The organism is Aquitalea sp., from assembly GCF_030150775.1.
GTDB classification, from domain to species: domain Bacteria; phylum Pseudomonadota; class Gammaproteobacteria; order Burkholderiales; family Chromobacteriaceae; genus Aquitalea; species Aquitalea denitrificans.
Genome location: NZ_JASLFG010000034.1, coordinates 1 through 57,054 on the forward strand (window position 1 = coordinate 1; position 57,054 = coordinate 57,054).

The 57,054-nt window shown below is 57.8% G+C and carries 53 protein-coding genes and 1 other RNA gene (1 of these 54 only partly in view); 33 read left to right on the forward strand and 21 right to left on the reverse strand.

The features are described 5' to 3' along the window. The coding region (locus tag QVF59_RS10905) for a helix-turn-helix domain-containing protein (protein ID WP_287880143.1) at positions 1-179 on the reverse strand (179 nt) is incomplete at its 3' end. Positions 180-645: 466 nt separating this feature from the next. Here QVF59_RS10905 and QVF59_RS10910 point away from each other — a divergent pair. The 9 genes from QVF59_RS10910 (at position 646) to QVF59_RS10950 (ending at position 10,048) form a co-directional block, all read left to right on the forward strand. Continuing rightward, positions 646-1,401 (forward strand): gamma-glutamyl-gamma-aminobutyrate hydrolase family protein, encoded by a 756-nt coding sequence (locus QVF59_RS10910; RefSeq protein WP_159877962.1) that lies wholly within the window; start codon positions 646-648, stop codon positions 1,399-1,401. A gap of 53 nt (positions 1,402-1,454) precedes the next feature. Then, positions 1,455-2,786 carry a glutamine synthetase family protein gene (locus tag QVF59_RS10915; protein WP_159877960.1) on the forward strand — a complete coding sequence of 444 codons (1,332 nt, stop codon included), beginning with the start codon at positions 1,455-1,457 and terminating at the stop codon, positions 2,784-2,786. A gap of 220 nt (positions 2,787-3,006) precedes the next feature. Continuing rightward, complete coding sequence (locus QVF59_RS10920; RefSeq protein ID WP_159877958.1) at positions 3,007-4,386, forward strand: aspartate aminotransferase family protein; 1,380 nt, start codon at positions 3,007-3,009, stop codon at positions 4,384-4,386. Positions 4,387-4,705: 319 nt separating this feature from the next. Further along, the gene (motA, locus tag QVF59_RS10925; RefSeq protein ID WP_124643389.1) at positions 4,706-5,563 is read left to right on the forward strand and encodes a flagellar motor stator protein MotA; all 858 of its coding nucleotides are present in this window, start codon (positions 4,706-4,708) and stop codon (positions 5,561-5,563) included. Between the two features lie 18 nt (positions 5,564-5,581). Continuing rightward, positions 5,582-6,484 (forward strand): flagellar motor protein MotB, encoded by a 903-nt coding sequence (gene motB / locus QVF59_RS10930; RefSeq protein ID WP_159877954.1) that lies wholly within the window; start codon positions 5,582-5,584, stop codon positions 6,482-6,484. Between the two features lie 6 nt (positions 6,485-6,490). Beyond that, positions 6,491-7,237, forward strand: coding sequence for a class I SAM-dependent methyltransferase (locus QVF59_RS10935; protein ID WP_159877952.1), 747 nt, complete (start codon positions 6,491-6,493; stop codon positions 7,235-7,237). Further along, positions 7,224-8,546 carry an HDOD domain-containing protein gene (locus tag QVF59_RS10940; protein WP_159877950.1) on the forward strand — a complete coding sequence of 441 codons (1,323 nt, stop codon included), beginning with the start codon at positions 7,224-7,226 and terminating at the stop codon, positions 8,544-8,546. The genes QVF59_RS10935 and QVF59_RS10940 overlap by 14 nt, the downstream gene beginning before the upstream one ends. 3 nt (positions 8,547-8,549) lie before the next feature. Next, positions 8,550-9,353, forward strand: coding sequence for a TrmH family RNA methyltransferase (locus QVF59_RS10945; RefSeq protein ID WP_159877948.1), 804 nt, complete (start codon positions 8,550-8,552; stop codon positions 9,351-9,353). Beyond that, positions 9,347-10,048 carry an N-acetylmuramoyl-L-alanine amidase gene (locus tag QVF59_RS10950; RefSeq protein ID WP_287879759.1) on the forward strand — a complete coding sequence of 234 codons (702 nt, stop codon included), beginning with the start codon at positions 9,347-9,349 and terminating at the stop codon, positions 10,046-10,048. The genes QVF59_RS10945 and QVF59_RS10950 overlap by 7 nt, the downstream gene beginning before the upstream one ends. 27 nt (positions 10,049-10,075) lie before the next feature. On the opposite strand, the gene QVF59_RS10955 is transcribed toward QVF59_RS10950, so the two are convergent. Genes QVF59_RS10955 through QVF59_RS10970 form a run of 4 tightly spaced genes read right to left on the reverse strand, consistent with a single transcriptional unit; the run spans position 10,076 to position 14,591 of the window. Beyond that, the gene (locus QVF59_RS10955) at positions 10,076-10,450 is read right to left on the reverse strand and encodes a lysozyme inhibitor LprI family protein (RefSeq protein ID WP_159877944.1); all 375 of its coding nucleotides are present in this window, start codon (positions 10,448-10,450) and stop codon (positions 10,076-10,078) included. 45 nt (positions 10,451-10,495) lie between these two features. Further along, on the reverse strand, positions 10,496-11,728 hold the full coding sequence (locus tag QVF59_RS10960; protein WP_287879761.1) for a multifunctional CCA addition/repair protein: 1,233 nt from the start codon (positions 11,726-11,728) through the stop codon (positions 10,496-10,498). Further along, positions 11,728-12,675, reverse strand: a complete 948-nt coding sequence (locus tag QVF59_RS10965; protein ID WP_287879764.1) for a complex I NDUFA9 subunit family protein — start codon at positions 12,673-12,675, stop codon at positions 11,728-11,730. Before QVF59_RS10965 ends, QVF59_RS10960 begins: the two co-directional genes overlap by 1 nt. Positions 12,676-12,701: 26 nt before the next feature. Further along, the gene (locus tag QVF59_RS10970) at positions 12,702-14,591 is read right to left on the reverse strand and encodes a lytic transglycosylase domain-containing protein (protein WP_287879766.1); all 1,890 of its coding nucleotides are present in this window, start codon (positions 14,589-14,591) and stop codon (positions 12,702-12,704) included. A gap of 352 nt (positions 14,592-14,943) precedes the next feature. Between QVF59_RS10970 and QVF59_RS10975 the strand changes: the two genes are divergently transcribed. Then, positions 14,944-15,666, forward strand: coding sequence for a hypothetical protein (locus QVF59_RS10975; protein WP_287879767.1), 723 nt, complete (start codon positions 14,944-14,946; stop codon positions 15,664-15,666). A 23-nt stretch (positions 15,667-15,689) separates the two neighbouring features. Here the strand turns inward: QVF59_RS10975 and trpE are convergent, their stop codons facing one another. The 4 genes from trpE to rpe all read right to left on the reverse strand — a co-directional run bounded on the left by trpE (position 15,690) and on the right by rpe (position 19,421). Further along, positions 15,690-17,153, reverse strand: a complete 1,464-nt coding sequence (trpE, locus tag QVF59_RS10980; protein WP_287879769.1) for an anthranilate synthase component I — start codon at positions 17,151-17,153, stop codon at positions 15,690-15,692. 137 nt (positions 17,154-17,290) lie between these two features. Next, positions 17,291-17,956 carry a phosphoglycolate phosphatase gene (locus QVF59_RS10985; RefSeq protein ID WP_287879771.1) on the reverse strand — a complete coding sequence of 222 codons (666 nt, stop codon included), beginning with the start codon at positions 17,954-17,956 and terminating at the stop codon, positions 17,291-17,293. Between the two features lie 14 nt (positions 17,957-17,970). Then, positions 17,971-18,741, reverse strand: coding sequence for an SDR family NAD(P)-dependent oxidoreductase (locus QVF59_RS10990; protein ID WP_240902482.1), 771 nt, complete (start codon positions 18,739-18,741; stop codon positions 17,971-17,973). Next, the gene (gene rpe / locus QVF59_RS10995) at positions 18,741-19,421 is read right to left on the reverse strand and encodes a ribulose-phosphate 3-epimerase (protein WP_159877931.1); all 681 of its coding nucleotides are present in this window, start codon (positions 19,419-19,421) and stop codon (positions 18,741-18,743) included. Before rpe ends, QVF59_RS10990 begins: the two co-directional genes overlap by 1 nt. Before the next feature lie 106 nt (positions 19,422-19,527). On the opposite strand from rpe, the gene apaG reads away from it, so the two are divergent. From apaG to QVF59_RS11025, 6 genes are all read left to right on the forward strand, one after another. Beyond that, on the forward strand, positions 19,528-19,908 hold the full coding sequence (apaG, locus tag QVF59_RS11000) for a Co2+/Mg2+ efflux facilitator ApaG/CorD (protein ID WP_159877929.1): 381 nt from the start codon (positions 19,528-19,530) through the stop codon (positions 19,906-19,908). Positions 19,909-20,018: 110 nt separating this feature from the next. Further along, a complete protein-coding gene (locus tag QVF59_RS11005) occupies positions 20,019-21,815 on the forward strand; it encodes an ABCB family ABC transporter ATP-binding protein/permease (protein ID WP_287879776.1) in 1,797 nt (598 codons plus the stop codon). Positions 21,816-21,849: 34 nt separating this feature from the next. Further along, entirely contained in the window at positions 21,850-21,978 is a 129-nt protein-coding gene (locus QVF59_RS11010; RefSeq protein ID WP_276608553.1) for a hypothetical protein, read from the forward strand. A gap of 181 nt (positions 21,979-22,159) precedes the next feature. After that, complete coding sequence (locus tag QVF59_RS11015) at positions 22,160-24,604, forward strand: putative bifunctional diguanylate cyclase/phosphodiesterase (protein ID WP_287879781.1); 2,445 nt, start codon at positions 22,160-22,162, stop codon at positions 24,602-24,604. Positions 24,605-24,633: 29 nt separating this feature from the next. Beyond that, positions 24,634-25,419 (forward strand): iron-containing redox enzyme family protein, encoded by a 786-nt coding sequence (locus QVF59_RS11020; protein WP_159877923.1) that lies wholly within the window; start codon positions 24,634-24,636, stop codon positions 25,417-25,419. 174 nt (positions 25,420-25,593) lie between these two features. Then, the gene (locus QVF59_RS11025) at positions 25,594-27,051 is read left to right on the forward strand and encodes an aminoacyl-histidine dipeptidase (protein ID WP_287879786.1); all 1,458 of its coding nucleotides are present in this window, start codon (positions 25,594-25,596) and stop codon (positions 27,049-27,051) included. Between the two features lie 71 nt (positions 27,052-27,122). Here QVF59_RS11025 and xerC read toward each other — a convergent pair whose 3' ends face one another. The 4 genes from xerC to QVF59_RS11045 form a co-directional block, all read right to left on the reverse strand. Continuing rightward, a complete protein-coding gene (xerC, locus tag QVF59_RS11030; RefSeq protein WP_240902481.1) occupies positions 27,123-28,007 on the reverse strand; it encodes a tyrosine recombinase XerC in 885 nt (294 codons plus the stop codon). Continuing rightward, positions 28,000-28,851, reverse strand: coding sequence for an AAA family ATPase (locus QVF59_RS11035; RefSeq protein WP_287879789.1), 852 nt, complete (start codon positions 28,849-28,851; stop codon positions 28,000-28,002). The genes xerC and QVF59_RS11035 overlap by 8 nt, the downstream gene beginning before the upstream one ends. Positions 28,852-28,967: 116 nt before the next feature. Then, positions 28,968-29,381 (reverse strand): TerB family tellurite resistance protein, encoded by a 414-nt coding sequence (locus tag QVF59_RS11040; protein ID WP_205677429.1) that lies wholly within the window; start codon positions 29,379-29,381, stop codon positions 28,968-28,970. Between the two features lie 17 nt (positions 29,382-29,398). Further along, positions 29,399-29,824, reverse strand: a complete 426-nt coding sequence (locus QVF59_RS11045; protein ID WP_287879791.1) for a thioesterase family protein — start codon at positions 29,822-29,824, stop codon at positions 29,399-29,401. Positions 29,825-29,942: 118 nt separating this feature from the next. Between QVF59_RS11045 and QVF59_RS11050 the strand changes: the two genes are divergently transcribed. Next, positions 29,943-30,392: a universal stress protein gene (locus tag QVF59_RS11050; protein ID WP_089085375.1), complete on the forward strand. Its 450-nt coding sequence runs from the start codon at positions 29,943-29,945 to the stop codon at positions 30,390-30,392. Positions 30,393-30,498: 106 nt separating this feature from the next. Here QVF59_RS11050 and QVF59_RS11055 read toward each other — a convergent pair whose 3' ends face one another. Together QVF59_RS11055 and ffs are read right to left on the reverse strand one after the other, a co-directional pair. Then, entirely contained in the window at positions 30,499-30,822 is a 324-nt protein-coding gene (locus QVF59_RS11055) for a helix-turn-helix domain-containing protein (RefSeq protein WP_089085376.1), read from the reverse strand. Positions 30,823-31,101: 279 nt separating this feature from the next. Beyond that, positions 31,102-31,200, reverse strand: an RNA gene (gene ffs, locus QVF59_RS11060) — signal recognition particle sRNA small type. Between the two features lie 177 nt (positions 31,201-31,377). Here ffs and argE point away from each other — a divergent pair. From argE to QVF59_RS11075, 3 genes are all read left to right on the forward strand, one after another. After that, positions 31,378-32,559, forward strand: coding sequence for an acetylornithine deacetylase (gene argE, locus QVF59_RS11065; protein ID WP_287879795.1), 1,182 nt, complete (start codon positions 31,378-31,380; stop codon positions 32,557-32,559). A gap of 123 nt (positions 32,560-32,682) precedes the next feature. Continuing rightward, positions 32,683-34,071, forward strand: a complete 1,389-nt coding sequence (locus tag QVF59_RS11070; protein ID WP_287879798.1) for a sodium-dependent transporter — start codon at positions 32,683-32,685, stop codon at positions 34,069-34,071. Positions 34,072-34,266: 195 nt separating this feature from the next. Further along, the gene (locus QVF59_RS11075; protein WP_159877909.1) at positions 34,267-34,524 is read left to right on the forward strand and encodes a hypothetical protein; all 258 of its coding nucleotides are present in this window, start codon (positions 34,267-34,269) and stop codon (positions 34,522-34,524) included. 2 nt (positions 34,525-34,526) lie between these two features. Here QVF59_RS11075 and QVF59_RS11080 read toward each other — a convergent pair whose 3' ends face one another. Both QVF59_RS11080 and fliW read right to left on the reverse strand, forming a co-directional pair. After that, the gene (locus tag QVF59_RS11080) at positions 34,527-35,108 is read right to left on the reverse strand and encodes a DNA-3-methyladenine glycosylase I (protein WP_287879802.1); all 582 of its coding nucleotides are present in this window, start codon (positions 35,106-35,108) and stop codon (positions 34,527-34,529) included. Between the two features lie 43 nt (positions 35,109-35,151). Next, a complete protein-coding gene (gene fliW, locus QVF59_RS11085; RefSeq protein ID WP_159877905.1) occupies positions 35,152-35,595 on the reverse strand; it encodes a flagellar assembly protein FliW in 444 nt (147 codons plus the stop codon). A gap of 179 nt (positions 35,596-35,774) precedes the next feature. Here fliW and QVF59_RS11090 point away from each other — a divergent pair, with 179 nt between their 5' ends. The 10 genes from QVF59_RS11090 (at position 35,775) to argS (ending at position 47,626) form a co-directional block, all read left to right on the forward strand. Next, positions 35,775-36,602: a ferritin-like domain-containing protein gene (locus tag QVF59_RS11090; RefSeq protein WP_287879805.1), complete on the forward strand. Its 828-nt coding sequence runs from the start codon at positions 35,775-35,777 to the stop codon at positions 36,600-36,602. Between the two features lie 65 nt (positions 36,603-36,667). Beyond that, positions 36,668-36,991 carry a hypothetical protein gene (locus QVF59_RS11095; protein ID WP_287879808.1) on the forward strand — a complete coding sequence of 108 codons (324 nt, stop codon included), beginning with the start codon at positions 36,668-36,670 and terminating at the stop codon, positions 36,989-36,991. 133 nt (positions 36,992-37,124) lie between these two features. Next, positions 37,125-37,544: a hypothetical protein gene (locus QVF59_RS11100; RefSeq protein ID WP_287879811.1), complete on the forward strand. Its 420-nt coding sequence runs from the start codon at positions 37,125-37,127 to the stop codon at positions 37,542-37,544. A gap of 15 nt (positions 37,545-37,559) precedes the next feature. Beyond that, positions 37,560-38,906 (forward strand): prephenate-dependent tRNA uridine(34) hydroxylase TrhP, encoded by a 1,347-nt coding sequence (gene trhP / locus QVF59_RS11105; RefSeq protein WP_287879814.1) that lies wholly within the window; start codon positions 37,560-37,562, stop codon positions 38,904-38,906. Positions 38,907-39,816: 910 nt separating this feature from the next. After that, positions 39,817-40,917 carry a polyamine ABC transporter substrate-binding protein gene (locus QVF59_RS11110; protein WP_287879817.1) on the forward strand — a complete coding sequence of 367 codons (1,101 nt, stop codon included), beginning with the start codon at positions 39,817-39,819 and terminating at the stop codon, positions 40,915-40,917. 287 nt (positions 40,918-41,204) lie between these two features. After that, positions 41,205-42,113, forward strand: a complete 909-nt coding sequence (locus QVF59_RS11115; RefSeq protein ID WP_287879818.1) for an ABC transporter permease subunit — start codon at positions 41,205-41,207, stop codon at positions 42,111-42,113. 5 nt (positions 42,114-42,118) lie between these two features. Continuing rightward, positions 42,119-42,955, forward strand: a complete 837-nt coding sequence (locus QVF59_RS11120; RefSeq protein WP_159880833.1) for an ABC transporter permease subunit — start codon at positions 42,119-42,121, stop codon at positions 42,953-42,955. A 127-nt stretch (positions 42,956-43,082) separates the two neighbouring features. Next, entirely contained in the window at positions 43,083-44,579 is a 1,497-nt protein-coding gene (locus QVF59_RS11125; RefSeq protein ID WP_287879821.1) for a DUF3138 family protein, read from the forward strand. Between the two features lie 116 nt (positions 44,580-44,695). Beyond that, positions 44,696-45,736 carry an MBL fold metallo-hydrolase gene (locus QVF59_RS11130; protein WP_287879823.1) on the forward strand — a complete coding sequence of 347 codons (1,041 nt, stop codon included), beginning with the start codon at positions 44,696-44,698 and terminating at the stop codon, positions 45,734-45,736. A 171-nt stretch (positions 45,737-45,907) separates the two neighbouring features. Then, positions 45,908-47,626, forward strand: coding sequence for an arginine--tRNA ligase (argS, locus tag QVF59_RS11135; RefSeq protein WP_287879824.1), 1,719 nt, complete (start codon positions 45,908-45,910; stop codon positions 47,624-47,626). A 75-nt stretch (positions 47,627-47,701) separates the two neighbouring features. Here the strand turns inward: argS and QVF59_RS11140 are convergent, their stop codons facing one another. The 3 genes from QVF59_RS11140 to QVF59_RS11150 all read right to left on the reverse strand — a co-directional run bounded on the left by QVF59_RS11140 (position 47,702) and on the right by QVF59_RS11150 (position 52,517). Next, complete coding sequence (locus QVF59_RS11140; RefSeq protein WP_287880146.1) at positions 47,702-49,489, reverse strand: aminopeptidase P family protein; 1,788 nt, start codon at positions 49,487-49,489, stop codon at positions 47,702-47,704. A 222-nt stretch (positions 49,490-49,711) separates the two neighbouring features. Then, the gene (locus tag QVF59_RS11145; protein WP_287879826.1) at positions 49,712-51,418 is read right to left on the reverse strand and encodes an amidase; all 1,707 of its coding nucleotides are present in this window, start codon (positions 51,416-51,418) and stop codon (positions 49,712-49,714) included. A gap of 184 nt (positions 51,419-51,602) precedes the next feature. Beyond that, entirely contained in the window at positions 51,603-52,517 is a 915-nt protein-coding gene (locus QVF59_RS11150; RefSeq protein WP_287879828.1) for a LysR family transcriptional regulator, read from the reverse strand. Positions 52,518-52,713: 196 nt separating this feature from the next. On the opposite strand from QVF59_RS11150, the gene aguA reads away from it, so the two are divergent. The 3 genes from aguA (at position 52,714) to QVF59_RS11165 (ending at position 56,855) form a co-directional block, all read left to right on the forward strand. Continuing rightward, complete coding sequence (gene aguA, locus QVF59_RS11155) at positions 52,714-53,820, forward strand: agmatine deiminase (protein ID WP_287879831.1); 1,107 nt, start codon at positions 52,714-52,716, stop codon at positions 53,818-53,820. A 402-nt stretch (positions 53,821-54,222) separates the two neighbouring features. Continuing rightward, a complete protein-coding gene (locus tag QVF59_RS11160; RefSeq protein WP_287879834.1) occupies positions 54,223-56,127 on the forward strand; it encodes a methyl-accepting chemotaxis protein in 1,905 nt (634 codons plus the stop codon). A 524-nt stretch (positions 56,128-56,651) separates the two neighbouring features. Continuing rightward, complete coding sequence (locus tag QVF59_RS11165) at positions 56,652-56,855, forward strand: cold-shock protein (RefSeq protein WP_159877873.1); 204 nt, start codon at positions 56,652-56,654, stop codon at positions 56,853-56,855. Positions 56,856-56,942: 87 nt separating this feature from the next. Here the strand turns inward: QVF59_RS11165 and QVF59_RS11170 are convergent, their stop codons facing one another. Then, a protein-coding gene (locus tag QVF59_RS11170) for a hypothetical protein (protein WP_159877871.1) crosses the window boundary here: on the reverse strand, positions 56,943-57,054 show its 3' portion. The gene runs 68 nt beyond the window's last position; 112 of the gene's 180 nt are visible here — the last part of the coding sequence; the start codon falls outside the window, past its right edge; the stop codon is at positions 56,943-56,945.

The window sequence follows — 57,054 nt, forward strand, 5'->3', positions numbered from 1 at the left end:
TCGGCCAGGGTCATGGGCATGCCCTCCAGCACTTTCTTCAGGGAGCTGATCGATGGGCTGACGCGATTCTGCTCGATCAGCGAGATCGTGCCGTTTGTCACGCCTGCCCGTTTGGCAAGTTCGCGTTGCGAGAGTCCGGCGCGCTCTCTGACCACTCTCAATCGTGCTCCAACATCCATCTGGCGGTTTCCATCTATGTTAATAATTTTAGACGTTCCATCATAGGGTTTTTGATCGTATCCCGCATCTGTTGTTGCGTCGCAAAATCAAATTATTTTGCAAGTTTTCGAGTTTATAGCCAGAATCGACCACAGGAATCAAGTGTGCTGTGGATTTTTTTAAACATCCGCAACAGTATATTTGATCAAACCTTGGCTTGTTGCAAGAACCGTGGCATGCTGTTTCGTGCTGGTATTCTGCACAGCGACGGCGTACTTTCATCTGATCAGTTGTCTCGACCGTTTACATGGTTTCAAGTCTGGCTGGTCAGCTGCGGTAACAGGAAGTGCAATGTGTCGTATGAATGACGCCATGAGCTGTTTCCGTCCTGTCGCAGCCTGCTTTATTGGCAGTGCAGAATGCCGCGAAGTTGCAACTGTCGGAGTTCGCAGCAGCGAATTCCTCAATCGAGTTAACGAGGTCCTTATGCAGCAACCTATCATCGGCATTCCGTGTGATGTGAAACTGGTAAGCGGTCTGCCATTTCACGCGGTTGGCGAGAAATACATTGCAGCTGCCGCAGGTGGCGTGGGTGGTATCCCGGTGCTGATCCCGTCGCTGGGTGATGCTGCGCCGCTGCGCGAATATCTCAAGTTTGTGGACGGTGTGCTGCTGCCTGGCTCGCTGTCCAATGTAGAGCCACATCGTTATGGCGGTGCTGCCAGCCGCCAGGGAACACTTCATGATCCGGCGCGTGATGCAACCACGCTGCCGCTCATCGACCTTCTTCTGCAAGAAGGCATCCCGCTTCTGGGTATTTGCCGCGGTTTCCAGGAAATCAATGTTGCACTGGGCGGCGAACTCTTCCAGCACGTACAGGAAGAAGCAGGCTTTAGCGATCATCGCGAGCCGGATACTCAGAATCTGGATGAGATGTATGGTCTGGCTCATGCCCTGCACCTGCAACCGGACAGCTTGCTCAAAAGCTGGCTGGGGCAGGACGAAGTCAGGGTGAACTCGCTGCACCAGCAAGGTATCAAACGTTTGGCCGACCGCCTGATTGCGGAAGGCGTGGCGGATGATGGGCTGGTGGAGGCTTACCGGGTCAAGGATGCCAAGGGCTTTGCCTATGGCGCGCAGTGGCATCCGGAATGGAAATACTGGGAAAACCCGGTGTCCATGGCCATTTTCAACGCGTTCGGTGACGCTTGCCGCGCGCGCCGTGCCAGCCGCCAGGGCTGAGACGCACGTCATCCAGAGCCGGTTTACCGGCCACTATGGAAGTAGAGGAAAACATGAACCAAATCAATGATTGGCTGCGAGAACATCGCATCACGGAAGTCGAGTGCATCGTACCGGACATGACCGGCGTGGCACGCGGCAAGATTGTTCCCAAGGACAAATTCGTCTCCGACCCGGAAATGCGTCTTCCGGAAGCGGTACTGATCCAGACTGTTACCGGCGACTACCCGGACGACAGCATGCTGGACCTGACTGACCCGGATATGGTGCTGACGCCCGATCCGAACTCCCTGCGTTTTGTGCCCTGGGCTGCGGACCCCACCGCCCAGCTGATTTACGACTGCTACCGCGCTGATGGCTCGCTGGTGGACGTGGCACCGCGTAGCGTGCTCAAGCGCGTGTTGGGCCTGTTTGACGAACTGGGCTTCGAGCCGGTGCTGGCACCGGAAATGGAGTTCTACCTGATGTCGCCGAACCCGGATCCGGACATTCCGCTGTCCGCCCCGATCGGCCGTACCGGTCGCGCCGAATTCGGCCGTCGTTCCTACTCCATCGACGCGGTAAACGAATTCGACCCGCTGTTCGAAGACATCTACGACTACTGTCATGCGCAGAATCTGGAAGTGGACACGCTGATTCACGAAATCGGCACCGCCCAGATGGAAATCAACTTCCTGCACGGTAACCCGCTGGATCTGGCCGACCAGGTCTTCCTGTTCAAGCGTACCGTGCGCGAAGCGGCATTCCGCCACAATATGTACGCCACTTTCATGGCCAAGCCGATGGAAAACGAACCCGGCTCCGCCATGCACATGCACCAGAGCCTGATCGACAAGAACACCGGCAAGAACGTGTTCACCAATGAAGATGGCAGCCCGTCCGATATCTTCTTCCACTTCATTGGCGGCATGCAGCACTACATTCCGGAAGTGATGCCGTTCTTTGCGCCGTACGTGAACTCCTTCCGTCGTCTGAGCCCGTACACCGCAGCACCCACCAATGTGGAGTGGGGCTACGACAACCGTACCGTCGGCCTGCGTGTACCGCATTCTTCGCCGGCCGCCCGTCGCGTGGAAAACCGTGTGCCTGGCGTGGACGTGAACCCGTACATTGCCATGGCTGCCACCCTGGCCTGCGGCTATCTGGGCATCGTCAACAAGATCAAGCCGCGCGAGCCAATGTCCACCGATGCTTACGAGCTGCCTTTCCAGTTCCCGCACGGTGCTGAAGAGTCGCTCAAGCGTCTGGCCGCCTGCCCGGATATTCCGGAAGTGATGGGCCCGCACTTTGTGAAGATGTACCTGGGCATGAAGGAGAAGGAATTCTCCGAATACTTCCGCGTCATCAGCCCGTGGGAGCGCAAGTTCCTGCTGCTGCACGTATAAGAAGAAGCTTCAGGTGAGTGCTGCCAGCGTGCTGGCAGCTGTTGGCCGGGATGCCGGCCAACAATGAAATAGGCAGTCGCAGCAGGCATCTTGATCCTGAGATCCGGCTTGGCCGGGTTTTGTCTGGAAACATCAATGTTGCAGCCTGAGGCTGGCCGATTCCGGCCAGCCCAACAATAAGCCCCCCGAGGGCTGGAGAGATAGTAGAGAGGAAGCTTTTATGCAGAACCAACGTACTACGACCGAATGGCGCGAACTGGATGCAGCACACCATCTGCATCCGTTTACTGACACCAACTCGCTGAACCAGCAGGGTGCGCGTGTCATTACCAAGGCCGATGGCATTTATCTGTACGATTCCGAAGGGAACAAGATTCTCGACGGCATGGCCGGCCTGTGGTGTGTCAATATCGGTTATGGCCGCAAGGATCTGCCGGAAGTTGCCAAGCAGCAGATGGAGCAGCTGGCTTACTACAATACCTTCTTCAAAACCACGCATCCGGCGGTGGTGGAACTGTCCCACCTGCTGGCAGAAGTGGCTCCGGAAGGGTTCAAGCAGGTGTTCTACACCAACTCCGGCTCCGAATCCGTTGACACCATGATCCGCATGGTGCGTCGCTACTGGGATGTAAAGGGCAAGAAGGACAAGAAAACCCTGATCGGCCGCTGGAACGGTTATCACGGCTCCACCATCGGTGGCGCCAGCCTGGGCGGCATGACTTACATGCACGAGCAGGGCGACCTGCCGATTCCGGGCATCGTGCATGTGGAACAGCCGTGGTGGTACAAGCATGGCAAGGACATGACGCCGGAAGAGTTCGGCCTGGCCGCCGCCAAGTGGGTGGAAGACAAGATTCTGGAAGTGGGTGCCGACAAGGTGGCCGCCTTCGTGGGCGAGCCGATTCAGGGCGCCGGTGGCGTGATTGTGCCGCCGTCCACCTACTGGCCGGAAATCCAGCGTATCTGCCAGAAGTACGACATCCTGCTGGTGGCCGATGAAGTCATCTGTGGCTTTGGTCGCACTGGCGAATGGTTTGGTCAGCAGGTATTCGGCTTCAAGCCGGACATCTTCACCACCGCCAAGGGCCTGTCCTCCGGTTATCAGCCGATTGGCGCGGTATTCGTCAATGAAAAGGTTGCCACCACCCTGGCCGAAGGCGGCGATTTCAATCACGGCTTTACCTACTCCGGTCACCCGGTAGCTGCTGCCGTGGCGCACGCCAACGTCAAGGCCCTGCGTGACGAAGGCATTGTCGACCGTGTGAAGAACGACACCGGCCCCTACATGCAAAAACGCTGGCGTGAAGTGTTCGGCCAGTTTGAACATGTGGACGATGTGCGTGGCGTGGGCCTGATTCAGGCATTCACCCTGGTTAAGAACAAAGCCACCCGTGAGCTGTTCCCGAACTTTGGCGAAATCGGCACCATGTGCCGCGATATCTTCTTCAAGAACAACCTGATCATGCGTGCCTGCGGCGACCATATCGTGTCCGCACCGCCGCTGGTGATCAGCAAGGAAGAAATCGACCAGATGCTTGAAACTGCGGCCAAGTGCATGGTGGAATTCGAGAAACAACTGAAAGAGCGCGGCCTGGTTTGATGGGCTGATGGCTGTAAGTAGAACGGGCTGCCCTGCGGGTGGCCCGTTTTTCATGCTGGCAGGCAAATGGCGGACTTGCTTGCAGCCTGGCCTGGCAGCTACAAAAGATAAAGGCGGGCCCGCTGCAAGGGCGGCATGCCATGCTATTATTCGGGCTGTCATTGCCTTGTCAGGGGGTTGCTCCTGCTTGTTCGGAGCCCGCAAGGAAGCATGTGACGTTGATGCCTGATGTCCGTTACAGTCATGGCGGGGATGCCAGAGACTGAATGTCAGTAACGTTCAATCGAGTCGCGATAATCACAATTACAGGATCAAGCTAATGTTTGTCGGAATCGGCTACCTTCTTCTCCTCGGCTGCGTGCTGGGGGGTTTTGTCGCAGCAGGGGGCCATCTGGGGGCGCTGATGCAGCCGCTGGAAGTGGTCATGATTGCCGGTGCGGCAGCTGGCGCCTTTGTGGTCGCCAATGGCGGCGCACCGATGAAGGCCACCATCAAGGCCTTGCCAACGGTATTCAAGGGCTCGCCCTACAACAAGGCCTTCTACATGGAGCTGTTCACCTTGTTGTTTGAAATCCTGTCCAAGGTGCGCAAGGAAGGCTTGATGTCGGTGGAAGCCGATGTGGAAAACCCCGAGTCCAGTCCGGTGTTCTCCAAATACCCGGCGGTATTGCACGATCACCATGTGGTGGAGTTCATCTGCGACTACCTGCGGCTGATGGTGGGCGGCAATCTCAATGCCTTCGAAATTGAAAACCTGATGGATGTGGAAATCGAAACCCATCACCATGAGGGTGAAGTGCCGATCAGCGCGGTAAAAGGCCTGGCCGATGGCTTGCCTGCCTTCGGTATCGTGGCGGCGGTGATGGGGGTGGTACACACCATGGAGTCGGTGGGCGCGCCGCCGTCCGAGCTGGGCATGCTGATTGCCCACGCCCTGGTGGGTACTTTCCTGGGTATTTTGCTGGCCTATGGTTTTGTGGCCCCGCTGGCTACCATTCTGGAACACAAGCTGGGTGATGGCACCCGTGTCTTCCAGACCATCAAGGTTACCCTGCTGGCCAGCCTGAATGGCTATGCGCCGCAAGTTGCGGTGGAGTTTGGTCGCAAGGTGCTGACTTCGACGGATCGTCCTTCCTTCAAGGAACTGGAAGACCACGTCAAGCAGGCCAAGAAATAAGCGAGGCAGGGTTGGAACATGGCTGACGAATCGCAACGCCCCATTATTGTCAAACGCATCAAGAAAGGCGGGCACGGCCACCATGGTGGTGCCTGGAAGATTGCCTATGCCGACTTCGTGACGGCGATGATGGCTTTCTTCTTGCTGATGTGGCTGCTGGGTTCTGCCTCGCAGGGCACGCTGAACGGTATTGCCGAGTATTTCAAGACACCGCTGAAGGTGGCGATGTCTGGTGGTGATGGTGCCGGCGATGCCACCTCGGTAGTGAAGGGCGGTGGTAACGACCTTACCAAAAAGGCAGGGCAGGTCAACAAGAGCAGCAAGGAACAAGAGCGCAAGGTGATGGAAAAGCAGGCTCTGGACAAGCTGCAGCAAAAGATCCAGTCCAGTGTGGAGCAAAGCCAGGTTCTGAAGGATTACAAGAACCAGATGAAGCTGGAAATGACACCGGAAGGCCTGAAAATCCAGATTGTTGACGAGCAGAACCGCCCCATGTTCGACTCAGGCAGCTCGCGCATGTTGCCGCACACTCGGGTGCTGTTGCAGCAACTGGCGCAGCAGCTTAATCAGTTGCCCAACCGTATCAGCATTTCCGGTCATACCGATGCATCGCCTTTTGGAAACGGGCAGAACGGTTACAGCAACTGGGAGCTGTCGGCTGATCGAGCCAATACAGCCCGGCGCGAGCTGGTGGCCGGCGGCCTGCAGGATGACAAGGTGATGCGTGTGGTTGGCGTAGCTGCGGCCAACCCGCTGATCAAGAGCAATGTATTCAGCCCGGAAAACCGCCGTATCACCATCGTGGTGCTGAACAAGGATGCCGAGGAGGCAATCCAGAATGATGGTGTGAAGCCGGTACTCAGCCAGGAGCCGATCGGCCCTATCGGCCCGGCTGAAAACACTGCGGCCAAGGCTGAATAAGCAGGTATGCGCGGGACCCTGCTGCGACATCTGCTGCTCCAGCTACTGGCGGCGCTGCTGGCCTGGTTCTTTATTGCACCAGCGGCGCAGCCACAGGCCTGGGCTATTCTGCAGGGCTTGTTTGCCGTATTGCTGACTTATGTATGGCGCCTGCCAGGCTGGCAAAAAATTTCCCATGGCCTGTTTGTGCCGGCGGTCGTGCTGTTGCAGCAACTGGCTGTGCCGGCATGGGTGTATTTATTCGGCCTGCTACTGACTGTTGCTATGGGACGAAATGCGCTGACAGAACGGGTGCCGCTGTATCGTTCCGGACGCGAGGTAGCCGACAGGCTGGCGGCTTATCTGCCGCAGGGTGCCCGGGTGCTGGAGGCGGGTTGCGGTGATGGACGGCTGGCTATCCAGCTGGCGGCACTGCGCCCGGATTTGCACATACTTGCCCTGGAAAATGCCTGGGGCAGCTGCTTGCTGGCCTGCTTGCGCTGGTATTTTGCTGGTCGTCCGGCAGGGGTGCGGTTTGGCTGTCGCAGTTTCTGGCACGAGCACTGGGGTCAGCATGATGCTGTCTACGCTTTTCTGTCGCCGGCACCCATGCCACGTGTCTGGCACAAGTTTCTGACCGAAGGTGCTCCGGCCAGTGTGCTGGTAAGCAATACCTTCACGGTTCCCGATGTCCAACCTGATAGCCGGATTCCGCTTGGCGGTCCGCTGCAGAAAGAATTGCTGATCTGGTGCCACCCTCATGGATCTTGCTAACTGGTTTCAGTCTATCTCCGAGCGACGCTGGCCGATTCTCCCTGCCACCCTGGAAGGGGTGAGAGATGCCTGCGCGCGTCACAACGACCTGATCAGCTTTACTGATCTGGCCAATCTCTGCTTGTCTGATCCCTTGCTTCTGTTCGACCTGCTACGCGTGGTGGGCGGTTCGCGTGCCTTGCAGCGCAACGAGTCCATTCCTTCGGTCGAGCAGACATTGATGCTGATGGGACTGGAAGCGGTAGTTGGCCGTTTTGGCAAGCTAACAGCCATGCAGCCGCTGCCGGACAAACTGGATGCCGAGGTGGCGGAGGCCGTTGAAGACTGGCTGGGTCGCAGCCGGGTGGCGGCGCTGATCATCAAGGAGTGGCTGTCCATCACGGGTGAGCACAAGGTGGAGGACTGCTTTGTCGCTGCGCTGATCTACAATCTGCCGGCCTGTCTCTACCTGATCTATCGTAACCAGCTGCCGGAAAAGCCCTTGCTGCAGGAGGTTTCCGATCACTTCGGTACGGATTATTCCAAGCTGCTGGAGCAGTTTGTCCGTGCCATTCCCTTGCCTGGCGGTTTGCTTACCTTGCTTGGCAGCGGTGCGCCTTCCAAGCGCAAGCAGCTGCTGAAACTGGCCATGGCCACTGCCAATTCGCTGGAGCAGGGCTGGTGGCGGGCACCGTGGAATGTCGGACTGGATGTGGCAGCGAAATTGATAGGTGCTACCCCGCAGCAGGTGTATCTGGGGGTGGTGCAGGCTTGCCTTACGGTAGCGCGCCAGCCGCGTGCACCCGCCTATACCTATCCGGCCAGAGCCATCCTGTTTATCGAAGGCGAATACAAGCGACCGGAAATGAAGAAGGCCGCAAGCCTGGCTTCGCCGGATCAACTGGAGCAAGGCATACGCGAGTCCATCCGCCACCTGTCCAATGACTTGAAATACGAGCGCGTACTGTACTACCGCTACGACCACGACAGTCATAGCCTGCGGCTGAAGTACCAGGTAGGGCTGGCCGAGGGGCATGCACTGCGCAAGCTGGTGCTGGATCTGGAACCGGGAAGTTTCTTTGCCTTGCTCACCAGCAAAGCACAAAGCTTCCATGCACCGGAAACCGTGCGCAATCAGCTGGTACGCAAGTATGAGGATGACTTTTTCGAACATATCGGGGATAGCGAATTCGCTGTCATGAGCCTTTATCTTGGCCATCGTCTGGCCGGGGTGTTCTATGTGGATAATGGCCGCAGCGGACGGGCCATCGACGACACGAGCTATCACCGTTTCAAGGAACTGGTGGCCAGGCTGACGCCGCACCATTGATGCATGTTGTACACCGTTAAAACCATAAGCTCACCGCATAACGAAGAAATCAAGCAACTGGCACGGCTGGTGCAGAACAGCCGCGAGCGGCGCAAGCAGGGCCTGATGGTGCTGGAAGGGATTCACCTGACCGATGCCTGTCTGGAAACGGCGCAGCCGCCACACCGGCTGTATCTGAATGAAGCAGCCAGCCAGCAGGCAGAAGTGCAAGCCCTGCTGGCAAGGCTGCCGGCAGGTGTCACCGTCATCATGCTGCCAGAGGCCATCATGGCCAAGGTAAGCGCTCTGGCTACCCCACCCGAGCTGTTGGCACTGTGCGAACGCCCCCAGCCACCGTCACCCGCGCCGGATGCAGCACGCGTGGTGCTGGAAGACATCCAGGACCCGGGCAATCTGGGCACCATCCTGCGTTGTGCAGCTGCTTCCGGCGTGCGCGATGTATTGCTATCCAAGGGCTGTGTCGATGTTTACTCCCCCAAGGTGCTGCGTGCGGGCATGGGCGCTCATTTTGTGCTGAACATTCACGAGCAGGTGGATCTGCAAGCCGCATTGGCTGCTTTTGCTGGCCGCACTCTGGTGACCTATCTGGAAGGCAGCAGCTCGCTTTACAGTCAGGATCTCACCGGCCCGGTGGCACTGGTATTCGGTAACGAAGGAGCGGGTGTTAGCCAGGGTTTGCTGGCCTTGGCAGATGCCAGGGTGCGTATTCCCATGCCCGGGCATGCCGAATCGCTGAACGTGGCGATGGCGGCAACTGTCTGCCTGTTCGAACGGGTGAGACAGCTGGAGGTGCAGTCGCAATGCTGAGATGCCGGCTACTACTGGGCTGGCTGGCCGGTGTATTTGCGCTATCTGCTTGCGCAGCCGGGATACAGTCGGTGGCGGTGGATATCGGTCATTCCCTGCAGGCCTCCGGTGCGCGCAGCGCCAGCGGCCAGACCGAGTTCAGTTTCAATCGCCGTGCCGGCCTGCTGCTGGCAGAGCAGCTGCGTGAGCGTGGCCTGGAGGTGAGCGTGATCGGGGCTGAGGGCAATATTACGCAATTAAGCGAGCGCACCCGACTGGCACAAGGCCGCCAGCTCTTGCTGTCGGTGCACCATGACTCGGTACAGCCGCAATACCTGGGGGAAGCAGGGCGTTTCCATGGCTATTCACTATTTGTTTCCCGCAAAAATCCGTTTGCTGAGCTCAGCCTGGCTTGTGCCAGGCAGATTGCCTTGTCCTTGCAGGAAAGCGGTGAGCGTCCCACCCTGCATCACGCCGAGCCGATTGCCGGTGAAAACCGCCCGCTGGCCGATGCTGCGCTGGGAATTTACTGGTTTGACGATCTGGTGGTGCTGAAGACCGCCACCCAGCCCGCGGTGCTGATTGAGCACGGGGTCATCGTGAATGCGGCAGAAGAGCAAAGGTTGGCACGGCCCGCCGTCACGGTAATGCTGGCGCGTGCCATTGCCGCCGGTGCCGCCCGTTGTCAGGTAGCAGGCCAGCTGCCACCACCCTGAGGTGAGCTGGGTAGTGGCAAGCCGGGTTTATTGCAGCTTGCTGTTCATGCAGCCAGCGCTTTTGCATTCGCGCTTGCGGTCGTTGATGAACTGCAGGCGGTCGATGGTCGTGCGGGTGGCACAGTCCAGATTGACAAAAAAGCCGCGGTTGTCGCTGTAGCTGCAGTCGGCATTGCGCTGACGAATCCAGCCCAGCTGGCCGCTTTTAAGCAGTTTCTTGCCATCGGCGTCCAGCATTTTCGCCAGTTCACCATAGCTCTCGTTCAGGTCCTTGTCTGCCTGGCTATATACCTTGTTCAGGCAGTACAGGCCGTCAAAGTCGTTTTTCGGTTTGTCGCAGGCGGAGTTGGCCAGTGCGCTGGTACTCAGGGCCAGCAGAATCAGGCTCAGACAGATTTTCATTACGATTCTCCATGAGTGGGGCCGGCGCATTCTAGCACGTTGGCATCATGATTCCTGCTGTGTTTGCAGCTGCTGACGCACGTTGCGGATGGCTTCCGTACGAGCGACATCTACCTGAACCGGGATCTGGCGTGGGTCGGTGCAGCTTTTGGCAATGGCTCCGGCATCTACCTGCATGGCTGCTTGCAGCATTTGCTCCATCCATGCCACCTGCGGGTAGGCACAGTCTTCAAAATGCAGCCGGCCACGCGCATCGGCCAGAACGGCTGACAGCATCTGGCGAAAGCGCTCCGGGCGACGTAGCGCATCACAGTCGCGGAACAGGCGCAGGATGGTGGCCGGTTTCATCTGGGCGGTACCGTGGATCTTGGTATGGTTAAGCACGGTGATGCGTGCCAGATCGCGGCATTCTGCCGGCACCCGCAAGCGTTTGCACAGTGCCAGCAATGGTTTTTCGCCGCGGGCTTCATGGCCGATATGGCGCGGCAGCACAACTGCTGGTGTCAGTGCCTTGCCCAGATCGTGGGTGAGTGCGGCAAAGCGGACTGGTAACGGCTGTTGCATGCTGGCTGCCATGTCGATGACGCGCATCACATGATCGCCGGTGTCGATTTCCGGATGGTAGTCGGCACGTTGCGGCACGCCGAACAGGGCGTCGATCTCCGGCAGGATGCGCTGCAAGGCAGTGCATTCGCGTAGTACCAGAAAGAAACGCGATGGCTTGTCTTCCATCAGTGCCTTGGCCATTTCCTGCCATACGCGTTCGGCCACCAGTGCGTCAACTTCGCCAGCAGCCACCATGTCGCGCATCAGCTGCATGGTTTCGGGGGCAACGCTGAAGCCGAAGCGTGCAGCAAAGCGGGCCAGCCGCAGAATGCGTACCGGATCCTCGGCAAAGGACGGGCTGACATGGCGCAATACGCCAGCGCGCAGGTCTTGCTGGCCGTTGTAGGGGTCGATCAGGCGGCCTTGATCATCCTGGGCAATGGCATTGATGGTGAGATCACGACGGGCCAGGTCCTGTTCCAGCGTCACACTTTCGTCAGCATGAAAGGCAAAGCCGTGATAGCCCTTGCCGGTTTTGCGCTCGGTACGGGCCAAGGCGTATTCTTCGTGGCTGCGCGGATGCAGGAAAACCGGAAAGTCCTTGCCTACCGGCTTGAAACCCTGCTGCAGCATGCTCTGCACGCTGGCTCCCACCACCACCCAGTCTCTGTCTTTCACCGGCAGGCCCAGCAAGCGGTCACGCACGGCACCACCAACAATGTAAATCTGCATCAGCGTGCTGCGTCCCTGCGGTAATCGGCCAGGATGAGATTGACTTCATCCCGGCCCAGATATTGAGGTGCCACCACTTCCAGCGGTGTGGGTGCAAAGCCCAGCAGCTGGCTGGGGAAGGGGTGCGGGCTGACATTGTCCACGCTCAGCGAGCGCACATTGTCACGGCTCATCAGCGTGGGCCCTGGTAATAACTCCATCAGCCCGGCTTGCAACATGGCCAGCCCGGAGGGCAGGGGGACGATGGGGCGCTTTGTGCCGCGCAGGCGCCCCACATAAGTCACCAGTTCGGCCAGGCTGTAGCTGCGTGGTCCGGTCAGGTCCAGGCTTTGCCCAACGGTGTGGGGCTGGCCCAGGCAGGCGACGACTGCACGGGCCAGATCATCCGCCCATATCGGGGCAAAGCGGGTGTGAGCGCCGGCCAGCGGCAGCAGCGGCAGTTTGTCCAGCAAGCCGGCAAACAGGGTAAGAAAACTGTCGCCGCGCCCAAACACCACCGACGGGCGCAGGATGGTCCAGTCCAGTCCGCTGTCGCGCAAGTGCTGTTCGGCGATGCCCTTGGTCTGCTGGTAGTCGCTGGGGCCGTGCGGGTCCGCTCCCAGCGCGCTGATGTGCACGAGACGGCGGATGCCCTGTTTGCGGCAACTGTTGATGATCTTGTCCAGCAGCTCCACATGCGCCCGCTCGAAGTCCTTGCGGGCACCATGCAGAATGCCGACCATGCTGACCACAGCATCATGTCCGGCCAGCAGCTCCTGCAGTGCCAGCGGGTGATGGACATTGGTGGAAACCAGCTCGGTCTTGGGCAGTACGATAAGCGATGCCTTGTGACGGTCGCGGTTGCGGGTGGCAATGGTGAGCGAGGCTTCCTGTTTTGCCAGGTGCTCGGCGATATAGCTACCGATGAAGCCACTGCCACCAATCAGACAAATGCGTTGGTCATGCATTGCTTTCTCCTGTCCTGCCAAGCGGTCTAACGAGCCGGAATGGTGCCCATGCGGGTTTTCAGTGAAATATTGTCGTGTCCAAAGGTGCTGGCATAGTAGGCAGCATTGGCCATGACTTTCTGAACATAGTCGCGCGTTTCGCTAAATGGAATGGTCTCGGCATAAATGGTGCCATCCAGCGGGCGGCTATCCTGCCAGGCACGGGCGCGGCCAGGGCCTGCATTGTAGGCGGCGGTTGCCATGACCTCATTGCCGGACAGGCTGTCGCGTACATAGCGCAGATACCAGGTGCCCAGCTGGACATTGGTTTCGATATCGGTGACGGAATAACTGCCCAGGCCCATTTTCTTGGCCACCCACTTGGCGGTGGCCGGCATCAGCTGCATCAGTCCGGAGGCTCCAACACCGGAGCGGGCCGCAGTAATGAAGCGGCTTTCCTGACGTATCAGGCCATAGACCCAGGCATCGTCCACATTCAACTGGCGGGCGTAGCGCTGGGTGACATCCCGGTAGGGGGTCAGATAGCGCAATGAATAATCATGGTCTTCCTTGGTGCGCTCGGCGCTGTAGATGGCCATGTCGTAGAAGGCTTCACGACGGCCTATTTCGGCGGCGGCCAGCAGCTCCATGTCATTGCGGCCACGCATGGCCCAGCGCCATTCGCGCTGCGCATCGCTGCGCAGTTCGCCCCGGCCTTCGCTATTGCTGATGTCGAGTAGCATCAAGGCGCGCTGGATAGCCGGATTGCCACGCATGGCACTGATGTCTGCTGCGGTTGGGCCTGTCTTGCTGGCCGGCGTGGACAGGGCATTGCCCAGCTCTTCCAGCGACAGCAGGGCGTAGTAGTGGTGGCCGACGCTGGCGCGGGCAAACAGGGCAGGTGCTTCATTGCCCCGGCCCAGCTGCTTCAGGCTGCGGGCACGCCAGTATTGCCAGGCAGGCTTGCTGGCGACTGCCGCCGGCATGTTGCGGGTGACTTGTTCCAGCAGCGCCCATTGCTCGCCGCGCAGTGCGGCACGGGCCCACCATTCCCACTGTTCACCTGTCAGCTGCTGAGGGTCGGACTTTGTATACCATTGCAGCGCCTGGGACATCGATTGCTTGCGGGCCGACAGCAGGGCCAGCTGGCCCCAGGCAAAACCGCTGCGCTCCTTGCTGAGCGATTCTTCCACAGTGCTCAGGCGGCTGGCTGCGCCACTGATGTCATTTTTTGCCTTGCTGACAATACCGTAGACAATCGCTTCCTGACCGCCCGGGCTGCCGGCGTTTGCCGCTGCCGGATTGTTCAGAGCGGCATTGTCCAGTGGCAGATTGGTGGCATCAGCCAGCTGGCGTGCCTGGGAGACGAAGTTGCCGGCCAGCAGCAGGCGTTCACGCCGCCACAGCCAGTCCTGAGTCAGCAAGCCCTGGGCTGCTGCTGCCGTAATCAGCTGATTACAGCCGTCCGGTGTGGCACGCATCTCCAGAAAACGGTTGAGGTCATCCGGTTTACGGCCCTGGCGAACATCCAGCAACTGACCATAGCAGATGGATTCCTCATCCCTCGCTTCTACGGGCAGCTTTTTCCATTCGGCGGTAAAACTGCCCCAGTCTTCGCGCTTGCCCAGCTTCTTCAGCCATTCGTTGCGAATCTTCTCCGGCATCCAGCCTTCACGCACGCTGTTGAGAAAGCCGATGACCTGGCTGTCGTTGTCCTTGTCCAGTGCTTTCAGGGTCAGCCAGTAGGACGGGTAGTCACGCAGCGCATAGTTGGCGGGCATGCTGCCGGCAATGGCTGCCAACTTGCTCAGATTGTTGCTGCGGTAGGCGTCACGCGCAGCGATGAGGTCGTCGTTGTTACCTGCCAGTGCGGGCAGGCTGCTTGCAACAGTTAGGGCCAGGGTCAGGGTTCGAATGGTACTGAACAAACGGGTCATGTAAACAGATTCTCTTGAAGTCGGCCATGCTCTGCCCCGGCCTGTTGCAGGCGGCAGGGTGACAGTCGTGGGTGGGGGAGCGACCAGCTGATTATACCTGCATGCGCTTGCGAGGTGGCTGTCCGGGTCCTGAAAGCCCTCATTATGTTCCATTGAATCCCGGAAAAATCTGATTATCCGGCTACTGGCCGCTTGCTAGATTGATAGGGTTGTCTTGCGGTGAGCACCGCTTGTTTGCCGGCAACCCGGCTGATCCTGTCTGCATATACTGCCCGGCAGTGCTATCGGGGTCTGCGCGGAATTTTATTACAGGAGGCAGCGGTGACTGATGACTTTTACCGGGAGGCGCGCGATGTATAACCTGAATGATCTTTTCGTGATGGTGCAATTCCATCTGAATTACATATTGAAATGCATGCCCTATATCCTGGCGCATTTTGTAATTCTGTTTCTGCTGAGAAATATCCTGTTGAGATCATTCTCTACCCGTCAGCGGGGAGCCGGTTTCTCAGCTTTTGTCGCCACTGATTTGTACTATCCGTTTTGTCTCATCCTGCTGATGCTGCTGTTGTCGTGGATGGTGATGGCGGGTATGTATCTTTACCTGAATCTCGGCTTTTACCTTGGCGGGGATTTTGTTTTCCTGGCCGGTGTGCTGCTGGGCTGGCGCATGGGCTGGCCGGTGCTGCTTGTTCAGGTGTTGTTGATGGCAGCCTGGTTTTTCCAGATAGGGCGCAGTGGACTCCTGATTACCTACGTCATGTTTGATTCCGTCATCTATTTTGCGGTCGGCCTGTTTTCCGGTAGCCAGTTTGATGTGGAGGAGGGGGACTACGACACCAGCGATATCCTGCTGGTATGCGTAAATAAACTCATTGCAGCACTGATGTCGACGGTCTGCTGGATAATGCTGATGCGAGACTCCTGGATTTCCGGCATCAATATCCTGATCCATCGTCTGGTGGGGTGGCCGTTTGCCTCCTTGCCCATGATTTTCCTGGTGCTGTTCCTGATGAAGCAGGACGCCAGGCAACGAGACCTGCGTACTGCCCGAAAAGCAGAAAACCCCGCCTGAGCGGGGTTTTTGCTGACGGAGTATCAGGCATCCAGTCCGGCCTGGGCCAGCTCTGCCGCCCGCACGACCGCGCGCGCCTTGTTTTGTGTTTCCTGCCATTCGGATTCGGGCACCGAGTCGGCCACGATGCCGGCACCGGATTGCACGTAGAGCATGTCGTTCTTGATGACGGCAGTGCGAATGGCGATGGCCAGGTCCATGTCGCCATTGAAACCGAGATAGCCGACAGCACCACCGTAAACGCCACGCTTGGTGGGTTCGAACTCGTCAATGATTTCCATGGCGCGCACCTTGGGTGCGCCAGACAGCGTACCGGCGGGGAAGGTGGCCTTGAGAATGTCGATGTTGGAAACATCCGGCTTTACGTGGCCTTCTACGCTGGAGACGATGTGCATCACGTGGGAGTAACGCTCGATTACCATATTGTCGGTAATATTGACGCTGCCGGTGTTGGCAACCCGACCGATGTCATTGCGGCCAAGGTCCATCAGCATGACGTGTTCGGCAATTTCCTTGGGGTCGGCCAGCAGTTCTTCGGCCAGTGCTTCGTCTTCTTCGCGGTTCTTGCCACGCACGCGGGTGCCGGCAATCGGGCGTACGGTAACGGTTTCCTGTTCGCGGCGCACCAGGATTTCCGGCGAGGAGCCCACGACGTGGAAGTCGTCAAAATGGTAGAAGAACATATACGGTGACGGGTTCAGGCTGCGCAGGGCGCGGTACAGCGAAAGTGGTGAGTCGCTATAGGGCATTTGCATGCGCTGGGCTAGCACCACTTGCATGATGTCGCCATCGACGATGTAGCGCTTGCATTGCTGGACGGCCTGCTTGAACTCTTCCTGGCCGTATTCGGAGACGGCCTTGCTGATTTGCGACGGCAGCGATAGTGGAATCTCCATCGGCTCACGCAGTCGTGCCCGCAACTGGCCCAACCGGCTTTCTGCCTTGGCCAGCGCATTCGGCACGGCTGGGTCGGCATACACGATCAGGTAGAGCTTGCCGGACAGATTGTCTACCACGGCCAGCTCTTCGGACACCATCAGCAGAATGTCGGGCGTGCCGATAGGGTCGGGCTTGCGGGTGTTGGCCAGGCGCTTTTCCACGTAGCGGATGGTGTCATAGCCGAAGTAGCCCACCAGGCCACCAGTAAAGCGCGGTAGTCCGGCTACCGGGGGGGCGCAGAAGCGTTGCTGGAAGGTTTCGATAAAGGCCAGCGGATCGCCTTCGTACTGTTCGATTACCTTGTCGCCATACTCCACCTGCACTTTGTGTGCGTTGACACGCAGGCGTGTGGTGGCCGGCAGCCCGATGAAGGAGTAACGGCCAAAACGTTCACCCCCGACTACCGATTCCAGCAGATAGGAGTAGGGCTGGTTGGCCAGTTTGAGATAGACCGACAGCGGTGTGTCGAGATCGGCAAACAGTTCCAGCGTGACCGGGATGCGGTTGTAGCCGGCCGCAGCCAGCTGGTTGAATTCTTCATGCGTCATGAGTGCGCTACCTTGAAACCGGATTGAAAGCGAAAGGGTTGGACAGAATGTGGCTTAGCGTTGCCATCGCCAACTGGCCGGTGCGGGCAGGAAAGTCATGATGCAGGGTTGATCCATATGGAATGAAGTTGTGGGCCTTATTTTTTCATCAAATCGTACAGTTCGGCAAGGTTGTCGATTACCAGATCCGCCTGTAGCTGGCTGGCATCGGCATAGCCGTAATTGACCGCGATGGCCACGGCACCTGCAGCACGGGCGGACAGGATGTCGTTTTCCGAATCGCCAACCATCGCCAGTTCGCTGGTCTGTATGCCCAGCACATCGCAAACATGCTGTAAGGGCAGGGCGGAAGGTTTTTTCTCGGCCAGGGTGTCACCACCGATTACCAGGCTGAAGGCTTCACGCAAATCAAGTTGTTCCAGCAGGGGTACGGCCAGGTATTCCGATTTGTTGGTCACCACTGCCACTGGTAGCTGCAAGGCGCGCAGCAGGCCCAGGCCATCACGCACGCCCGGATAGACGCTGGTGTTGTCGGTGAGATGCGCATGATAGTAGCGAACAAAAAAGTTGAAGCCCTGTTCCCAGACAGCGGCATCGGCCTGACCGTGGCGTTCGTCGGTGATGGCGCGGTGCACCAGGCTGGCAATGCCGTCGCCAACATGTTCCTGGATGCGCATGTTTTCCAGGGCTGGCAGGCCCAGATGCTGGCGCATGGCATTGGCAGCGGCGGCGAGGTCGGGAATGGAGTCAACCAGGGTGCCATCCAGGTCGAAGGCAACGGCTTTGATATGTTTCAGATTCATGGGACAGGCAGTATTCAGTGTTGTGCGGTGTCCGGCAGTTGCCGGATGTCGATGACGGTTTCCATGCCGAATTCTGCACTGAGCAGATGATCGGCAATCTTGCGGGCGGCCTGTGGCGGGCTGCTGAGTCCGCCCTCACGCTTTAGGGCATCAAAGCGTTCGCGGTTGGGGAATTGTTGAGGATCGCTGCTGCGGATGCTGGCTTGCATGTCGGTATCGACAACACCGGGGTAGATGGCTGCGATGCGGGCCGGATTTGCACGGGCCAATTGCTCTTGGGCGACATGCCGGCAGAAGTGGTCCAGCCCGGCCTTGCTGCTGCCGTAAACACCCCAGCCCGGATATGCCTTGATGGCTGCGCCAGAGGAAATGCAGGCGATACGCAGCTCGCAATCCGGTTCGTCGTCAAGGCGCAGTAGGGCATCGGTCAGCAGCATGGGGGCCGTCAGGTTGATGGCAATGGCCTGGCTCAGTTCGGCTGCCGGGTAGAAGCCGGCGGTAGCAATCGGCGTGACGACACCGGCATTGTTGATCAGCAGCAATTGCCGCACGTCGTGCAGGGGAAGCAGTTGCAGCGACTCATCCATCAGGCCTTGCAGGGTTGCGCTGTCTGCCATGTCTGCCTGCAGGAAGTGCAGATGGCCTGCATGCTGTGCCGCCAGTTGCTGCAAGGCATCGCTGTGCTGTCGTGCCAGGCCGATCACCACGAAACCGCGTTGCAGTAGTTCGGCGCACAGCGCAAGACCCAGGCCGCGCGATGCGCCGGTAACAATGGCGGCCCGCATCAGGCTACCTTGGCCAGTTCGGTGCGCATGGCGGCAATCACGGCCTGATAGTCGGGCTGACCATAAATGGCCGAACCGGCGACGAAGGTATCGGCACCTGCGGCAGCTACGGCGGCGATATTGTCCACTTTTACGCCGCCATCCACTTCCAGCCAGATTTCTCCGCCATGCTTGGCGGTATACTCATCGATGCGCTGGCGCGCGGCGCGCACTTTCTCCAGCGCATGCGGAATGAAGGACTGGCCGCCAAAACCCGGATTCACCGACATGATCAGCACCATGTCGATCTTGTCCATCACGTGATCCAGATAGGACAGCGGGGTAGCCGGGTTGAATACCAGGCCAGCCTTGCAGCCGGATTCCTTGATCAGGCCAAGGGTACGGTCGATATGTTCGGAGGCTTCCGGATGGAAGGTGATGATATCGGCACCGGCCTTGGCAAACATCGGCACCAGGCTGTCCACCGGCTTGACCATCAGGTGTACGTCGATGGGGGCTTGCGTATGCGGGCGGATGGCTTCACATACCAGGGGGCCTACGGTCAGATTAGGGACATAATGGTTGTCCATGACATCAAAGTGAATGATGTCGGCTCCGGCGGCGATGACGTCGCGCACCTCCTGGCCCAGACAGGCAAAATCGGCGGATAGGAGGCTGGGGGCAATACGGAAGTCGCGCATGGTCTACCTTGCAAACACGGATGGAGTCATAAAATAGGCGCTTATTCTACCGCGCCAGCACGACCGAGCGCGATAAAATGCAGCACACCAGCACAAGGAAAACAGCATGGCAGACAAAATCTACCAGATTGAAGTAGAAGCCGAACCACACTACATCGCCGAACAATCCAATGTGGCGACCGACGTTTATGTGTTCGGTTATCGCATTCGTCTGACCAATACCGGTAACGAAGCCGCCCAACTGATCAGCCGTCACTGGATCATTGCCGATGCCAACAATCAGGAGCAGGAAGTGCGCGGCATGGGCGTGGTGGGTGAGCAGCCGCGGCTGGAGCCCGGCCAGACTTTCGAATACAGCAGCGCTACTCATCTGAAAACACCTTATGGCTCGATGCGGGGCAGTTACCAGATGCTGGCGGATGACGGCAAGCGTTTTGATGTCGCCATTCCGGAAATGACGCTGGTTGCACCGCGCGTATTGCATTAAGTGGTGCCAACCCGGCACTGCCACGCTCTCACCCCGCCAGTTCCGGTACGGTATGCGGGGTGTGCCCAATCTTGTGCTGGCTGCGGCTGGCCACCCGACAGGTAGTCTTCATGCGTTTTACCCATAGCGGCCCCGCGCCCGCAAACCGTAACGACCTGCAAACCCTCAGAACGCTGCTGCCGTATCTGTGGGCGTTCAAGGGCAGGGTGCTGCTGGCCCTGAGCTGCATGATTCTGGCCAAGGTGGCTGCGGTTACCGTACCACTTTATCTCAAGGATATTGTCGACCGCCTGTCTGTTCCGGCCACACTCCTGGCCGTGCCAGTGATGGCGCTGGTGGGGTATGGTGTGGCCCGGCTGACATCTAGCGTGCTGGGCGAATTGCGCGATGCTGTGTTTGCCCGCGTCATTCAGGGGGCGGTACGCAGCGTGGCGCGCGGCGTGTTCCAGCATCTGCTCCGCCTGTCGCTGCGTTTTCATCTGGACCGCCAGACCGGCGGCATGAGCCGGGATATCGAGCGCGGGACCAAGGGCATAGGCTTTCTGCTGAATTTCATGGTGTTCAATATTCTGCCGACACTACTGGAAATCGGCATGGTGTCGGTCATTTTGTTCAGTCGCTATGCCTGGGTGTTTGCTGCGGTCACGCTGGGCACCATTGCCATCTATATCGTGTTCACCCTGGTGGTGACCGAATGGCGTACGGTATTCCGTCGCAGCATGAATGATCTGGACTCGCGCGCCAATGCCAAGGCTATCGATGCGCTGATCAATTACGAAACCGTGAAGTACTTCAATAATGAGCAGTACGAGGCCGCCCGCTATGACCGCAACCTGGCGGCCTGGGAGGCTTCTGCCATCAAGAACCAGGTGTCCCTGTCCATGCTTAACGCCGGCCAGGGTGTCATCATTGCCAGCGGTGTCACCCTTATCATGGTGCTGGCAGCCAACAGCGTGGTGCAGCACAAAATGACGGTGGGTGATGTGGTGCTGGTGGCCACCTTCATCACCCAGCTTTATACCCCGCTGAATTTCCTTGGTTTTATCTATCGCGAAATCAAGCATTCGCTGGCAGATATCGAGCGCATGTTCGGTCTGCTTTCCACCCACCAGGAAGTGGACGACGCCGCCGGTGCTGTGGCACTGGATACCCGGCAGGCCGGAATCCGCTTTACCGATGTCGAATTTGCCTATGATGACAAACGCACCATTCTGCACGGGCTGGATTTCGAGATTCCTGCGGGTAGCTCTTTGGCTGTGGTTGGTGCCAGCGGGGCCGGCAAATCAACCCTGTCGCGCTTGTTGTTCCGCTTTTACGATGTGTCCCGTGGCAGCATCAGCATCAATGGCCGCGACATCCGCCAGCTTACCCAGGACAGTCTGCGCGCGCACATCGGCATCGTGCCGCAGGATACGGTGCTGTTCAATGACAGCATCTACTACAACATTGCGTATGGACGCCCAGGAGCCAGCCGGGACGAAGTCATGGAGGCTGCCCGTTCTGCACACATCCATGACTTTGTGATGAGTCTGCCCGATGGCTATGACACCCAGGTGGGGGAGCGTGGTCTGAAATTGTCTGGCGGTGAAAAGCAGCGGGTGGCGATTGCCCGTACCGTACTGAAAAATCCGCCCATCCTGGTTTTCGATGAAGCAACCAGTGCACTGGATTCCCGCACGGAAAAGGCGATTCAGCACGAGTTGGCAAGCATCTCGGCCAACCGGACCACACTGATTATTGCGCATCGGCTGTCCACCATTGTAGATGCCGACCAGATCATCGTGATGGATGCCGGCCACGTGCTGGAGCGTGGTACTCACCGTGCGTTGCTGGAGCAAGGTGGTCGCTATGCCGAGATGTGGCGGTTGCAGCAGGAGCAGCAGGACGGCGAGGAGGTGCAGGCCTGAACTGGGCTGGCGTGCGCCGGCGATGGACATATCCATGAACGCAAAGCTGCCGTTGGCAGCTTTTTTATTGCCAGCGGCAGTATCTGCAAATCAGCCGGTCAGCACTGGCAAAGAAGGCTATACCCAAAGAGCGATATGCCGAATGAAATTACTTTGGCATTGACAGTTTGTTTAATAGACATTCAAATAAGATTGATAGATGATCGCAATCACTTGATCGCGCAAGCTAACTGAAACCGGCTGTGCGGCCAGGGCTGGCGGCATTGTTGGTGCAGGGCCTGCTGTCAGTGAGGATCAGCTGTCATGGCAACCGCATACCTGGGAAAACATAGCAAGGGAGCTTAATGTCTGCGATGAGCGCGTATGGCAGCCGCAAGCTGATCCGGGTGGTCTGGCCCTTTGTAACGATTGTCGCGGCCTTGCTGCTGGTAAGTGTGTTCAGTCTGAATGTCCTGTCTACCATCCGCGCCTACGTGGGTGGTGAAGGGTTGTGGTCCAAGGCGCAGAAAGATGCCATCTACTATCTCTCGCGCTATGCCGCTAGTCGTTCCGAGCAGGATTTCCATGCTTACAAGTCAGCCATTGCCATCCAGTTGGGCGACCGTCAGGCGCGGCTGGCGCTGGATCGCGCATCACCCGATTTGGAACTGGCACGCGCCGGACTGCTGCAAGGGGGCAATCATCCGGATGATATCGACAATGTCATGGCGGCTTTCTTGTGGTTCCGGCACATCAGCTATCTGAGCCAGGCCATTCATTACTGGGAAATAGGCGACCGCTACGTGGCGGAAACATCAGCCATTGCCGAGCGGCTGCACAGCGGTTTCAATCATGGCTACATCAGCGACGATGAGCTTCAGGTGCTCAGGCGACGCATTGTCGAGATCAATGAGGAACTCAAGCCGCCGGCACGAGCATTTTCCGAAGTGCTGGGTGAGGGCTCGCGTTTTGCCACCACCTTGTTGCTGTGGCTGAATCTGCTGGCAGGCTCGGCCCTGTTGCTGCTGACGGTGCGACAAGTACGGGCGCTGCTGCGTCAGTCGGCCCGCTTTCAGGCTGAACTCAATGCTGAGAAGGACCGCGTGGAAACCACCCTTAATGCCATTGGCGATGCGGTGATTACCATCGATCTGTCCGGCCAGCTCGGTTACCTCAATGCAGTGGCCCAGCACCTGCTTGGCGGTGGCCAGCAAGTGTTGGGTCGCTATTTTGAAGATGTCTTCTCCATGATTGACCTGTCCGGCAGCAGTATGGATCTGGTCACCACCAGTCAGCTGCGTGCCCACTGCGAAAGCAAGCAGACTTTCCCCAGTTTGCGACTGCAAGGCATAGATGGCAGCAGCCATATGGTTTCGCTGGTGGCTTCGCCCATTCGTGATGCGCAGGGCGTAGTGGATGGCCTGGTACTGGTACTGCATGACAAGTCCATCGAGCAGCAATACATCAACCATCTTTCCTGGCAGGCCGCACACGATGCATTGACCGGGCTGTACAACCGGCGTGAGTTTGAACAGCGCGTAACGCGCGCCCTGAGCCGGCTGATGGTGACTGATACCTCGCATGCGTTGCTGTTTGTCGATCTGGACCAATTCAAACTGGTCAATGACACCAACGGCCATGCTGCAGGAGATGAGTTGCTGCGCCAGGTTTGCCGCGTGCTGCAGGAGCAGTTGGGCTTGTCCGATGTGTTGGCCAGGCTGGGTGGAGATGAGTTCGGGGTCTTGCTGGAGGACTGCCGTATCGATACTGCGCTGGACAAGGCCGATCGCCTGCGCCGTGCAGTACAACTGGCAGGTTTCCAGTGGGAGGGGATTCCCTTTTCCATCAGCACCAGTATTGGTCTGGTGTTTCTGGGCGAGCCGGGTGCTACGCTGGCCGAGGCCATGCAGGCAGCGGACATTGCCTGTTACATGGCAAAGGAAAAAGGCCGCAATCGCATTCAGTTATACAGTTCGAAAGATACTGAGCTGGCAGTCCGTTCGGTAGAAATGGCCTGGGTGCAGCGCTTGCGTTCAGCCATGGAGGAGGAGCGTTTCTGTCTGTACAGCCAGGACATCATCCCCTTGCTGCATGAAGGGAAAAAGAGCGGACGGCATGTCGAGGTGCTGCTGCGTTTACGGGATGAGGCCGATAGCATCATCCTGCCTGGTGCATTCATTCCCGCCGCCGAGCGCTTTGGCTTGATGCCCGACATCGACCGCATCGTGGTGCGTCTGGCGTTTGAAACTTTGTGGCAGCGTCAGGAGCAGGGCGATCATTCAATCTCGCTATGTGCCATCAACTTGTCCGGTGCCACGTTGTGCGATGACAATTTCCTTGATTTCATCCGTCGGCAGTTTGTCAGCTATGCCATTGCACCGGGGATGATCTGCTTTGAAGTCACGGAAACCAGTGCCATTTCCAATCTGCAGCAGGCCACACGTTTTATCAGCGAGCTCAAGGGCCTGGGCTGCCATTTTTCACTGGATGACTTTGGTGCCGGCATGTCCTCTTTTGTCTATCTCAAGCATCTGCCGGTGGATTACCTGAAAATTGATGGCAGTTTCGTCAAGGACATGGTGAATGATTCGGTGGACCGGGCCATGGTAGAAATGATCAACCATATCGGACATGTGACCGGAAAAAAGACGATTGCAGAGTTTGTCAGTGCCCCGGAAATACTTGCTGCATTGCAGGAGATCGGCGTGGATTATGCGCAGGGCTATTATATTGGCGAGCCGCAACCCTTTGTTTATCCTGCTCATGGCCAGTCAGAATCCGCCGTATACCGCTGGCCCGACCGCAATTGATACGGACCTTTTCAGGAAAGAATGAAAGCATGTCAGACCAGCAGCAATTTGTCCGCACCGGTCCGCTGATGGATGTTTGCAGTTATCCAGCCTGGACGCAGGAGTTGGTCCACTATTGCGACCGTTATAAAAGCGCGGTGGTGGAGCACGAATTGTTTACCCGGATGCAGGAAGCCCGACTTGATCATGTAACACACAAGGCCTTTCTGTCCGGTGGTTGGCCGGTGATTGAGCAGTTTCCGCAATACATGGCTATGAATCTGCTTAAAATCCGCTATGGCCAAGGGCTGGGGCAAGATATGGCACGCCGCTATCTGATCCGCAATATCCGGGTAGAACAGAACCATGCCGATCACTGGGTCAACTGGGCGGCTGAATCTGGGGTAGATGTTCCTGCCATGGTGCATGGCACACAGGCGCTGGAAACCCTGTGCCTGAGCCAGTGGTGCTGGCAGGTGTGCGACCGGGATACGCTGGCCGTGGCCATGGCAGCAACCAACTACGCCATCGAAGGGGCGACCGGTGAGTGGTCGGCCAGGGTGTGTGCCAAACCGCATTATGCAAACCAGTTTGGTGATGCGGTGCGCACCAAGGCCATGAAGTGGCTGAAGCTGCATGCCAGATATGACGATGCCCATCCCTGGGAGGCACTGGAAATCATCGTCACCCTGGTAGGACCACATCCATCGGTAGAAACCATCAGCCAGTTGCGCCATGCCATCTGCAAGAGCCATCAGTTCATGCGGATGCTGCTGGATCACTATATGCGCTCGGCTGTACCGCTGGTTAATGCCCCATTGCTGATGCCTGCCTGATTTGTAGCCAGTGGCAGGACAGCGCCTGGCTAGTGCAATGCCGCATGACCGGGCGGCGTGTGCATGATAAAGTCGATTGTGTACAAAACAGGGCTGTCATTGATAGTCTCTGCTACGCTCCATCGATGGCGGCGCAAAAGATGCCCGTCAGCATGTCATGTCAAAGGATATATTGTGGTTAACATCGCCGAGCTTCAGCCGCAGGCCGTTTGGGAGCATTTCCAGACCCTGTGCGACATTCCCCGTCCTTCCAAGCACGAACAGCAATTGCGCGACTATCTCAAGGGCTGGGCCGAGTTGCGCGGTTTGCAAACCGTGGTGGACGCCGCGGGCAACCTGATCGTACGCAAAGCGGCAACGCCCGGTCTGGAAGATCGCGTCGGCGTGGTATTGCAGGGGCATCTGGATATGGTATGTCAGGCCAATACCGGCACCGAGCACGATTTCTTCAAAGACCCGATCCGCCCGGTATTGCAGGATGGCTGGCTGGTGGCGGAGAACACCACCCTCGGTGCCGATAACGGTATCGGCGTTGCCATGGGCCTGGCCGTGCTGGCCAGCGACGATATTGCGCATGGCCCGGTGGAAGTGCTGATGACGCTGGACGAAGAGGCCGGCATGGGCGGTGCACTGGGTCTGGAGCCAGGGCTGTTGCAAGGCAGCATGATGATCAATATCGATACCGAAGAATGGGGCGAGTTTTACATGGGCTGTGCCGGTGGCGTGGATGTCAACGTCACACGCAGCTACGCTACCGTTGCGCTGCCAGCCGGCTATCAGGCGGTATCCCTGTTCATCCGTGGGCTGAAGGGCGGGCATTCCGGGGCTGACATTCATCTTGGCCGCGGCAATGCCAACAAGCTGCTGGTACGTTTGCTGCGTGAACTGGAAGCCGAAACCGATCTGCGCCTGGTGTCTTTTGTCGGCGGTACCGCCCGTAATGCCTTGTCGCGGGAAGCGGTTGCCGTAGTGGCCTATCCGGCCGCGGATGCAGACCTGCTGGCGGCCAAGCTGGATGCCTTCCAGTCCTTGCTGCGTTTCGAACTGGCCGGTGTGGACGAGGGTATCACCGTGGTGGCCGAGGTGTGCAGTGCCGATGTCGTGCTGGATGCTGCTGATCAGGCTGCCATCCTGGCGGCCTTGCATGCCGCCCCGCACGGGGTCAAACGCATGAGCCAGCGGGTCAGCGGTGTGGTGGAAACCTCGAACAATCTGGGCGTGGTGCGGGTGGAAAATGGCAAGGTATTTGCCAACCTGATGGTGCGTTCACTGCTGGATTCCGGCACCTGGATGCTGGCGCGGGAAGTTGAAAGCTTGTTTGGCCTGGCCGGTTTTGCCGTGGAAATGGAAGGCGGCTACCCGGGCTGGGCACCCAATCCGCAGTCGCCGTTGCTGGCCTTGTTCCAGCAGGTTTATACCCAGGAGTTCGGTGGCAAGTCCGGCGTGCAGGTGATTCATGCCGGACTGGAGTGCGGCATCATCGGTGCCAAATATCCCGCCATGGACATGGTTTCCTTCGGACCGACCATTCGTGGTGCCCATGCGCCGGGCGAGCGGGTGGAGCTGGCCTCGGTTGACAAGGCCTGGCAACTGCTCAAGGCCGTGCTGGCTGCAGTGCCACGCCGCGCTTGAGCGGGGTTGGGCATGTATACAACGGCGCCGGCAGCAGCCGGCGCTTTTTTGTTGCTGGCATCAGGTCGGGGTCAATCTTTCTTGCGGGCGCGGGGGTGGGCGGCATCGTACACCTTGGCCAGATGCTGGAAGTCCAGCGCGGTGTAGATCTGGGTGGTGGACAGATTAGCGTGCCCCAGTAGCTCTTGTACCGCCCGCAGGTCGCCGGATGATTGCAACAGGTGGGTAGCAAACGAGTGGCGCAGCATGTGCGGGTGGACATGCCTGTCCATGCCGGTGCGGATCGCCCATTCGGCTAGCCGTTTCTGTACCTGTCTGGCACCAAGACGCTTGCCGTGCTGACCGACAAATACCGCCTGGCAGCCTGTTTCGGCAGCTCTTTCCTGCAGCCATTGCTGCAGGTATTCCCGCGCAGTGCGGCCGATGGGGAGTAGCCGCGTTTTGTTGCCCTTGCCGTGTACCCGTACCAGTTGCTCGGACAAATCCATATCGGCCAGATTAAGTGCTACGGCTTCCGATAGACGCAGTCCAGAGGAATACATCAGCTCGAACAAGGCCCGGTCACGTAGACTGAGCATGTCTTCGGGTGGAATGTGTTCCAGCAGCGCTGCGGTGCCGTCAACGGGCAGTGCCTTGGGCAGTGGTTTGTCCTGCTTGGGGGCACGCAAGCCCAGGCAGGGGTTGGCATCAAGCTGTTGCTCGCGCAACAGCCAGTCGTAAAACTGACGCCAGGATGACAGCTTACGTGCCAGGCTGCGGCTGCCCATGCCGCGTGCGTGCAGGGTAGCCATGGCCTTGCGGATGTCGTCTGGCCTGACGTGCAGCCAGTCACGCTCACCCAGCAGGCTTTGCAGCCCTTGCAGGTCGCGCAGGTAAGCGTCCTGTGTGTGCGGGCTCTTGCCCTGCAAGCGCAGTTGGGCGGCAAAGCCTTGTAGCAGGTCGGATGTTTCAGCCACGGCGCAGTCTGGCCATATTGGCCAGTCGTTCGAACAAGGAGATGTCCTGCTCGTTTTTCAGCAATGCCCCGGCCAGAGGTGGCAGGCTGGCATTGCCGTGACCTTGTGCCAACTCATCGCTGTCTATGCCTTCGCTACCCAGTAGCTTTAGCCAGTCCAGCAGTTCCGAAGTAGTGGGTTTCTTTTTCAGCCCCGGCAATTCGCGGATGGCAAAGAATACTTCCAGTGCCTGCGCCACCAGTTGCTGTTGCAAGCCGGGGTAGTGCACGTCGATGATGGCCTGCATGGTTTCCCGCTCCGGGAAGCGGATGTAGTGGAAGAAGCAGCGGCGCAGAAAGGCGTCCGGCAGCTCCTTTTCATTGTTCGAGGTAATGATGATGATGGGGCGCTGTCTGGCGCGCACGAACTGCTGGGTTTCGTGCACGAAGAATTCCATCTGGTCCAGCTCGCGCAGCAGGTCGTTGGGGAATTCGATATCGGCCTTGTCGATTTCATCAATCAGCAGCACCGGTGCGGTATCCGCCTCGAATGCCTGCCACAACTGACCCTTGATGATGTAGTTGCTGATGTCATGGACTTTGGCATCGCCCAGTTGCGAATCGCGCAGGCGCGATACCGCATCGTATTCATACAGGCCGTGTTGGGCCTTGGTGGTGGACTTGATCGGCCAGATGATCAACTGGCGTCCCAGGCTGGCGGCGATTTCTTCGGCCAGCATGGTCTTGCCGGTACCGGGTTCGCCCTTGACCAGTAGCGGGCGCTGCAGGGTAATGGCGGCATTCACTGCCACCATCAGGTCGTCGGTGGCAACGTAGTGTGTGCTGCCGCTAAAGCGTGTGTTCATGTGGGTTAGCCCTGTTGTTATCAAATACTAAAGCCGCCGCGGGCAGCCGGGGCGGCTTTCATACTGCCGGGAGCATGGTTCACAGCCCTCGTGCCGTGAATCCGGAGCCTGTGGTTTTAGCGCACGAACTGGCGTTCCAGGTCTTCCAGGCTGATATTCCACTCTTTCATCATGTGGCGCAGCAGGACGATTTCCGGATCGCTGATAGTGCCATCGGACTTGCTGATATCCATGGCCAGCACGCAGGTGAGAATGCGTTTGTTCGGGTCGGTAACTTCCGCCAGCATGGCTTCGATGCGGTCGGTGTCCAGCAGATGGATGGTGCCATCCTGTTCTGCTTCATCCGAAATGTCGTCACAGTAGTCGACCAGGACCTGGGCAAACTGTTTGCGAGGCAGGTTGATGAGGTCGTAGACGTTGACGTCTTCCAGCAAGTCCAGCTCGCGCGGATCCATATTGCCATCGGAAATCATGAACATTGCCAGCAAACGGGCAATAGCCTGTGGACTGTTGATTGGATATGGACGCATCACGGAATCCCCTGTTGTTATTGATTGAGTCTTGTGACGAAGGCCGGTGGCATGACTGCCACCTGGCGGGTCTGGTAGTCGAAAAAGACGATTCCCGTCTTTAATCTTGCCACTTCTTTGCCGCTGTTGCCATCGATTGCCTGGTAGACGATATCCAGCCCATATTTGTTGGAGTCGCATACACCCAGCTTGAATAGCAGACTGTCGCCATGAAAGGCCTCGGCCCGGTACATTACCGCAGCATCTGCCATGATAATGCCAACACCCTCGACATCCAGTTCGCTGTAGCCCATGCTCTTGAGCCAGCGCAAGCGCGCTTCGTGTGCCAGCCGCAAAATGGCATCGTTGGCCATGTGGCCGCCGTAGTTGATATCGCCGATGCGGACGTCCATGCTGGTCTGATAGATGAACTGATCGGGAAGGGCAATCTTGATACGGGCCATGATTTCACCTGAATAAAATGACTTTCAGTCTAATCGACTGTCTTAATCTGTATCAACCGCTGGCAGGCATGGTTTGATAGACTGAATGCATAGTAGCAACACACACAAGGAGAGGGTTATGTACCAACGCATTTTCGTGCCGGTGGATGACAGCGACACTTCCAACCTTGCACTGGCTGAAGCATGTCGGCTGGCCAAGAGCATGAACAGCACCATCCGGCTGGTGCACGTGGTGGATCTGGCCCAGTTTGGCTGGGGCGGTACCGAATTCCTGGATGCGGCAGAACTGCAAAAGTCCATCAAGCAGGCTGGCGAGCAGGTGTTGGGACAGGCTCAGGCGCAGGCGGTGGCTGCGGGGCTGACTCCGGAAGTGAAGATTCTGGAAAGTTGGGGCGACAAGATTGCCTCGGTGCTGCTGGATGATGCCAATAGTTGGGGTGCGGACCTGGTGGTGATGGGAACCCACGGCTGGAGCGGTTTGATGCACATCCTGATGGGTAGTGTCGCCGAGGGACTGCTCAAGCAGGCAGATGTACCGGTGTTGCTGGTGCGTAACGCCGGCGAGTAAACCGGGTGGCCCGGTCTGTGCTGGCAGTCGGGCAGGTATGAGTAAAGGGCAGCAGCGCTCGCCATGCATGATGAGCGCTGCTGCCCTCAGGCCCACAAAAGGACAATCAGCTTGCGGTGGCTTCGCTGCTGCCTTCCTGGGCTTCCATCTTGGCACGTACTGCCTTGCGCAGGCTCTTGTACAGGTCAGGGTGGGTTTCCTTCAGATACTCGACGATTTCGAAGTCTTCGCGGCGTACCTTGGACAGGTCGATCTGCTCGACGTGAACCAGACGCAGCAGTTCGCGTACTGGCTTGGGCATGTTGCGACCGCTTTCATAGCGGGAGCCGCCAGACTGGGTTACGCCGATGCGGCTCCAGAATTCCTGCTGGTTGAGGCCGAGCTTGCGACGGATTTCACGCGGATTGGTGATTTTTTCAAAGAGTTTCATGGGTTGTTCCTCTTAAAAGGCTAAACAGTATTGTATTGAATTATTGTTTTGGCTTAGGACACTGCCCTATGTCCTAAAAATAGCAAAGAAAATCCATAAGGAATAATCAGATTTGAAAAAAATCATTAAGTTCCATGATGGATTACACACGCATGACTGCTATGTTAGCGTATTCTTATCTATGAATACAATGGAATGAACCCCATTTGGCCGAAAAATGGTAGCTGCAAGTAGTAAACATGTACACAGATGATGGAAAAGCTAAGAGGGGGGGGGGGGGGTGGCGAGCCTGACCCTCGGCACTTGCACTAAGTAAATATGGCTGCTTCCTTCCGGACCTGACCAGGTTTGCTACCGTACAATGCGAGGAGACCCGCCGTAGAAGAGTGCGAATAATAGCGGGTTTCATTCTGTTTGCCAAGCGGGATATGCCGGCATCGCCGTTCAGGCCCGATGAGGTACGTGCACCCGCATTTTTGTGTACGGCATATTGCCGTCTGCCAGGCAGTCGGGGCAGACTTCGCCTTATACCGCATTTGTCTACAGGATTGCGCCATGTCTTCTTCCTACCTTTCCCTGCTGCGTACGCTGGTGGCGTTCGATACCACCAGCCGCCATTCCAATCTGGAGCTGATCGACTGGGTCAAGCAGTACCTTGCTGCTTACGGCGTGTCATGCCAGCTCACGCTGAATGACGAAGGAAGCAAGGCCAATCTGTTTGCCCGTATCGGCTCTGCTGATCAGCCTCTGCTGTTGCTGTCGGGCCATACCGATGTGGTGCCGGTTGATGGCCAGGCGTGGACGTCGCCACCGTTCGAGCTGACCGACAAGGGTGATGGCCGCTGGTATGGACGGGGCTCTGCGGACATGAAGGGCTTTATTGCCTGCGTGTTGTCTCATGTGCCGCACTGGGTTGCGCTGGCGGGGCAGGGGCGTTTGCGACAGGGCTTAGGCATTGCGCTGTCTTATGATGAAGAAGTCGGCTGTCTGGGTGTGCCGCGCTTGATAGATGGCCTGCTGCAGGACAAGGTGGCTGTGGCTGGTTGCATTATCGGTGAGCCTACTTCGATGCGACCGGTGATTGCGCACAAGGGCATTGCCCACTATCACTGCCATGTACAGGGGCGGGCCGCGCATTCATCGCTGACGCCGCAAGGGGTCAATGCCATCGAATACGCCGCGCGGCTGATTACCCATGTGCGCAGGCTGGCGGATACCGAGGCTTCCTTCGGTCACCACCAGCCTTTATATGATGTGCCGTTTACCACGCTGCAAACCGGCACCATTCACGGCGGTACCGCCAACAATATCGTCCCCAAGGATTGCGAGTTCACTTTTGAATGCCGCTGGCTGCCCGGAGATGATCCGCAACGCTTTGTCGATTCGGTGCGGGATTATGCCGATAATCTGCTGCTGGAAATGCGCCAGGTGGCTGCCGAAGCCGATATCAGCATCGCCCCTCACGTGTACTGCCCGGCCTTTGAGGCCACGCCGGACAGCGAGGTACTGCATTATGTGGAAAAGCTGTGCGCCTGCCACGGCGGTGATGGTGTTGCCTACACCACGGAAGCCGGTGTCTTCCATGCTGCCGGAATACCTTGCGTGGTGCTGGGGCCGGGTTCTATCGAGCAGGCACATCGCCCGGATGAATTTATTGAGGAGAGTCAACTGCTTGCCTGTTTTGACTGGCTGGCCCGGCTGACTGACGAGTTGTGTCGCGTGCAGGATCCGGCCTGACAAATAATTTTGCATGGTCTGGCAAATCACTTCAGAATCGCCGCTCCGGTGACCCCGGAATCCGTGGCACCCGTTCAGGTTATCGCTTGAGTGGGCTTGAATTTTGTCGTGATGAGAGAGCAAATGAAACAGGACAGCAGATCCTCGGCCTCCGCAGGTGCCGGCAAGGCGCGTGACGGTTTTACCTCCAGCTTCGGTGTGCTGGCAGCAACGCTGGGCTCGGCCGTAGGCCTTGGCAATATCTGGAAGTTTCCCTACCTGACCGGTACCAATGGCGGTGCCGGTTTCCTTATCGTCTACGTTTGCGCCACCTTGCTGGTGGGCCTGCCGGTGATGATTTCCGAAATCATGCTGGGGCGTCGGGCCAAGTCCGACGCGGTGACGGCACTGAAGAAGCTGGCACCTGCCGGCCAGCCGTGGTGGCTGATCAGCGCTTTTGGCGTGTTGTCGGCTTTCCTGATCATGGCTTTCTATTCCGAAGTCGCTGCCTGGGTGTTCGCCTATGTGTTCAAGGCTATCGGTGGTGGAATTTTGTCCAGTAATCCGCAAGTAACCTCATCGGCATTTGGCAAACTGATTGCCGATCCAGTGCAGTCACTGCTGTGGCAATGGCTGGTATTGGCGCTGATTGGTGGCATTTTGCTGATGGGCGTGGCCAAGGGTATTGAGGCTGTTACCAAAAAGCTGATGCCGGTGCTGTTTTTGTTGCTGGTGGTGATTGGTGTGCGCAGCCTGATGCTGCCGGGTGCCATGCAGGGGGTGAGCTTCCTGTTTACCCCGGATTTTTCCAAGATTACCGCTGGTGTAGTGCTGACTGCTGTGGGCCTGGCATTTTTCAAGCTGTCCATTGGCATGGGCACCATGATGACTTATGGCAGTTACTTCCGCGATGATCAGAACATTCCGGCCACTACCCTGCGGGTGATGTGTGCCGACCTGTTTGTTTCCATGCTGGCCGGCATCGCCATCTTCCCGGCGGTGTTTGCCTTCGGTTTCAAGCCGGAAGCCGGCCCCTCGCTGTTGTTCATTACCATTCCGGCGGTATTTGCCAGCATGCCCATGGGGCAGCTGTTCATGGTGGCCTTCTTCATCTTGGCAGCCATTGCCTCTACCGGTGCCATGCTGTCGATTCTGGAAGTGCCGGTTTCGGTATTGAGCGAGCGCTTTGGTATCAGCCGCCCCAAGGCCACGGTGATCAATCTGCTGGTGCTGGCGCTGTTCGGGGCGACGTGTGCCTTGTCCAACAGCACCATGGCTGACTTCAAGCTGTTTGGCATGACCATGTTCGACCTGTTCGACTTCGTTACTTCCAACATCCTGATGCCGCTGGGTGGTATTTTCCTGTGCCTGTTCGTGGGCTGGGTGTGGGGCTTTGATCGCCTGAAGGCGGCCTTGTCCAATGAAGGCCAGCTGCACAACGAGGGCCTGGTGCGCGTGTTGCTGGTGGTGGTGCGCTTTGTGTCACCGCTGCTGATTCTGGTGGTGATGCTCAAGGGCTTGAAGTTGTTCTGAGCCTGCATCGGTCTGCCAGCTTTACGGCACGCAAAAGGACCATCCGTGACGGGTGGTCCTTTTTTATTGGCAGCGTTGCAGTTTTGCACGGACAGAAGTAAAAGATTTTTACGAATAGTCTTTTAACTGGATTTGATCAATAAAGCGTGAAATGATGGCTGCTCACCGTATACCCGTTCCGGGGAAAGGCTATACATGCCTCAGGTCAAGCCCCTGATTTTTACCTTACAGCAACTGGCCATGCCCGACCGGCTGCATGCCTTGTGCCGCGAACTGTCGGCACTGGTGCCGGATCGTCAGGAAGGGCCGTGGTCGGAAGAGGAGGTGCGCGAGCTGATTCATGGCTGGCGCATGATGGCATTCTGCCAGGAGGACGAGTTGGTAAGCGCCCACCCGTTTCATTCGGCTGATGGCCTGTTGCACACCGTGGTATTCGATACCTGTCAGGCCTGATTTCAGGCGGGCGTGTAGTGCGGGTGCTGGTGGCAGCCCTGCAGATGGTCGTTGATCACGCCGGTTGCCTGAAGATAGGCATAGATTACGGTGCTGCCGACAAAATTCATCCCTGCTTTTTTCAGTTCCCGACTGATGTTATCCGATAGTGCCGACGTGGCCGGGCATTCAGCAGGTGACTGCCAGTGATTCACCAGGCTGCAACCGTCAGTGTGCGACCATAGCCACTGGTCAAAGCTGCCATGCTGTTGCTGCAACTGCAGGAATACCTTGGCATTGCGGATGGCGCTGCGTATTTTCAGCCGGTTACGTACGATGCCGCTGTCCAGCATCAGGCGCTCCACGTCCTCCTCGCTCATCTGCGCCACTTTTACCGGATCAAAACCGTTAAAGGCTCGGCGATAGCCGTCCCGCTTGCGCAGGATGGTGATCCACGACAAGCCGGCTTGTGCGCCTTCCAGAATCAGCATCTCGAACAGCTTGTGCTCATCGTGCTGCGGGCGGCCCCACTCTTCATCGTGATAGGCAATATACAGCGGGTCGTCGCCGCACCAATGGCAGCGAGACAGGGGGGCTTGGGGCATGCGGCGCTCCAGAATGGCCCGGCAATGGCCGGGCCGGGCGGGATCAGGCGAGGTTGTGCATCAGGATGTCGCAGGACAGGCCGGTTTTTTGCAGGCCCTGACGGCTGGCCAGGTTGATGATCAGCGGGTTGCGGATATTGGCTTTCAGCTCACCCAATGCCGGATGGGATTCGGACTCGGATTGTTCCTGATACAGCAGTACCAGAATGACTGCGTCTTCCGGTTTGCTCAGTTCCAGCCGGGAAACTTCTTCATCGCTCAGTTCCACTTCGTAGCGCACACCCAGTTGGGCCGGGTGGGTCACACTCAGGGTGATGCCTGCATCGTTCAGCGACTGCATCCAGAATACCGATGGATTATCACTATCCGCATTATGGAACAGCTTGAACTGGGTGCAGTTTTCCAGGGCCGGGATGCCTTGGGCAAAATTGATGATGGTGCTTTCATCCACTTCTACGGTGCCGAGTTGGCTGGAATTAAACAGCATGATGTTCTCCCTGTGGCAGATGCCAGCATTATGCATCAAGCCTGCGTCGGCGACGATGCCGTTGTGCTGTACGCTTCATGCTTGCGGGAAGCGCCCTGCTGCTTGGTGGCATTCATATATTGCCCTCAATTGGGCACCGGATCGCCTGAAAGCGGTGCAAGCCGTTAGAATGCTGCACCATGATGAATCTTTCTTCCTTGTATCCGCAAATCGAAGCCGCACTGTGCAGCTGTGACGTGACTGCCAAGCTGGTGGCCGCCGAGGCCATTCATGCCGCCTGGCAGGGCGGTCAGCTGCAACGGCTGGATGCGCCTTTGTCACGTTTGCCGGTGGCGGGGCACCCGCCAAGGCCGGAACTGGTGCATGCCACCAAGGTGCCGCGGCGGCGTCCCGGCTCGCCACTGGGGCAGCCGGCCATGTTGCACGCCATTGCCCACATCGAATTCAATGCGGTCAATCTGGCCTTGGATGCCGCCTGGCGCTTCCGCGACATGCCGGATGCTTATGTGGGTGACTGGCTGCGCATTGCCGCAGAAGAGGCCCGGCACTTCCGGCTGTTACAGCAGCGTCTGCAGCAACTGGGCTACAACTATGGTGATTTCCCGGCGCATAACGGGCTGTGGGATATCTGCCACCATACCGATCACGATGTGCTGGTGCGCATGGCATTGGTGCCGCGTGTGCTGGAGGCGCGCGGGCTGGATGCCAGCCCGGAGCTCAAACGCAAGCTGGCGAATATTGGCGATCATGACAGCGTGGCCATTCTGGACATTATCCTGCAGGATGAAATAGGCCATGTGCAGGTGGGCAATCACTGGTTTCACTGGCTGTGCCGTGAGCGCCAGCTGGACCCGGTGGCCACCTTCAGTGATCTGCTGGCCAAGCATGACCTGACCGCCCATCGCGGCAGCTACAATCTGGATGCCCGGCGTTGCGCCGGATTTACCGAAGCCGAGCTGCTCTGGTTGCAGCAGGCCAAACCAGAACAGCCAAGCTCCCAACGCTAAGTGACGTTGGTGAGCGCAGCGGCGGCCTTGTGCCTGCGTGCTGCACCCTGCGCTGGCCATGGGTGGTGTACCTGGCCCTGGCGGTGTCATGTGCATTGATTGGCCATGCGCCGCTGATGGAAATAATGATGAGGGAGACCGACGATGTGGAATGTCATTCGCCGTATCCGTATGCGGCGCAAGCAAGCGGTGTTGTGCCTCTTGGCGGCTACCTTGGCCTTTGTGCTGAGCGCCGGGATGTTGAGCGGTCTGAGCTTTGCCCGGGACCCGTTGCTGACCGTGTGCTGGGCGGTGTTGATGGTGTGGTCGCTGCTGGTGCAGCTTCTGCTGCTGGCGATGCTGGCCAAAAAACCATGAAGCAAAAAATGGCATTGAAAACAGGGATTTAATGCAGGCTGCTCCTTGGGTTTAATGCTTGACGGTGCTGGTGCAGGCGGCGCATAATCGCGCCGCAACATATTAGAAAAGGCCCCTGATACGGCGGGGCCTTTTTGTTTTTACAGTTTTCGGAGACCCCGACTCATGGACTACCAGGCGTTTTTGCGTCAGTTGGAATCCAGTACGCTGCCTGCATCCGAGTTTACCCACCAGGCACATTTGTACGCTGCCTGGGCCTATCGCCGGCAATACCCGGCGGCAGAGGCTGCGGCACGCTGTGCGCGGGCATTGTCCCGTTATGCCATGGCACAAGGGGCGGCCGAGAAATACCACCACACCGTCACCATGTCGCTCTTGTCCATTTTGTACCACCGTGCCCAGCAAACGCCGGGGCTGGTAGAGGATTGGCCAGCCTTCCTGGTGCAGTGTGACGATGTCCTGCAGGACGCCCGCGCCGTTCTGCTCGAATACTATTCGGATGACAGGCTGAACCAGGATGCATCGCGCCGTGCTTTTGTGCCACCGGATCGCATGCCACTGCCCATTGCCTGTCTGTCTCATTAAGAAAGCCAAGCCACTATGTTAAAAGCCCCGGAATTGCTGCTGCCCGCCGGCACGCTGGACAAAATGCGTGCTGCCTACGATTTTGGTGCCGATGCGGTTTACGCCGGCCAGCCGCGCTATTCGCTGCGCGCACGTAACAACGACTTCAAGCTCGAAGAGCTGAAAACCGGCATCGACGAAGCCCATGCCCGGGGCAAGCTGTTTTTCGTGGCCAGCAACCTGCTGCCCCACAACAGCAAGATCAAGACCTATATGGCAGACATGGAGCCGGTGATTGCCATGAAGCCGGACGCGCTGATCATGGCCGACCCCGGCCTGATCATGATGGTGCGCGAGCGCTGGCCGGAGGTGCCGATCCACCTGTCGGTACAGGCCAATACCGTTAACTATATGGGCGTGAAGTTCTGGCAGAAGCTGGGTGTGTCACGCATCATCCTGTCACGCGAGCTGAGCCTGGACGAGATTGCCGAAATCCGCCAGGAATGCCCGGATATCGAGCTGGAAGTGTTTGTACATGGTGCCTTGTGCATTGCCTATTCCGGCCGTTGCCTGCTGTCGGGCTATTTCAATCACCGCGACCCCAACCAGGGCACCTGTACCAATGCCTGCCGCTGGGACTACAAGATGCACGATACCCAGGGTGATGACGCGGGCGATGTGCAAACCATCAAGCTGGACTTCAACAAGGCACTGGAAGAAGCCAACCAGAGTTTTGCCGCCTGTGGTGGCGCCGAACGTCACCCGTTGGCCGACAAGACCTACCTGATCGAAGAGGGCAGCCGTCCGGGTGAACTGATGCCCATCATCGAAGACGAGCATGGTACCTACATCATGAACTCCAAGGACCTGCGTGCGGTGGAGCAGGTGGAGAAGCTGGTGAAGATTGGTGTTGACTCGCTCAAGATCGAAGGGCGCACCAAGAGCCTGTACTACGTGGCGCGTACCGCACAGGTCTACCGTCAGGCCATCAACGACGCCGTGGCCGGACGTCCGTTTGACCTGGGCTTGCTGGCCGAGCTGGATGGCCTGGCCAATCGCGGTTATACCCCGGGCTTTCTTGAGCGTCACCAGACCCAGGATTACCAGAACTACCTGGATGGCCACTCCAAGGCCAAGCAGAGCCAGTATGTGGGTGATGTGCTGGAAGTGGATGCCGATGGCTGGGCGCTGGTCGAGGTGAAAAACCGCTTTGGCGTAGGTGACCGTATTGAGGTTATCCATCCGCGTGGCAACCGCATCGTACAGTTGGCACAGATGACGCGTAACGGCGTGGCCGTGGACGTGGCGGCGGGGAATGGCATGCAAGTGCGCATTCCTGATATGGCCGGTATGGAAAAAGCACTGCTGGCGCGATTGATCTGATCAAATGTAAGCCAGCACAAAGTCCTTGCTAAAACGTGAGCGGATTGCCTGTAGGGGCAATCCGCTTTTCTTTGCCCTGAAGACACGTCGGTAAGTAGTCAGATTTGATCTGTGGCAAATCTGCCTCATTTCACCGAGACAGGAGAAAAAACTTTTTTTGTCTACCGGACAGCAACTGGCTGCGTTGAATCGTTATCCCCTCGTGCATTCCTTGTCTTGCCGCTTCCCGGGCCAAGTGAGCGCGCCTGGATGCTAAACCCTTGAAACGCCAAGCGGGCTGTGGGTTTTGATCATATGTCTAGGGAATTTTGGCTGTATTTCCAGTCTTGCGGCTGATAAATGATCAGATGTGTGAGACGGCAAAGTTGCTGGCGCGTCAAGAGCCTGTCCAGCAGGTTTTTTTTGCGATGCGCAAAAAATTCATGTTGCGGCTGAATGTCTTTGTGGTTAAAAAGCTGTAACACCTCGCCACGAATTGTGGATTTTATTAAACATTACCGAGGTGGTATCTACAACGGAGGAGGCCAGGTCATGCTTGTCATGTCCTGCGCGGAAGAAGGAAGGGAGCGGGCGGATTTCTTTGCTGCCTACTCAACCGGCTTCCACGGGTTTCCTGCGATAACAATAAATGTGAAAGGCTGGCAGCCGTATGTTGCCTTGTCCTTCGTCTCTTGCCTGACTGATGTCACATTCATCTGGATTGGAAATAGCCAGAATGGATAGGATGGGGTTATAAATGTTGTGCACGAATATTGCTTTGCAAATAAGCGTGCCGCTTTTGCCCGGGTTTGGCACTGGCCGGATATGAGGGGGAATCCCCGACCGGTCAATATGAGGTGCAGTTCATCAGGTCCCTGACGTCCCCAGACAAAGGGAGTTTATGGTCTTGCAATACATTAGGAAGCCTGTAATGAAGAAGAAACTTGTCAAGAAAGTGCTGTGTTCGCTGCTTCTGCTGTTGCCAAGTGCTGGCGTTCTGGCAGAAGACAAGATACTGAATGTCTACAACTGGTCCGACTACATTGCCAAGAGCACCATTCCTGGCTTTGAAAAGCAGACCGGCGTGAAGGTCAAGTACGACGTTTACGACAGCGATGACACTCTGCAAGCCAAGATGCTGACCGGCCGAGCCGGCTACGACATCGTGGTTCCAACTTCCAACTTCATGGCCAAGCAGATCGAAGCTGGCATCTACCAGAAGCTGGACAAATCCAAGATCCCTAACCTGGCCAATCTGGACAAGGCGTTGATGGCCAAGATTCAGGATGCCGACCCGGGTAATGCCCACGGTGTACCGTGGGCTTATGGTACTGATGGCCTAGGTTACAACTTTACCAAGGTCAAGGCCATTCTGGGTGCCGGTGCACCGCTGGATAGCTGGGACATCCTGTTTGACCCGAAATACGTCTCCAAGCTGAAGGGCTGCGGGGTGTCGGTGCTGGACCAGGCCAATGACGTGTTCGCCGTAACGTTGCACCATCTGGGCAAGGATCCCAACAGCAAGAATCCTGCCGACTATCAGGCTGCCTTTGAACTGCTGAAGAAGATTCGCCCCTACATCACCCAGTTCAACTCTTCCGGCTACATCAATGACCTGGCCAACGGCGATATCTGCCTGGCGCTGGGCTGGTCCGGCGACGTCAACATTGCCAAGCATCGCGCTGCCGAAGCCAAACGTACCTACCAGCTGGGTTATGTGATTCCGAAATCCGGTGCGCCGATCTGGTTTGACGTGATGGTGATTCCGAAAGATGCCGGTCACGCTGATGCTGCTCACAAGTGGATCAACTACATCGAGAATCCGGAAGTCAATGCTGCGATTACCGACGAGGTGTTCTACCCGACTGCCAATGCGGCCGCTCGCAAGTACGTGAAGCCGGAAATCGCTAACGATCCTTCCATCTATCCGCCGGAATCGGTCATGAAGACCCTGTTCCTGCTCAAGCCGCTGCCGGCTGACATCATGCGTCTGCAGAACCGTCTGTGGACCCAGTTGAAGACTGGCCGCTAAACCGAGTCCTGGCCTGGTGGAGTATTGCTCCGCCAGGTCCCGACAGCACGGCCCGCCTTGCTCAGGTAACGGCAGGGCTGATGCAACGGCCGCTTGTTGCGGTATACCAGCCGTGGCGAACGGTTAGAAAAAAGTATGTGGAGTGAGGGTTGCAAACCGGTCCGACAGGGTCGGCTTGCAGTGAAACGTAAGTCATCACATCAGGGCGAGTCGTGACAGGGCCTTGATATGATGGCTGTAAAGATGGGCTTGGCAAGCCGGTCCCACCGGCCAAGTGGTGCTAAATCATGAAAAGTCTCAAATTCAGTCGATGGTTACCGTCCGGCAGGACAACCGTCATCGGTGTACCGTTTTTGTTCCTGTTTGTATTTTTCCTCCTACCTTTCCTGTTGGTAGTGGGTATCAGCTTCTCGCAGCAGCAACTGGGCATTCCGCCCTATACGCCGCTGACCAAGATGGAAGACGATGTCTTCACCCTGGTACTCAATATCGGCCACTACAAGTTCATGCTGGGTGACGACCTTTATTTCGCCACCTATATCAGTTCGGTGAAGATGGCGTTTGTCTCCACCTTACTGTGCCTGCTGATCGGCTATCCCATGGCCTATTACATCGCCCGTGCGTCCGAATCTGCCCGTGACACGCTGATGATGATGGTGATGCTGCCGTTCTGGACTTCCTATCTGATTCGTGTGTATGCCTGGATCGGCATCCTGAAGAACGACGGTTTCCTCAACCAGTTCCTGATGTGGCTGGGCGTCATCGACACGCCGCTGCGCCTGTATCACACCAACTGGGGCGTGTATATCGGCATGGTGTTTTCCTATCTGCCCTTCATGATCATGCCGCTGTATTCGCATCTGGTGAAAATGGACCTGCGTCTGCTGGAGGCTGCCTACGACCTGGGTGCCCGTCCGTGGAAGGCGTTTTTGCAGGTTACCCTGCCGCTGTCCAAGAACGGCATCATTGCCGGCAGTCTGCTGGTGTTCATTCCGGCGGTGGGCGAGTACGTGATTCCGGAACTGCTGGGTGGTTCGGATACGCTGATGATTGGTCGCGTGATGTGGGATGAGTTCTTCAACAATATGGACTGGCCGATGGCGGCTACCGTGACTTGCGCGATGGTACTGCTGCTGCTGGTGCCGATGGCCATGTTCCAGCATTACCAGGCAAAAGCGATGGAGGAAGTGAAATGAGCACCATGAAACCCAGCAAACCGCTGTCTTATGCGGTACTTGGCTTCGGCTACTCTTTCCTGTACCTGCCCATCCTGTTGCTTATCGTCTACTCGTTCAACGAGTCCAAGCTGGTGACGGTATGGTCCGGTTTTTCCACCAAGTGGTACTGGGCGCTGCTGGAGGATGACGAGCTGATCACGGCGGCCTTGCTCAGTATCAAGATTGCGCTGATGACGGCCACGGCATCTGTGGTGGTGGGGACCTGGGCCGGTTTCGTTCTGGCGCGCCTGAACCGCTTCCGCCTGTTTCCGCTGTTTGCCGGCATGGTTAACGCACCGCTGGTAATTCCCGAGGTGATTCAGGGTATTTCGCTGCTGCTGCTGTTTGTGGCCATGGAGCAGACCCTGGGCTGGCCGGAAGGTCGCGGTGTATTCACCATCTGGATTGGTCACGTGATGTTGTGCGTGTCTTATGTGGCAATCATCGTGCAATCGCGGGTGCGTGAACTCAACCGCTCGCTGGAAGAAGCCGCCATGGATCTGGGTGCGCGTCCGCTGAAGGTGTTCTTTGTGATCACCCTGCCGCTGATTTCCCAGGCACTGGTATCCGGCTGGCTGCTGTCCTTCACCCTGTCGCTGGACGACCTGGTGCTGACCGCCTTCCTGTCCGGCCCGGGTTCCACCACGCTGCCCATGGTGGTGTTCTCCCGCGTGCGTCTGGGGCTGAATCCGGAAATGAATGCCCTGGCCACGTTGTTCATCGTGGTGGTGTCGGTAGGTGTGGTCGCCGGCAACCTCTACATGCGTTCGGTGCAGCGCAAGCGCGATCGCGAGATGCAACTGGCTTTCAATCAGGCCTGAACTGGCGGGGAAGTCGTGTAATGACCGCGGGGTAGCAGGTGGGATGTCAGATTCCGGTTGCTGCCCCGTTCTTTATCCAAAGCGTAGGAGAAGTGCTGTTCATGCTGTAGTACAAGGGAGAAATGAAATGAAGAAATTGTTGATCAGCGCACTGATCGCAGGTCTTCCCGGTGTGGCCATGGCTGATGCCAAGGGAGACGAAATCGCCAAGCTCAAGGCCCAGTTAGAGGCCCTGCAGGCGCAAATGCAGCAACTGCAGCAGGCGGTGAATGCCGCCACGGCAGCCAAGGCACCGGAAGCGGATGACAACACCGAGCTGAAGCAGCGTGTGGCCGGCATGGAAATGAAGGTGGACAAGCTGACTACCGACGCCAGCGAAGGCCCGATTGCCGGTTTGAGCATTACCGGCTACATGGACCCGACCTATCTGGCCAGCCGGGTGGGCAAGAGCTCCGGCTTCCAGTTTGTCAATCACAGTAACCAGTACGCCTACACCAACAGTACCTTTGGTGATGTCTACCTGGACATCAAGAAAACCTTTGGTGTCGGCCCGATGGCCCCCAGTGCTGAAGTCAGCATCATGCCCAACCGTGGTTCCGGCAACAATTTGCTGACCAGCGGCGGCAACAGCAGTGTCGGCAACAATATCATCAACACTGCCATCATCAACTTCCCGCTGTCTGATACCACCCAGCTGGTAGGCGGCCTGATGAACAGCTTTGGTGGTTACGAAGTGCAGCAGTCCAACCAGATGAACACCATCACCCATGGCCTGCTGTATGACTTCAGCGATCCGGGCAGCTATGTTGGTGCCGGTTTCAACTGGTCGCACGGCTCATGGGCAACCAAGTTCATGATTGCCAACGAGCAGTTCCACACCAACCCCAATAGCGCGTCCGATGCCAACAGTCACACCCACAGCAACAGCACCCCGACGGTGACTGGCCGTGTCGACTACACCATGACCAGCAATCTGGACATCGGTGGCTCGATGAACGTGGGTCGCCAGAGTCTGTATGCCCATACCAATAGCACCACGGGTAATGCTGACGGCACCTATGGCTATCAGGGGACCTCCAGCAGTGCCTACAGCGGCTACTATTTTGGCGAACTGGACATGACGCTGACCGGTACTGACAGCGTCTATAACGCCGAAATCGACTATGGCCGCCAGAAACAGGCTGCCTGGAACGGTGGCGATGCCGTGTGGTGGGGCTTCTCCATGCTGGCGCACCAGAAGTGGAATTCCGACTGGTTCGGCCGCATGGGTGCCACCTTGCGCTATGACTACCTGAACGACAGCAAGAACGGCGGCGGTGGCGGCGGTATTGCCCTTTCGTCGGGAACGACGAACGGGGGCACTAACTACGGCGGTGTTGATGGCACCAATGGCTTTGGCATTTCGCAGGCCTGCTTCAACAGCAGCACAGCCAACGGCACCGACTGCTCTGGCGCTACCCGTCAGGCTCTGACAGCTGCACTGCTGTTCTACCCGACCGACCAACTGACCCTGAAGATGGAGATCCGTCATGACTGGGCCAATCGCGACGTGTTCTTGCGTAGCGATGGCAACTATCGCAAGAGCAACGACATTTTTGCGGCCCAGGCGGTATACAGCTTCTGATCGGCAACCTGCATCTTGCCCGCAATGGCCTCCTTTGGAGGCCATTTTTCATGCAGCCCCTTGCCAAATGAGCAGGTCGGCTGCATTTCTCCCACATTGCATTTGCGGAATATCCCATGCCTAGACGCCCAGACTGGATGGCCTCCATGTTCAGCCGGCTGCCTTATCAGGCCAGTCCGGCCAACCGCCATCATGGCGCAAGCGGCTATCGCAATCTTTACCCCTTTACCTTGCCATCGCTAGGCAGCCTGCTGTACTGGAAGCTGTCCGCCCTGTGGCGGCAAAGCCCGGACCACAGGCCGGAGATGATTCCGGTTTGCAGCGGCGACGCCCCTGCGCTACGGGCCAACCAGCAGCGGGCCAGCGTTACCTGGCTGGGGCATGCCAGCAGCTTCATCCAGCTGGCTGGGCTGAATATCCTGATTGATCCAGTGCTGTCGCCACGGGTGTCGCCATTCCGCCATCTGGGGCCAAAGCGGCAGGTGGCCTTGCCGCTGGATCTGCCTGATCTGCCGCGTATTGATCTGGTACTGCTGACCCATTTGCATTACGACCATCTGGATTTTCCCACCTTGCAACGGCTGGCTGCGCAGGAGGGCGAGGCACCGGATGTGATTGTGCCGCTGGGCATGTCGCGGGCAGTCAGGGCGGCAGGGATTCCCGCCGCAAAAATCACGGAACTGGATTGGTGGCAGGCGTGTGGGCATGGGTCAGTGCAGATATTGCTGACACCGGCCCATCACTGGAGCAACCGTGGCCCTTGGGGTGACATGAATCAGGCGCTATGGGGTGGCTTTCTGCTGGAGGGGGCGGGCTTGAAGGTGTGGTTTCCGGGTGATACCGGCTACCGTGCCGAACTGTTTCATGAAATCGGCCTGCATATCGGCCCGGTGGATTTTGCGCTGCTGCCCATCGGCGCTTACGAGCCACGCAAAATCATGCGGGCACAGCATGTAAACCCGGAAGAGGCGGTGCGTATTTTCAAGCATGTGGCGGCGCGCAAGGCCTGGGCAGTGCACTGGGGTACTTTCATCCTGACTGACGAGCCGATCCAGCAACCCATGGCTGAACTGGCCATGGCGCTGCGCGAACAGGATGTCAGCGCCACGGATTTCATGCTGCCTGCCATCGGCGAAACCATCTGGCTGTCACACTAGGAGCGCGCACTTGATCCTGATGGCGTCGGATTGCCCTGGATTGGCGCAGTTTGCGCTATTTTGCTGCAATGCAAACATTGCTCGTCAAGGCCGGGGGGCATACAATCGACACTGTTAATTTTTTCGAAAACGAAGGTTTTTTTTCGTTTTCACGGCAATATGGGGCGAGGCATGACAATTCTGCAGTTGATCAATGAACGGGTACAGGCAGCGCTGGCTGCTGCCGGTGCGCCGGATGCGCCGGCTGTGATCCAGCCGGCTTCCAAGCCGGAATTCGGTGACTATCAAGCCAATGGCGTCATGGGTGCAGCCAAGGCACTCAAGACCAATCCGCGCGAGCTGGCGCAGAAGGTTGTCGCCGCGCTCGACCTGCAAGGCATTGCCGACAAGGTGGAAATCGCCGGTCCGGGTTTCATCAATATTCATCTTGCCCCTGAATATCTGGCCCGCCGCAGCGAAGCTGCCTTGAAGGACGACAAGCTAGGCATCAGCCCGGTGGTGGCACAACGGGTGATGGTGGAGTACTCCTCACCCAATCTGGCCAAGGAAATGCACGTAGGCCACCTGCGCTCGTCCATCATTGGTGATGCGCTGGCGCGGGTAATGGAGTTTCTGGGGCACGATGTCGTGCGCGCCAACCATGTGGGCGACTGGGGAACCCAGTTCGGCATGCTGACCGCCTATCTGGTGGAAATCCGTCAGGCTGGTGACAATGCGCTGGAATTGTCCGATCTGGAAACCTTCTACCGCAACGCCAAGGTGCGCTTTGACGAAAGCGAAGAATTTGCCGACCGCGCCCGTGACTATGTAGTGCGTCTGCAGGGCGGTGACGAAGAAGTGCTCAAGCTGTGGGCGCAGTTTGTTGACATCTCGCTTAAGCATTGCGAAGCGGTGTATCAAAAGCTCAATGTCGGCCTCAAGCGCGAGCATGTGCGTGGCGAGTCAGCCTATAACGACGACCTGCCGGTGATCGTGGACGAACTGCGCGCGGCTGGCCTGCTTAGCGAGAGCGAAGGCGCGGAAGTGGTGTTCCTGGAGGAATTCCGCACCCAGGACGACGAGCCGATGGGTGTGATCATCCGCAAGAAGGATGGTGGCTTCCTGTACACCACTACCGATCTGGGTGCGGTGCGCTACCGTCACAAGGTGCTGAATCTGGACCGCGTGATTTACGTGGTGGATGCGCGTCAGAGCCAGCATTTTGCCCAGATGTTCAGCATCTGCCGCAAGGCCGGTTTTGCACCGGCAAGCATGCAGCTGGAGCACATCGGCTTTGGCGTGATGATGGGTGATGACGGCAAGCCGTTCAAGACTCGTTCCGGTGGCACCGTCAAGCTGATCGAGCTGCTGGACGAGGCGGAAGAGCGTGCCTACGCGCTGGTGTCGGAAAAGAACCCGGACCTGTCCGAGGCCGAAAAGCGCGAAATCGCCGCCACGGTGGGCATTGGTGCGGTGAAGTATGCCGATCTGTCCAAGAACCGCATGAGCGATTACATCTTCAATTGGGACACCATGCTGGCCTTTGAAGGCAATACCGCGCCTTATCTGCAGTACGCCTACACCCGCGTGCAGAGCGTGTTCCGCAAGGCCGGAAACGTGGATGCCAATGCGCCCATCGTGATTACCGAACCGGCGGAAAAGCAGCTGGCTGCGGCATTGTCCCAGTTTGAAGACACGTTGCTGTCGGTGGCTGATGGCTGCTACCCGCACTATCTGTCTACTTACCTGTATCAGATCGCCACGCTGTTCTCGCGCTTTTACGAAGCCTGCCCGATCCTGAAGAGTGAAGGCGAAGTACGTGCCAGCCGTCTGCAACTGGCAGCGCTCACTGCCAAGACCTTGCGTACCGGGCTGGATCTGCTGGGTATCAAGGTGCTGGAAACCATGTAAGCACCGCAGTCCGCGCAAGAACAAAAACGCCCTGGATTCCAGGGCGTTTTTTTGTGGCAGCCAAACGGGTTTCTATCAGATGGGCTTGGTAGCCTGCAGCAGCCAGTCACGGGCCGTGCCATCAACCAATGGCTGCAGGCGGCGTCGTACTTCGGCGTGATAGTGATTCAGCCAGTCCACTTCCTGCCGCGACAGCAGGGCGTGTTCGATGCAGCGGGTGTCGATCGGACACAGCGTGAGGGTTTCAAAGCGCAGGAAGTCGCCAAAACCGTTTTTCTGCGCCGCCACATTCAACACCAGGTTTTCGATGCGCACCCCCCACTGGCCGGGGCGATAGATGCCTGGTTCCACCGAGGTGATCATGCCTTCCTGCATCGCCATGCTGGCATCCGGCAGGCTGCGCGAGATGGTTTGCGGGCCTTCATGCACATTGAGGAAATAACCTACGCCATGGCCGGTGCCATGGCCGAAGTCGATATCGTGCTGCCACATCGGCGCGCGTGCCAGTGCATCCAGCATGGGAGATAGCGTGTCGCGCGGAAAATGGGCCATGGACAGATTGAGCGTACCCTTGAGCACCAGGGTAAAGTCACGCTTCTGTTCTGCGCTGGGGCTGCCCACTGCCACCACGCGGGTGATGTCAGTGGTGCCGCCGTGGTACTGGCCACCGGAGTCGATCAGCAACAGGCCGTTGCCGGCAATGCTGGCATGGGCCTCCGCCGTGGCACGGTAATGCGGCAGGGCGCCGTTGGCATTGAAACCGGCAATGGTGGCAAAGCTGGGCGAGACAAAACCGGGGCGGCGGGCGCGGGCGGCGGTGATCTGCTCATCGATGGTCAGTTCGGTGATGGCCTCACGGTTGACCACCTGTTCGAACCAGGCAAAGAACTCACACAGTGCAGCACCATCCTGCTCCATGGTTTTGCGGATCTGCACGGCTTCAGCCGCGGTCTTGCGTGCCTTCAGCAAGGTGCTGGGGTTGATGGCCTGCTGCCGTGGCATGGTGGCCGGAATGGCCTGATACAGTCCCAGCGTGATGCGGCGCGGGTCCAGCAGCATGGTGTTGCTGACGGGCAGGGCGGCAAGCGTTGCCTTGGCATGGTGGTAGTCGACCAGTTGCACGCCGTCGGCACTCAGTTCTGTCTGCAGCGCGGTGTCCAGTTTGTTGCTGTCCACAAACAGCGTGGCACTGTCCGGGCTCAGCAGCAGATGGCTGATGAACACCGGGTTGTAGTTCACATCTGCGCCACGCAGATTGAGCAGCCAGGCGATGTCGTCCAGCGTGGAAATGAAATGGTAATCGGCACCGGCTTGCTGCATGGCTTGCCGCACCGCAGCCAGTTTGTCCCGGCGGCTGGTGCTGGCAAACGGTGCCGGGTGCGGGTAGATGGCGGCCTGCGGCAGGGCGGGTCTGTCCTGCCAGATGGTTTGCAGTAGATCGATGTCGGTACGCAGCCGTACACCCTTGCTGTCCAGACGGCTTTGCAGTGCCTGGGCAGCGGCAAGGCCGATTACATCGCCATCCACCGCCAGAGTGTGGCCAGGCTGCAGGTGTTCTGCCAGCCAATCCAGATGCTGTGTACTGGCTGCGGTTTGTATTTTCATCAGTGTAATGCCACTGCCAGCGAGCTGCAGTTCTGCCTGCTCCCAATAGCGGCTGTCTGCCCACAGGCCAGCCTGCGCATGCGTGACGATCAGTGTACCCATTGAGCCTTTGAAGCCGGACAACCACTGCCGGGCCTGCCAGTGTGCGGGCAGGTATTCGGACAGATGCGGGTCGGAAGACGGGATCAGACAGGCATCAACATGTTGTTGTTGCATGGCCTGGCGCAGGGCGGTCAGGCGCTGGGGAATGGTGTGCAGGGTGGTCATGCGGTTTCCAGTGCAGAGTGTGCTGATATTCTGGTGCGCGCATGGCTGGCTGACAAGCGAGTTTATACCGGGGTTGGCATGCCTTTTTTGCATGCCAGCGCGCCGGTGTGCAATAAAAAAACAATCTGAAACTATTTCAACATGAGCAGCAGACTTTTGCTGCAAAACAGGAGGACTGGCTGAACACCAGTCCTGATCTGTCCTGGCTGGCGCTCATTGGCCTAGGGCTGGTGTGCGCGGCGGGATCATGCGCTTGCTGCCGGTGGCCTCGAATGCACTGGCAAAGCGCAGCAGCGCGTTGTCGTCATAAGCGCGCCCGGCAAAGGTCAGTCCCACCGGCATGCCGATATCGGCCATCACGCCCATCGGCACGGTCACCGTCGGTACGCCGAGATGGCGGATGGCGAGGTTGCCATTGGCCACCCACACCCCGTTGCTCCAGGCAATGTCGGCAGAAGCCGGGTTGACGTCGGCATCCGCCGGGCCAACGTCGGCCACGGTGGGAAACAGCACCGCGTCCAGCCTGAGATCATCCATCCAGTCTTCCAGGTCCATCTTGCGGATTTTCTCCAGGCCGCGCAGGCCGTCGGGCACGCTGGCAATCTGGTCGAAGGACTTCAGTCCGCGCTTGGCCATGTTGACGTACTCTTCCATGCCGGCTGCCAGATCGCCCTCGCGGTTGGGCAGGGTGCCGGGGTCGTGCGGGAAGATTTGCGGGCCATCCACGTCCGCCAGTTTGTTGAGCTTCGGGTCTCCGTTGGCGCGCAGGAATTCATCGAAGGCCCAGCCGGACAACGCCCATAATTCATCGTGCAGGAAGTCCGGCGGCAAGATGCCGCGATTGGCCACCGTGGGTGCGCCGGGCCGGTCGCCTTCACAGTTGGACACCAGCGGGAAATCCACCTCAATCACTTCTGCACCGGCGGCTTCCAGCGCCTGCCGCGTGGCTTGCCACAAGTCGATTACCGAGGCGCGGGTATGGATGCGCTGGCCGGTGGGGCCGCCGATGCCGGGTGCAGCGCTGGTGCCGGCCAGTTCGTCCTTGTTGATATACATGCGCGGCACGCCAAAGCGTTTGCCTTTGAGCGTTTCGGGCTGGGACAGCAGGGCCGGATAGGCTTCCGGTCGCACGCTGGAGGCTTTGGGAATCGCCACCCAGGGTTGCAGGCGCCACAAGTCACCACGGGTGACCGGGTCGTCGGCCACGATGATGTCCAGCACTTCCAGCAGGTCGGCCATGGTGCGGGCATAGGGCACGACAACATCCATGGTGGGGGTCAGCGGCCAGTTGCCACGTACCGAAATCACCCCGCGCGACGGGGTATAGGCGCACAGGCCGTTATTGGATGCTGGGCCGCGACCGCTAGACCAGGTTTCCTCCGCCATGCCGAAGGCCGCGAAGCTGGCCGCGGTGGCAGTACCGGCCCCATTGGAGGAGCCGGAGGCAAACGGCGCGGTCAGGTAGTTGGCGTTATAGGGGCTTTCGGCGCGGCCATAACAGCCACGCTGCATGCCGCCATTGGCCATCGGCGGCATATTGGTCTTGCCCAGGCAGATGGCACCGGCGGCGCGCAGGCGGGAAATAGTGAAGGCATCGTGCTGGGACACCAGCTCCTTGAAGGCCGGGCTGCCGGAAGCGGCGGTCAGCCCCTTCACCAGATAGCTGTCCTTGGCAGTGTAGGGAATGCCGTCCAGCGGGCCCAGCGTTTCGCCACGGGCGCGGCGCGCATCGGAGGCTTCGGCCTCACGCATGGCTTCTGGATTGGGCACCACCACGGCATTGAGCCTGGTCTCGGTAGAGGGGCCGTCGTAGGCCGCTATCCGTGCCAGATAGGCCTGGACCAGTTCTACCGCCGTGGTACGCCCGGATTCGAGCGCGGCACGCAGCTCGGCAATGGATAGCTCGGTAACCTCGATCATGCTTCTACCTCCACTTAAGAAGACGGGTTTCATTCCCATCACGCTGACAGCCTTGCACCAAGCGCAGGCATGGGCGATGACGCAATATGGCGGCTAATCTACAAGAGTCCGGCTCATGCGGGAAAATGATTCATTTTGATACACCCATTCATGCGATGAATACCGGGCCATATGCTGCATGCGGCTAGTCGGTGGATTCGATCAGGCTGCGCATCAAGGTACGCAGCCACAGCAGAGCCGGGTTGCTGTCCTGCACCGGATGCCAGATGCAGTTGAGGTGATAGCCGGGTAACTCCTCCGGCAGCGCCACCATCTTCAGCGGCCAGTAGCCTGCCATCATCGCTGCCACTTTCTTGGGCAGGATGAACAGGTGGTCGGTATGGCTGACAATAGCCGCCGCCGCCATATAGCTCTGGCTATGCACCGAAATCTTGCGCTGCAGGCCGCGCTCGGCCAGAAAGTCATCCATCGGCGAGCCCAGATTGCCCAGCGGCGCATGGAAGACATGTGGCAAGGCAATCAGGTCGGCCAGGGTCAGCCGGTCGCTGCAAAAAGGGTGGCCGGCACGCAAGATGCCGATCAAGGGCTCGTTCAGCCAGGTTTCCCGGCACAGATAGCCGGGAATCTTCATGTATTCGTCAAAACCCAGCAGAAAGTCGATTTCCCCGTCGGCCAGCGCCAGTTCCGGAATCTCCTCGCGCAGGATGGTGATGTCGATATGGACATTGGGCGCTTCCACTGCCAGTTTTTTCACCAGTGGCGGAATCAGCACGCATTCCACGTAATCCGTGGTGCACAGGGTGAAGCGGCGCGTCGAAGTAGCCGGGTCAAACGCTTCGGGCTGGCTGAAGTGGCTTTGCAACAGACTGAGCGCCTGATGCACACCCTGTTGCAGGTAGAGCGCCTTTTGCGTGGGCTGCATGCCGTGTGGCGAGCGCACCAGCAGCGGGTCGTTGAAGAATGCCCGCAAGCGGTTGAGCGAGTGACTCATCGCCGGCTGGCTGACAAACAGTTTCTCCGCCGCCCGAGTGACGCTGCGCAGGCTGACCAACGCATCCAGCGCCAGCAGCAGGTTCAGGTCCAGCTGATGCAATTTCACATCATTCACCGTATTTATGAAAGTATTCGTATTGTTCATTTGCTGAATAGTTTGCCTCTCCCTAGACTGCGTCTGTCAATCATTTCCTCGTGCATGGCAGACAAAACCGGCTGACTTGTCGCACCGCCGGACAGCGCTGCAGCTGCACGATGTCCTGAATACTTCCGATGGCATCAATCAATGCATGGTGATCTCAATGAACAGCACAACGCACACTAGCCTGCCTGCCGCCGACGGCTTTCACATGCCGGCCGAATGGGCCCCGCAACAAGCGGTATGGATGATCTGGCCGCAGCGCCCGGATAACTGGCGCCATGCTGGACGCGAAGCGCAACAAACCTTTGCTGCCATCGCCAGGGCCATTGCCGCAGCCACCCCGGTGTTCATGGCGGTGCCGCAGGAATGCATGGCCGCAGCCCGTGCCGTGATGCCCGCCGAAGTGACATTGGTGGAAATGAACAGCGATGACTGCTGGATGCGCGATAGCGGCCCGACCGTGGTCGTCAACCAGGCAGGCCAGGTGCGTGGCGTGGACTGGCAGTTCAATGCCTGGGGCGGTTTCAACGGTGGCCTGTATCACCCGTGGGACCAGGACAGTGCAGTGGCCAGCCAGGTATTGGCCCACCATGGCTTCGACCGCTATGCCGCGCCGCTGGTGCTGGAAGGCGGCTCGATCCATGTCGATGGCGAAGGTACGCTGATGACCACCGCCGAGTGCCTGCTCAACCCCAACCGCAATCCGCATTTGTCCAAACAGCAGATTGAAGCCTTGCTGTCCGAATACCTGAACGTCAGCCATTTCATCTGGCTGCCCGAAGGCGTGTTCATGGATGAAACCGACGGCCATATCGACAATATGTGCTGTTTTGCCCGCCCGGGTGAGGTGATCCTGCACTGGGTGGACGATGAAAACGACCCGCAATACCCGCGTTCGCAGGCCGCCTATGCAGTGCTGTCGCAAGCGCGCGATGCCAAGGGCCGCCAGTTGAAGATCCACAAGATGCTGTCGCCGGGCCCCTTGTACTACACCGCAGAAGAAACCGCCGGCGTGGTAGCCAGCGGTCAGGCCGTCCCGCGTGAAGTGGGCGAGCGCATGGCGGCTTCCTATGTGAATTTCCTGATCAGCAACGGCCAGATCATCTTCCCGCTGCTGGACGAGCGCACTGATGCCGCGGCCGCCAGCCGCCTGCAGGAAATCTTCCCGGAATACCGTATTGTCGGCGTACCGGCGCGTGAAGTGCTGCTTGGTGGCGGCAACATTCACTGCATTACCCAGCAGATTCCGGCTGGCAAAGCCAGCTAAGGCACTATTCCAAACGGCGGGTGTATTCCCGCCGTTTCTGTTTGCCATGCACATAAAAACCCACCACGCGCTTATTGATTTCCAGTCAGTAGCATGCAGGCTGCTGCAGCGGCCCAGCCAATCCCGGTCGTGTCTTCATTATTGCAGTCTTCCTCTGGCGCTTGTTTTTGTTTCACGGGATTGACCTATTTCAAGTCCGCCGGCCAGTAAAACAAATAGCATCTTGTCATGATTGGAAAATTGATGACAAACGTACGCAAAGGTTGCGGCGTTTGTTGCCTTGTTATTTTCCCAAATCAGCCCCTTATCGGAACAAGGTAGCAGCTTATGTTTTCCACAATCAGGAACCGTCTTGTCTTGTTGATACTGGTACCGCTTCTGGTGCTCAGCAGTTTTTCACTTATGCTGCTGTGGCAGAACTACAGCCAATATCAAAAAGCCCTGCATACCCGGAAGTTAATGGAGGTAGCCATTGCAACCGGCAATCTGATCCATTCCATTCAAATCGAAAGAGGGGCATCTGCTGGCTTCCTGCAATCGCATGGCAAGAACTTTGCTGAAAAAATGCCTGGCATTCGACAAACCACTGAAACCAGGTTGCAGGCTTACCAGTATGTGATAGCCAGTAATCATGAGTTGGCGGACAACGTGAACATCCGGAATGCCAATGCTGTGCTACAGCATCTGAGCGGGATGCGTGAGCAAATATCACGACAAAGCACCTTGCCTGCACAAAGCTCGGCTTATTTCACCCAGACCATTGCGACGCTCTTGAAGGGCATTTCGACTATCGGCCAGAGTAATGACCAAGCAGATATCGTGCGTCGTCTACAGGCGTATCTGGACCTGATCCAGGCCAAGGAAAATGCTGGACTCGAACGTGCGCTGTCGCTACCGGTATTCATTGCGGACAAGGTGGAGTGGCCGCAATACCGTGTGATCCTGGCAAAGATCGATAGTCAGGCAGAGTTGCTGCATCAGTTTGAAAGTGTTGCCCAGCCGGAAGAGGTGGCAGGGCTGAAGCGCGTGCTGGCAAGTGCGGAGTCCATGCGTGTGGAGCAGTTCCGCAGCGTGATGGAAAGCCGGCTTGCTCAGGGTGGGTTCAATGTGGCAGCTGATCAATGGTTTGACGCGATCACCAGCAAGATTAACGCGCTTTATGGTGTCGAACAGCAATTGACGGCCAGTATCGATGCGCAGACCCAGGCACAGGAAGACCAGGCATTGCGCAATCTGTGGATGGTGATTGTCATTGGTTTCACCACGGTACTGTTTAGCGCGGGAGTTGGCCTGTGGGTTGGGCGCAGCATTGGCCGCCCCTTGTTGCGCGTTGCCCGCTCCGTGGAGGAAACCGTAGAAACACGGGATCTGTCTTGCACCGTCAAGGCCGATGGCGTACTGGAAGCGCGGCAAATCGGCAGTGCCTTCAACAAGCTGCTGGAGGCTTTCTCACTGTTGATTCTGGATGTCCAGGGCTGTGGCCGGGACATGGGGTCGGTTGCGGAGCAACTGTCTTCCAGTAGCAATCAGGTCAAGCAGAGTGCTTCTGTGCAGTCGGAGGCAACAGCCTCGGTAGCTGCCGCAGTAGAGGAATCTGCTGTCAGCATGACAGAAATGGCCAGCAGCACCCGCTCGGTGATGGAGCAAGTGCAAACATCGCGGACCGAAACGGGCCAGGCGCTGACGGCCATGAAAGATACCGTGCAAAAGGTGAGTGAAATCGCCCGTCAGATTGAGGCCTCGGGTAAGGATATCCAACTGCTGAGCGCTAGCTCCCAACAGATAGGCGGGATTGTCGATGTCATCAGGGACATTGCCGATCAGACCAATCTGTTGGCGCTCAATGCCGCCATTGAAGCAGCACGTGCCGGAGAGATGGGGCGGGGTTTTGCCGTGGTCGCTGACGAGGTGCGCAATCTGGCTGCCCGCACCGGGACCGCCACTGAGGAAATCGCCGGACTAATCCGGGATGTGCAGAAACGAATCGATGCTTCGGTTGCCGGCATGGCTCAGGCGGATAAATTGTCACGACAGAGTCTGAGTTCGGTCAACTTCAGTGAACAAGGTTTGCAACTAGTCGATGAGGGTGCACGGCAGGTATTGCAGCGCATGCAGGGCATTGCCACCGCCATTGAGGAACAGGACCAGGCCATGCAGGTGATTAGCCAGAATATCGAACAGATCGCACAAATGACTGAAGAAAACAGCATCGTTGCCGTACACAACAACACGCAGGCGGAGAAACTTGACCAGTTGGCCGGGCACTTGTCCACTACCATCAGTCAATATCGTATCGCCATGGCCTGACGGCACTTGTTTTCAGCATGGGTCACGACAAAAGCCTGATTGATTTCGGGCTTTTGTCTTCTGGGCGTTGTCCGACCAGCTCATGATCGACCGCCTGGCTGGTGGCAGATTGGCCGAAGCTGACTTTCACGAGTATCTGAAATCCCTATCCCCTTGTTTTGCAACACCAACGTTGTGCCATCCCGTACAGTGCAGGCGCAGTTTTCTACTGCGGCTGTGGGGCCATTCAGGCAATGTGTATGAGCTTTACGACTTCAGTCAATTTTATATGAATTGAGATTAAATTGAGGGTGTTGCTATTCCCTGGTAAATACAGCATGCCGTAATTCTTTCTGTGTTCGTTTTCTGGAAGGCAAAAATGTATTGACCCGGATTGCTTTGTAGCGTAAAAAAGAAAAAGCAGGATTTTCAAGCGCCATACCTATCGATACCTCGTTGCCCTACAAGTGGGTCTTCCTTGTTTCTTTATTTATTCCTTGACTATCATGTTTTTCTGGAATTCAAACTGACACAAGGAGTACATTATGGAAACGGGTACCGTTAAATTTTTCAATGATGCAAAAGGTTTTGGCTTCATTACACCGGACAACGGCAGTGACGATCTTTTTGCTCATTTTTCCGAAATCCGTGCTGATGGTTTCAAGTCATTGCACGAAGGTCAGAAAGTCAGCTTTACCAGAGCAATGGGCCAGAAAGGCCCGGCAGCAACAGGCATTCAGCCACTTTAAGCCTTGCTGAAATGAAAAAGCCCCAAATGGGGCTTTTCATATTTGGACTACCTGAAAAATCCTGTCATAAGACAGGATTTTTTAATATCAAGAAGCGGTGATGTATGCATCACCCTGGTAACTTGCAGTCTCTATGCCAAACACGGAGCTGAAAGTAACCATAAACCGGCGGCCAATTTTCTTAATGGATACGACTTCA

What these genes read in the sequence shown, in the direction of transcription:
- QVF59_RS10960 (WP_287879761.1), bottom strand. Translation starts at nt 11,728, where the DNA reads ATGCAGATTTACATTGTTGGTGGTGCCGTGCGTGACCGCTTGCTGGGC.
- QVF59_RS10975 (WP_287879767.1), top strand. Translation starts at nt 14,944, where the DNA reads ATGTATAACCTGAATGATCTTTTCGTGATGGTGCAATTCCATCTGAAT.
- QVF59_RS10940 (WP_159877950.1), top strand. Translation starts at nt 7,224, where the DNA reads ATGGATCTTGCTAACTGGTTTCAGTCTATCTCCGAGCGACGCTGGCCG.
- QVF59_RS11035 (WP_287879789.1), bottom strand. Translation starts at nt 28,851, where the DNA reads ATGAACACACGCTTTAGCGGCAGCACACACTACGTTGCCACCGACGAC.
- trhP (WP_287879814.1), top strand. Translation starts at nt 37,560, where the DNA reads ATGTTAAAAGCCCCGGAATTGCTGCTGCCCGCCGGCACGCTGGACAAA.
- QVF59_RS11090 (WP_287879805.1), top strand. Translation starts at nt 35,775, where the DNA reads ATGATGAATCTTTCTTCCTTGTATCCGCAAATCGAAGCCGCACTGTGC.
- QVF59_RS11100 (WP_287879811.1), top strand. Translation starts at nt 37,125, where the DNA reads ATGGACTACCAGGCGTTTTTGCGTCAGTTGGAATCCAGTACGCTGCCT.
- QVF59_RS10950 (WP_287879759.1), top strand. Translation starts at nt 9,347, where the DNA reads ATGCTGAGATGCCGGCTACTACTGGGCTGGCTGGCCGGTGTATTTGCG.
- QVF59_RS10910 (WP_159877962.1), top strand. Translation starts at nt 646, where the DNA reads ATGCAGCAACCTATCATCGGCATTCCGTGTGATGTGAAACTGGTAAGC.
- motB (WP_159877954.1), top strand. Translation starts at nt 5,582, where the DNA reads ATGGCTGACGAATCGCAACGCCCCATTATTGTCAAACGCATCAAGAAA.
- argS (WP_287879824.1), top strand. Translation starts at nt 45,908, where the DNA reads ATGACAATTCTGCAGTTGATCAATGAACGGGTACAGGCAGCGCTGGCT.
- fliW (WP_159877905.1), bottom strand. Translation starts at nt 35,595, where the DNA reads ATGCTGTTTAATTCCAGCCAACTCGGCACCGTAGAAGTGGATGAAAGC.
- QVF59_RS10945 (WP_159877948.1), top strand. Translation starts at nt 8,550, where the DNA reads ATGTTGTACACCGTTAAAACCATAAGCTCACCGCATAACGAAGAAATC.
- QVF59_RS11040 (WP_205677429.1), bottom strand. Translation starts at nt 29,381, where the DNA reads ATGCGTCCATATCCAATCAACAGTCCACAGGCTATTGCCCGTTTGCTG.
- QVF59_RS11045 (WP_287879791.1), bottom strand. Translation starts at nt 29,824, where the DNA reads ATGGCCCGTATCAAGATTGCCCTTCCCGATCAGTTCATCTATCAGACC.
- QVF59_RS11160 (WP_287879834.1), top strand. Translation starts at nt 54,223, where the DNA reads ATGCTGCTGTGGCAGAACTACAGCCAATATCAAAAAGCCCTGCATACC.
- QVF59_RS10920 (WP_159877958.1), top strand. Translation starts at nt 3,007, where the DNA reads ATGCAGAACCAACGTACTACGACCGAATGGCGCGAACTGGATGCAGCA.
- QVF59_RS11050 (WP_089085375.1), top strand. Translation starts at nt 29,943, where the DNA reads ATGTACCAACGCATTTTCGTGCCGGTGGATGACAGCGACACTTCCAAC.
- QVF59_RS10965 (WP_287879764.1), bottom strand. Translation starts at nt 12,675, where the DNA reads ATGCATGACCAACGCATTTGTCTGATTGGTGGCAGTGGCTTCATCGGT.
- QVF59_RS11055 (WP_089085376.1), bottom strand. Translation starts at nt 30,822, where the DNA reads ATGAAACTCTTTGAAAAAATCACCAATCCGCGTGAAATCCGTCGCAAG.
- QVF59_RS11005 (WP_287879776.1), top strand. Translation starts at nt 20,019, where the DNA reads ATGCGTTTTACCCATAGCGGCCCCGCGCCCGCAAACCGTAACGACCTG.
- QVF59_RS11120 (WP_159880833.1), top strand. Translation starts at nt 42,119, where the DNA reads ATGAAACCCAGCAAACCGCTGTCTTATGCGGTACTTGGCTTCGGCTAC.
- rpe (WP_159877931.1), bottom strand. Translation starts at nt 19,421, where the DNA reads ATGCGCGACTTCCGTATTGCCCCCAGCCTCCTATCCGCCGATTTTGCC.
- argE (WP_287879795.1), top strand. Translation starts at nt 31,378, where the DNA reads ATGTCTTCTTCCTACCTTTCCCTGCTGCGTACGCTGGTGGCGTTCGAT.
- QVF59_RS11115 (WP_287879818.1), top strand. Translation starts at nt 41,205, where the DNA reads ATGAAAAGTCTCAAATTCAGTCGATGGTTACCGTCCGGCAGGACAACC.
- QVF59_RS11130 (WP_287879823.1), top strand. Translation starts at nt 44,696, where the DNA reads ATGCCTAGACGCCCAGACTGGATGGCCTCCATGTTCAGCCGGCTGCCT.
- motA (WP_124643389.1), top strand. Translation starts at nt 4,706, where the DNA reads ATGTTTGTCGGAATCGGCTACCTTCTTCTCCTCGGCTGCGTGCTGGGG.
- QVF59_RS11010 (WP_276608553.1), top strand. Translation starts at nt 21,850, where the DNA reads ATGAACGCAAAGCTGCCGTTGGCAGCTTTTTTATTGCCAGCGGCAGTA.
- QVF59_RS10955 (WP_159877944.1), bottom strand. Translation starts at nt 10,450, where the DNA reads ATGAAAATCTGTCTGAGCCTGATTCTGCTGGCCCTGAGTACCAGCGCA.
- QVF59_RS11070 (WP_287879798.1), top strand. Translation starts at nt 32,683, where the DNA reads ATGAAACAGGACAGCAGATCCTCGGCCTCCGCAGGTGCCGGCAAGGCG.
- QVF59_RS11015 (WP_287879781.1), top strand. Translation starts at nt 22,160, where the DNA reads ATGTCTGCGATGAGCGCGTATGGCAGCCGCAAGCTGATCCGGGTGGTC.
- QVF59_RS11020 (WP_159877923.1), top strand. Translation starts at nt 24,634, where the DNA reads ATGTCAGACCAGCAGCAATTTGTCCGCACCGGTCCGCTGATGGATGTT.
- QVF59_RS10935 (WP_159877952.1), top strand. Translation starts at nt 6,491, where the DNA reads ATGCGCGGGACCCTGCTGCGACATCTGCTGCTCCAGCTACTGGCGGCG.
- trpE (WP_287879769.1), bottom strand. Translation starts at nt 17,153, where the DNA reads ATGACGCATGAAGAATTCAACCAGCTGGCTGCGGCCGGCTACAACCGC.
- QVF59_RS11145 (WP_287879826.1), bottom strand. Translation starts at nt 51,418, where the DNA reads ATGATCGAGGTTACCGAGCTATCCATTGCCGAGCTGCGTGCCGCGCTC.
- QVF59_RS11080 (WP_287879802.1), bottom strand. Translation starts at nt 35,108, where the DNA reads ATGCCCCAAGCCCCCCTGTCTCGCTGCCATTGGTGCGGCGACGACCCG.
- QVF59_RS11075 (WP_159877909.1), top strand. Translation starts at nt 34,267, where the DNA reads ATGCCTCAGGTCAAGCCCCTGATTTTTACCTTACAGCAACTGGCCATG.
- QVF59_RS11110 (WP_287879817.1), top strand. Translation starts at nt 39,817, where the DNA reads ATGAAGAAGAAACTTGTCAAGAAAGTGCTGTGTTCGCTGCTTCTGCTG.
- QVF59_RS10990 (WP_240902482.1), bottom strand. Translation starts at nt 18,741, where the DNA reads ATGCGGGCCGCCATTGTTACCGGCGCATCGCGCGGCCTGGGTCTTGCG.
- apaG (WP_159877929.1), top strand. Translation starts at nt 19,528, where the DNA reads ATGGCAGACAAAATCTACCAGATTGAAGTAGAAGCCGAACCACACTAC.
- QVF59_RS10970 (WP_287879766.1), bottom strand. Translation starts at nt 14,591, where the DNA reads ATGACCCGTTTGTTCAGTACCATTCGAACCCTGACCCTGGCCCTAACT.
- QVF59_RS10915 (WP_159877960.1), top strand. Translation starts at nt 1,455, where the DNA reads ATGAACCAAATCAATGATTGGCTGCGAGAACATCGCATCACGGAAGTC.
- QVF59_RS10985 (WP_287879771.1), bottom strand. Translation starts at nt 17,956, where the DNA reads ATGAATCTGAAACATATCAAAGCCGTTGCCTTCGACCTGGATGGCACC.
- QVF59_RS11165 (WP_159877873.1), top strand. Translation starts at nt 56,652, where the DNA reads ATGGAAACGGGTACCGTTAAATTTTTCAATGATGCAAAAGGTTTTGGC.
- QVF59_RS11125 (WP_287879821.1), top strand. Translation starts at nt 43,083, where the DNA reads ATGAAGAAATTGTTGATCAGCGCACTGATCGCAGGTCTTCCCGGTGTG.
- aguA (WP_287879831.1), top strand. Translation starts at nt 52,714, where the DNA reads ATGAACAGCACAACGCACACTAGCCTGCCTGCCGCCGACGGCTTTCAC.